Consider the following 56,411-nt stretch of genomic DNA (forward strand, 5'->3'; position numbering starts at 1 on the left):
TGAGAGTGAGGAGGGAGAAATTGTAGCCTTTGCCAACATCATGCCAACCAAAAACAAACGGGTGGCGACGATTGACCTTATGCGTTATGACTTTGAAAAGGCACCCGAAGGTATCATGGATTACCTCTTTGTGAAACTCTTCCAGTACTTCCAAGCAGAAGGAAAGCAGTATTTTGATATGGGAATGGCTCCACTCGCGAATGTGGGTACTGAAGAAGATAGTTTTTTGGAAGAGAAGGTTGCCAATTTGGTCTATGTCTTTGCGCAGCGTTTTTACTCTTTTAGTGGGCTCCAACGTTATAAGGAGAAGTTCTCTCCAATTTGGTCTCCCAAATACATTGTTTATCCTAAACGTACTTGGCTCTTGTTTGATATGATTGCCATTCTAAGGATTGATAATCGAAAAATTGAAGACAGATTGAAGAAAAGACGACTTTGGAAATAGATATGAAAAAATAGCGAAACCCTTAGGGTTTCGCTATTTTGCTATGTCATAGAATTATTTTTCAAATTCTGCTTTTGATTTAGTATCTGCGTATTCTTCAGCGACTTCGCTTGAAAGAATGTCATTGTAACTTGGCAATTTAATGTCTTGGCCATATTTGTTACGAAGGGCAGTAGTGACCAAACGGTAGGCCAGGTTGGCGTTACGAGAAAGAATTGGTCCATGGAAGTAGCTACCATAAACATTTTTATAGTGGACACCCTCAGAACCGTCTTCCTTGTTATTACCATTACCGTAGACCACTTTTCCAAGTGGTTTTTCATCATCAGAGAGGAAGGTACGCCCTTGGTGATTCTCAAAGCCATAGTAAGTTTCATCGAACTCTTCGTTATGGATCTTGATGTCACCAATATAACGATTATTTTCTTGATTAAGGGTGTAGTGGCCCATAACACCGATACCATCAATGCGGACACCATTAGCTTGGATGTAATATTGACCAAGAAGTTGGAAACCACCACAGATGGCAAGAATTACTTTGTTATCTTGGATGAATTGACCAATAGCCTCACGCTTAGTTGGGAGGTCTTTAGCAACGATGGATTGTTCGTAGTCTTGACCACCTCCAAAGAAGACCATGTCGTAGTGGTCCTTGTCGAAGTCATCACCAACTGAAACGATGTCGAAGGTCATCTTAGCACCAAGTTTTTCACCCACGTATTTGATCATAAGAACATTTCCGTTGTCACCGTAGGTATTGAGTAGATTACCATAAAGGTGGGCAACATTTAGGTCATAGGTGTAGTCACGATTTTCTGGAGATTTGAGTGAAGTATAAGTCATTAGTTCATCTCCTTTCCGACAGCATGACGTTGAGCAAGAATATCACGGAATTCAAGCATGGCAGTGTAGGTCGCTAAGATATAGGCATGATCGCAATCTTGTTTTTCAATCAAGGCCATAATATCTTCAAGTTTTTCTGCTTGCGTAATCTTTTCTTCTGGATAGCCGGTTACACGAAGACGGCGGGCAATTTCAGAATGGCGAACACCACCAGCGTTAATCTCAGGGATATCCATCTCGATAATGCTTTCAAAGTTGGCATCCCAAATCCAGCTAGTATCAATACCATCAGCATAATTGGCGTTAAGAAGGACTGACAAGCTAAACGGATAATCTGCAAGTTTAATCATATCGAGAGCTTGGCTGGCTCCTACTGGATTCTTAATTAGTACGAGAGTACATGATTTGTCACCAATCTTAAAGGTTTCTTGGCGACCAAAGACAGCACGACTCTTATCAAAACCAGCTTTGATTTGCTCTGGAGCCACTCCGAAGAATTCAGCGACAGAGACTGCAGCAAGGGCATTGTAGATGTTATAAAGACCACCGACATTAATCTTGTAATCTTGTCCATCAATGACAAATTCAGAAGTAGTGTTGGTGATTTTAGTCAACTCTGTCAGCTTATAATCTAATTCTGGACGGTGGAAGTCGCAGTTAAGGCACACATAGTCACCCAAGTTAGCGTAAGTATTAAGGCGATACTGAAGAATACTCTCACATTTAGGGCAGACAATACCTTCAGTATTATAATGAGCCAGCTCAGGATCATGTTTTTCAGTGTCAAAACCGTAGAAGCGCACGGGATTGACTACCTCTTTAGAATTGAAAAGAGGACTGTCTCCATTAGCCAAAATAGTAGCCTCAGGCGCCTTAGCAGCACCATCTAAAATCATCTGATAAGTGGTATAGATTTCACCATAGCGGTCCATTTGGTCACGGAAAATATTTGTGAAAACAAAAAGACTTGGAGTGATGTACTCAGTGATTTTTGGAAGGCTGGCCTCGTCAATTTCCAAGACAGCAATTTTCTTACCAGACTTGGCTTTTTTAGCTGTTAGGAAAGTAGAAGTGATCCCTGTGATCATGTTGGCTCCGCTAGGATTGGTCACAATCTCACCAAAAGCTTCTTTAAGAATACCTACTGTCAAAGCCGTTGTCAGAGTCTTACCGTTGGTTCCAGTAACAACGACAATTTCGTAGTCCTTGGCTAAAGTGTCTAAAATATCTTTGTCAAATTTAAGGGCAATTTTTCCAGGCAGGGTTGAACCACGTCCCAATTTTGAAAGGACGAAATGGCTAGCTTTACCCGCCAGAATTCCCATGGTAGTTTTCATAGTCATGAATTTATTTTATCACAAAAAGTAGTGATTGTAGTCTCAAAATAGTTAGAATTCGTGGTATAATAGAAACTGTTTAAAAATTAAAAGAAAGTGTGATATGTATGGGAATACTTTCGTCCATTGATATTGATTTTTGGCGGTCACTCTTTGATAGTCCGCTGAAAGTTATCGTCAATAGTTTGGACATATTGATTGTTGCTTTTTTAATTTATCGCTTTATTAGGGCCCTACGAGGGACAAAAATTATGACCCTTGTTCAAGGGGTTGTCTTATTTATTTTAGTCAAACTGATTTCTGATTTTATAGGCTTCACGACGATTTCTTATTTGATGAATCAGGTTATCAACTATGGAGCCATTGCGGCGGTTGTAATCTTTGCGCCAGAGCTTCGTTCTGCACTTGAAACCTTTGGACGTACGCCTCAGCATTTTTTGCAAAATAAAGAGGTTAGCTCAGATGAGAAGTTGGTTCAAGCTTTCGTTAAAGCTGTTAAGTACATGAGTCCTCGTAAGATTGGGGCGCTGGTTTCTATTGAACAGACTCAGACCTTACAAGAGCAGATTGCGACGGGTATTCCACTTGATGCAGTGGTGACTGGGGAACTGTTAATTAATATTTTCATCCCAAATACACCGCTTCATGATGGGGCTGTTATCATCAGAGATAGCAAGGTTGCGACGGCTTGTTCTTATCTGCCATTGACGGAATCTAATAAGATTTCCAAAGAGTTTGGAACTAGACATAGGGCTGCTATTGGTCTTTCAGAACAGACAGATGCACTGACCTTTGTTGTGTCTGAGGAAACTGGTGCGATTTCAATTGCTTACAAGGGGAATTTTATCCATGATCTCTCGGTTCAAGAATTTGAACAAGAGTTGAGTCTTATTTTGTTGAAAGAACAAGAACCACGTCAGTCATTCTTCCAACGTTGGATTGGAGGTAGCAAAAAATGAAGCGTTTCGTAAATTTCTTTAAAAACGATCGTTTATGGCAGATGCTAGTTGCTCTCTTCTTTGCTGTGGTACTCTTTTTCACGGCATGGTCGGGAAATACGCAAAATAAAAACAATAGCTCAAGTGCATCTAATACCTTTACACAAACCGTTGAGTCGGTTCCTGTGGATATTAAATATGATAGTGATAAGTACTTTATCAGTGGTTATTCCTATGATGCCGAAGTCTATTTGACCGCGACAACACAGCTGGCTTTAACGACTGAGACAAGTAGTGATACGCGTCACTTTAAATTAGTTGCTGATTTGTCGAATCTGGGTCAAGGAACCAGTCGAGTACCTATTCAGGTTAAGGATCTTCCAGCTGGAATGTCTGCGCAAGTATCGCCATCAACCTTGACGGCGACTATTGGTAAAAAAGCCAGCAAGACCTTTGACGTCGTAGCTAACATCACATCAGATAAGTTAGCAAATGGCTATGAAGTTAAAAAAGTTAGCCTGGATGCAACCAAGGTAGAGGTGACTTCGAGTGAAGATATCATTAACCAGATTGATCATGTTCAAGCAGTATTGGAAGGCGATTCCAACCTGTCTGAAGATTATGATGGGAACTTGGTCCTTCAAGCAGTTTCGACCAATGGAACAGTCCTAGCAAGTTCAATCTCACCAGCTAAGGTGCATGCCAAGATTAGTTTGCGAAAATTAAGCAAATCTGTTCCTGTAAAGGTCGAACTGACTGGAGATAAGGCTAGCAATGTGTCTAGTATCAGCTACAGCTTTAATCGTGGACATGTGACTATTGTTGGTAGCCAAGAAGCTATGGATAAGATTGATAGCATTACAGTCCCTGTGGACATTAGCCAAGTGACTAAGGACACTTCAAAAACAATAGACCTTAAGGCAGAAGGTGTTACGGTTCAGCCTGGCACTGTTAAGGTTAACTTAAAAGTTACGCAAAAATAGGGGAGTTACATTTTTCCTAAATTCATGTATAATGGATGGGATTGAGAGGGACTAATCTCATAAAAATGTAACCAATTAAAAATGTTTAAAATCAAGGGTTGAAAATATTGGCGAAATCTTATAAAGTTAGATTGTCTAGATAGATTTCACTAGATTGACTCTTGCTAAACAGCATCACAGTTTAAGGAGGATTTAGTGCTCAAGCACTAATAATAAAATTATGGGTAAATATTTTGGAACAGACGGTGTTCGTGGAGAAGCAAACGTTGAACTTACGCCTGAATTGGCCTTTAAATTAGGTCGTTTTGGTGGTTATGTGCTTAGCCAACATGAGACTGGCCGTCCTAAAGTTTTTGTGGCACGTGATACACGTATCTCTGGTGAGATGTTGGAATCTGCCTTAGTAGCAGGTTTGCTCTCAGTGGGTATTGAAGTCTACAAACTTGGAGTACTTGCGACACCTGGCGTCTCATACTTGGTCCGTACAGAAAATGCAAGCGCTGGTGTTATGATTTCAGCTAGCCATAATCCAGCTCTTGATAATGGTATCAAGTTCTTTGGTGGCGATGGTTTAAAATTGGATGATGCGCGTGAAGCGGAAATTGAAGCCCTTCTCGATGCTACAGAAGATACGCTTCCACGCCCTTCGGCTGAAGGACTTGGAACACTTGTGGATTATCCAGAGGGTCTTCGTAAATACGAAAAATTCTTGGTGGCTACAGGTGTTGACCTCGGTGGCATGAAAGTTGCCTTGGATGCGGCTAATGGAGCAGCTGCGGTATCTGCACGTAACATTTTCCTTGATTTGAACGCAGAAATCTCTGTTATTGGTGACCAACCTGATGGCCTTAACATCAATGCTGGTGTTGGTTCGACACACCCAGAGCAGTTGCAAGCCTTGGTTAAAGAAACTGGCTCAGCTATTGGTCTTGCCTTTGATGGTGACAGTGACCGTCTCATCGCTGTTGATGAAAATGGCGATATTGTTGATGGTGATAAGGTGATGTATATCATTGGTAAACATTTGTCTCAAAAAGGCGAGTTGGCTAAAAATACTATTGTAACAACAGTTATGTCAAACCTTGGTTTCCACAAGGCACTTGACCGTGAAGGCATTAACAAGGCAGTGACTGCTGTTGGTGACCGTTATGTTGTCGAAGAAATGCGTAAAAACGGCTACAACCTTGGTGGTGAACAGTCTGGACACGTTATTATCATGGATTACAACACAACTGGTGATGGTCAATTGACAGCAATCCAATTGACTAAAGTCATGGTTGAAACAGGTAAGAGCTTGTCTGTATTGGCTTCAGAAGTGACCATCTATCCACAAAAATTGGTTAATATCCGTGTGGAAAATAGCATGAAAGATAAGGCTATGGAAGTTCCTGCAATTGCCGCTATCATTGAAAAAATGGAAGCTGAGATGGCTGGAAATGGACGTATCTTGGTTCGTCCAAGTGGTACCGAACCTCTTCTTCGTGTTATGGCAGAAGCCCCAACAGATGATGAAGTGAATTACTACGTTGATACGATTGCTGATGTTGTTCGTGCAGAAATTGGATTGGACTAAGTATGATAGCTAAGCTCAGAGCCTTCATGGCCACCGAAGTTTTCAAGTACCTTTTCTTTGGTGTCTTGGCAACTTTGGTCTATATGGTCAGTCGTACTTTGATTTTCCAGTTTACCCAACAAGGAACACTTTCAGCAGTCTTAGCGAATGCGATTGCCATTATCTTTGCCTTTTTTACAAATGACATGTTTGTCTTTAATCAGGAAAAGACAGGTATGGTTACGCGCTTTGTTAAGTTTGTGGGTGCTCGCCTATTGACCTTGGTCTTGGATTTGGCTCTGGCCTATTTCTTGGTCGATACCTATCCAGAAATTATTGGTCAATTTGTTGGTCATAGTCATGCTTGGGTAAACGGTATCGAGAGCCTCTTCTCTCAGGTCCTTATCATTGTATTGAACTATATTATTTCTAAATTCTTCGTCTTTACAGGCGAGAAAGTATAAACATAAAGGAAGTTGTTAGGAAATGTGTTAAAACCATTTCTTACCAACTTCCTTTTTTGATATAATTGAATAGACTTAAAAAAATAGAAAGATGAAATATGTACGTACAATTATCTCAACGCCTTAAGGATGTAGCAACCTACGTTCCGAAAGGCGCAAAACTCTTGGATGTAGGCAGTGATCATGCCTATCTTCCGATTTATTTACTTGAAAAAGGTTTGATTACTTCAGCTATTGCTGGTGAAGTGGTAAAAGGCCCTTATGAATCTGCTCTTGCTAATGTCTCAGCTTCTGGTTTCCAAGATAAAATAGATGTGCGCTTGGCTAATGGCTTGGCTGCCTTCGAACCTGCTGATGAGGTAACAACTATCACGATTTGTGGCATGGGAGGACGTCTTATTGCGGATATCCTAGATGCTGGAAAGGACAAACTAACAGGCGTAGACCGTCTGATTTTACAACCAAATAATCGTGAAGATGATCTCCGTATTTGGTTGATGGAAAATGGTTTTGAGATTATTGCCGAATCCATCATGACTGAAAATGGCAAATATTACGAAATCATGGTGGCAGAAGCTGGACATATGAGCCTTTCAGACAAGGAAGTGCGTTTTGGTCCTCATCTCATGAAAGACCAATCTCAGGTTTTCCAGCTCAAATGGCAGAGAGAAATCAATAAACTAGAGATTGCTTTAGGCTCCATTCCTCTTGCCAATCAGACTGACCGTGCAGCTATTGAAGATAAAATTCAAACCATTAAGGAGGTTTTGAACTATGTTAGCTAGTGAACTTATCAAGACTTATGAAGAATTTTGTCCACAGGAGCTTTCCATGGAAGGTGATGTGGTTGGTTTGCAGATTGGCAGTCTGGACAAGGAGATTCAGAAGGTCATGGTTACCTTGGATGTTCGTGAAAATACAGTAGCTGAAGCTATTGAAAAGGGTGTGGACCTTATCATTGCTAAGCACGCTCCAATTTTCCGTCCAGTTAAGGATTTGGTGTCTTCGCCTGACCGAGATATTTTGCTTGACCTGGTTAAGCATGATATTGCAGTCTATGTGAGTCATACTAATATTGATGTTGTTAATGATGGCCTTAATGATTGGTTCTGTGACTTACTTGACATTAAAGACACCACTTATTTAACGCAGACTTCTGAAAATCATGGAATCGGTCGAGTGGGTGATATCGCGCCACAGACCATTGAAGAACTTGCTCTCAAAGTAAAAGCAGTTTTTGGCTTGGACAGTGTTCGCTTGGTTCGTTATGACCATGATAATCCTCTTGTTAGCCGTGTGGCTATTTGTGGGGGTAGCGGTCAAGGATTTTACCAAGATGCTTTGAAAAAGGGCGCACAAGTCTTCATCACTGGTGATGTTTACTACCATACAGGGCAAGAAATGATTACTAATGGTCTCTTGGCTATTGACCCTGGGCACCATATTGAAGCCCTCTTTATCTCAAAGATTGCTGAGAAACTTGAGGTCTGGAAACGTGAGCATGAGTGGAATGTGACCATACTTGAAAGTCAGTCCTCAACCAATCCTTTTGACCATTTGTAGGAGGATGTGTCTGTGACTTGGCTTTTGCATCAAAATGTGGTCTTTTTGGCCTTACTTGCAGGTCTTTTTACTTGGGGCTGTACCATTGTCGGCTCGGCCATTGTTTTCTTCTTCAAGAATATTAGTCGTAAATTATTAGATATCATGATGGGCTTTGCGGCTGGTGTCATGATTGCGGCCTCTTTTTGGTCACTTTTGGATCCCTCTTTAACTTATGCGACTCAAAATGGCTATGGGAAGTGGTCATGGTTCCCTGCGGCAGCTGGTTTCTTGCTTGGAGGTGTTGCCCTTCGTTTGATTGATGCCGTCGTTCCCCATTTGCATTTGGGGAATGACATCTCTAAAGCAGAAGGTATTCAACCTCGTAAGAAAAAGTTGTCCAAGACAGCCCTGCTTTTTTTGGCTATCACCATTCATAATTTTCCAGAGGGATTAGCAGTCGGTGTGACTTTCGGCGCCTTGGCTGGTGGCAATATGACATTCGCGGGTCTTATGGGAGCCATTGGTCTAGCTATAGGTATTGGTTTGCAGAATGTCCCTGAAGGTGCAGCCCTCTCAGTTCCTATTCGAGCAGATGGAAAATCTCGTATCAAGGCCTTTTATTGGGGATCTATGTCAGCTATCGTGGAGCCTATAGGGGCTGTTATGGGAGCTGCTCTTGTCATGTTGATGATGGCGATTATTCCTTATGCTTTGGCCTTTGCGGCTGGTGCCATGATTTTTGTGGTAACGGAGGAATTGATTCCTGAATCACAAACCAATGGTAATACTGACGTAGCAACCTTGGGCCTTATGGTTGGCTTTGTCGTCATGATGGTCATGGACGTGGCCTTGGGGTAAAAGAATAATAAAGAGCTGTGCCTATTGATATAGGACTCAGCTCTTTTCAAATAGATGGAGTAAAAAATGAAAATTGCAATTGTTGGAGCAGGTATTGTCGGTTCAACGGCTGCCTATTACTTATCAAAAGAAAAAGGCGTAGAAGTTACAGTATTTGATCATGGTCTTGGACAAGCAACCAAGGCAGCAGCTGGTATTATCAGCCCCTGGTTTTCCAAGCGTCGTAATAAGGCCTGGTATCGCATGGCCCGTTTGGGAGCCGATTTTTACCAAGATTTAGTTTCAGATCTTAAAAAGGATGGTTATGACACGAGCTTCTATGATCAGTCTGGTGTAGCCCTTCTCAAGAAAGACGATAGTAAATTGGACGGTTTGTATCAGCATGCAGAAACGAGACTAGAAGAATCACCCATTATTGGTGAACTCTCTATAAAAAATGCTGAGAATCTCCCTGAATTCACTGGATTTGACCATTATCTCTATGCTTCTGGAGGAGCCAGAGTGGAAGGGGCAGAGTTGACAGCTACCTTGATTGATGCCTCTGGTTTTGAAAAGGTGGGGGGACGAGTTACACTCTCTCCTCTTGACAATGGCACTTACGAGATTAATGCTCAAACTTTTGATAAGGTCATTCTCGCTTGTGGTGCCTGGCTAGGTCAAACGCTTGAACCCCTTGGTTTTGAAGTAGATGTTCGCCCCCAAAAAGGTCAATTACGTGACTATTTCTTTGAGGGGTTAGATACTGGTAAGTTGCCTGTTTTGATGCCAGAGGGTGAACTAGATGTTATCCCATTTGCTGGTGGAAAGATTTCGGTAGGAGCCAGCCACGAAAATGACCAAGGCTTTGATTTGACAGTTGATGAGACTGTACTTGCAAGTCTGGAGGAAGAGGCTAAGACCTATTTCCCTGACTTAAGCACGGCTAAGTCCTTCTCAGAACGTGTGGGAACGAGAGCCTACACGAGTGATTTCTCTCCTTTCTTTGGAGAAGTTCCAGAGCTTGAGAGTGTCCTTGTTGCTTCTGGTTTAGGATCTTCAGGGCTCACGACAGGGCCACTGATTGGAAAAAATCTGGTTGATTTGGCCATGAATCGACCTGGTAGCTTGGATAGTGCGGACTATCCAGTGGCTCAGTACATTAAGAAAAAAGACTAATAGTATTAAAGTTATTCTAGATATTTAGACTCAAGAATCAGTTGGCTATTTCTTGCTATTGAGGGATGTTGGCTGATTCTTTTTTTATTAGAGTTATTTACATCCATTTCTTATTTGATTAGAAAATGATAAAATAGTAACTGTTCATCGATTGTAGGTGAATACTAATAAAAAATGGGGAGGGACTATGTTCCAAAAAGTTAAAGTATATGTGACAGTCTTTGTTTCCTTGTTAGCCATAAGTTTAGGCTTGTCTGTCAAAGCAGGGGCAGCAGAAGACTTGGCTGTGACAAAGACAAGAATTGTCCTAGAGAGTTATGAGTTTGGTCCTGCTGTAACCAAAGTCATTTTTGAATTTAATCAGAAGGTCACACCAGAGGTTGTCCACAGCTCAACCCAGGTTACAACAGCAGGAGTTAGCCGTCAGGTGACGAATTCTTATGTGTCCGACGATCAGGGGCATGTGGTCTATTATGATAACAGCAAGTACGTGACACTTGAATTGAGCCTACCTTCTTATAATCGCTACAACATGGGTGGAAATGCTGAACCTATGTATTTTAACCTTTCTACTTGGACTAACCAATGGCTGGAAAGTTATATGGTATCGATGAAAGATTTGTCAGTAGTGGCAGAAGGTAGTAGTCAGTCGCAAATGGTGTCTTCTGAGCAAGATGCCATCAATAATCGTTTGATGCCAACAACGGAGGTTTTCGATGAGCGAGGGCAGGTAGGTAACATGCAGTATGCGGCTTATAGTGCCCAGACCGGTACGGGAAATAGCACCAAACCTTTGATAGTCTGGCTACACGGCATTGGTGAAAGAGGGACAGATATAAATATTCCCCTTCTTTCAAATGACGTCTATGCGCTTACCCAGCCTGATATTCAAGGCCATTTCTTAACAACTGGTGATCAGGCGCGTGGGGTCAATGTGCTTGCTGTTCAAACGCAGACACCTTGGGGGTCGGATAATGCATCACAACTCAAAGAGACCATTGATACCTACCTAGCCAATCACCCAGAGGTAGATAAGGGACGAATTTATCTTGCAGGGGTTTCCAATGGTGGTGGTATGGTCTTGACCATGGGAGCAACCTATCCAGATTATTTTGCAGCTCTCATTCCAATTGCTGCTCCCTTAACTGTTGACCAATCTGGGATTGATAAACTGAAGGACCAGCCTATGTGGTTGATTCACACGAAAGCAGACGCAACAGTTCAACCAGAAAATAGTGTCTTGCCTCTATACAAGAGTTTGATTACCTCTGGAGCTTCTAACAAATGGTTTTCATACTTTGAAACAGCTACCGGGACTGATCTTCCTGGTACAGAGTATGATGGGCATTGGGCTTGGATTTATTTCTTCCATGACCAGGTGATTGGCGTTCAGCATCCTGAAAATACGAAAAATTGGGATGGTTATAGTGGTATGGTAGCCACTGACCCAACCTATGGCGGTGGCTCTCGAGCTAGTGTCAATGGGCAAACCTATAACAGTATCTTTGACTGGATAAGTGCACAAAGACACTAAGAGTATGATAATTACACTTCCCAAGGGGAATATATCAAGAAGTTGTCTTCAATCGAAAAGGGTTTCAATCGAAATCCTTTTTTGATTGGATTAAGAAAATGGACACTTGTGATTTTCTTAATGAAAGCTTAAGAACATAGGGTTTACCGTGACAAGAGGGCTGAAAAATGCTAAAATATAGGTAATATATTAGAGAAAAAAGGAGCCTTCTTATGAAAGGTATTATTCTTGCAGGCGGTTCAGGGACACGTTTGTATCCATTGACACGTGCTGCATCAAAACAACTGATGCCGATTTACGATAAACCAATGATTTACTATCCACTTTCAACGCTTATGTTGGCTGGTATTAAGGAAATCCTCATCATCTCAACGCCACAGGACCTTCCACGTTTTGAAGAGCTCCTTGGTGATGGTTCTGAGTTCGGTATTTCACTTTCTTATGCAGTACAACCAAGTCCAGATGGATTGGCTCAAGCCTTTATCATTGGTGAAGACTTCATTGGTGACGATAGTGTTGCCCTTGTCCTCGGGGATAACATTTTCCATGGCAATGGTCTTTCTGCCATGCTTCAACGTGCTGAAGCTAAGGAAAAAGGTGCTACAGTCTTTGGTTATCAAGTTAAGGACCCAGAACGTTTTGGTGTTGTTGAGTTTGACGACAATATGAATGCCATCTCTATCGAGGAAAAACCTGAGCATCCAAAATCAAACTTTGCTGTAACTGGTCTTTATTTCTATGACAATGATGTTGTGGAAATTGCCAAAAACATCAAGCCAAGCCCTCGTGGCGAACTTGAAATCACGGATGTTAACAAGGCTTACCTAGAACGTGGAGATCTCTCTGTTGAGCTTATGGGACGTGGCTTTGCTTGGTTGGATACAGGCACTCATGAAAGTCTCTTGCAAGCTGCTCAGTACATCGAAACAGTTCAACGTTTGCAAAATGTCCAAGTAGCTAACCTTGAAGAGATTGCCTATCGCATGGGTTATATTACTAAAGAACAGGTTCTTGAATTGGCACAACCACTTAAGAAAAACGAATACGGACAATATTTGCTCCGTTTGATTGGAGAAGCATAATGACTGAACAATTTTTTGGTAAAGAACTAGCTGCCCGCAAGATTGATGCCATCCCAGGTCTGCTTGAATTTGATATTCCTGTTCATGGAGATAACCGTGGATGGTTCAAGGAAAACTTCCAAAAGGAAAAGATGTTGCCACTCGGTTTTCCAGAGTCATTCTTTGCAGAAGGAAAATTGCAAAATAACGTTTCTTTCTCACGTAAAAATGTTTTGCGTGGCTTGCACGCTGAGCCTTGGGATAAATACATCTCAGTAGCAGATGAAGGAAAGGTTCTTGGAACTTGGGTTGACCTCCGTGAAGGCGAAACGTTTGGGAATACTTATCAAACTGTTATTGATGCCTCAAAAGGAATCTTTGTTCCTCGTGGTGTTGCTAATGGTTTCCAAGTTTTGTCTGACAAAGTATCATACAGCTACCTTGTAAACGATTACTGGGCACTTGAACTTAAACCTAAATACGCCTTTGTCAATTATGCTGACCCAAGCCTTGATATCAAGTGGGAAAACTTGGAAGAAGCAGAAGTCTCAGAAGCAGATAAAAATCACCCATTGCTCAAAGACGTTAAACCACTAAGAGCAGAAGATTTGTAAGAATAAACCTTGCACAGTATTTTTGCGACTGCAAGGAGCGTTATAAGATTGTTCCTGCCCTAGTGAAAACAAGATTCCCTAAGGGAATCTTGTAGGGAAATCTAGAGACTTAGGCTCCGGATTTAGCCATGAAACCGAAGGGTTGCTGGCGTCCCTCACTAGCTAAAGGAACGGTCAAGGAACTAAGAAATTTGGAGAAAAAATGACTGAATATAAAAATATCATCGTAACTGGTGGCGCAGGTTTCATCGGTTCAAACTTCGTACACTATGTCTACAACAATCATCCAGACGTGCATGTGACTGTCCTTGACAAACTCACTTACGCTGGTAACCGTGCTAACATTGAAGAAATCCTTGGTGACCGTGTTGAATTGGTTGTTGGTGATATTGCTGACGCTGAATTGGTCGATAAATTGGCTGCTAAGGCTGATGCTATCGTTCACTACGCGGCTGAAAGTCACAATGATAATTCATTGAACGACCCATCACCATTTATCCACACAAACTTTATTGGTACATACACACTTTTGGAAGCTGCTCGTAAATATGATATTCGTTTCCACCACGTTTCAACAGACGAAGTGTATGGTGACCTTCCATTGCGTGAAGATCTCCCTGGACATGGTGAAGGTCCTGGTGAAAAATTCACAGCAGAAACCAAATACAACCCATCATCACCTTATTCATCAACTAAGGCTGCTTCAGACCTTATCGTTAAAGCATGGGTGCGTTCATTTGGTGTTAAGGCAACTATTTCAAACTGCTCAAACAATTATGGACCATACCAACACATCGAAAAATTCATCCCACGTCAAATTACCAATATCTTATCAGGTATTAAACCAAAACTTTATGGTGAAGGTAAAAACGTCCGTGACTGGATTCACACTAACGACCATTCAACTGGTGTTTGGGCTATCCTCACTAAAGGTCGTATCGGTGAAACTTACTTGATTGGTGCTGATGGTGAAAAGAATAACAAGGAAGTGCTTGAGCTTATCCTTGAAAAAATGGGTCAACCAAAAGACGCATACGACCGTGTTACAGACCGTGCTGGTCATGATTTGCGTTACGCGATTGATTCAACAAAATTGCGTGAAGAACTTGGTTGGGAACCACAATTCACAAACTTCGAATCAGGTTTGGAAGAAACGATTAAGTGGTATACAGATCACCAAGATTGGTGGAAAGCTGAAAAAGAAGCTGTTGAAGCTAACTATGCTAAGACTCAAGAAGTGCTTAAATAATTGAAAAATCTATCACTTCCAATCTAGTGATAGATTTTTCTGTTAAGAACTGTTAGGAGAGATGATGAATAGAAAAGAATGGATTGAATATTTTGAAGCGATTAATAATCGTAAGCCCACCATCCAGGAGTGTCAGCAGGCCCTTCTAAATGGTGAATTTGTTATGGAAGGAAAACAAGTTAATTTTTCCAACAATGGAAATTCCGTGACTGTAGGAACCATGCCTTTACCAAGTCAAATGGTTAACCAACCTTATGCACAGCAAATGGTCTTTGTTAAGAAGAAAAAGTTTGGGAAGAAGACTTTTATTAGTCTTGGTATTGCTTTATTTCTTGTCCTAGCAACAAGTCTTGGAGTCTTTTTGTTTTCTTCCAAAGGAACAAACTTGGGAGGTTTGTGGGTAACTAATGATAATGTTGGTTTGGTTTATGAGTTAAGTGGGAAGAAGTCAAAACTTGTTGCAGGTTATAGGGAAGAAGAAATCACAGAAATCTCTATTGGTAAGAAGGTTAGACAGAAATTTGAAACAAGCTTAGAGGAGCTCAGTGATTCAAAACTAAAAACGATTGCTGATTTTGACAAGAAATACCATTTACAGACCAAAGAGATCATACTGGTTAAGACGGGATGGTTTGGCTACTATAATCTGATTCAGAAGGATGGGACAAACTTAGTTCTAGATTTAACCTTATCAGATCTCTACTACGGATCAAGAAGAACCAAAGATTTAAAAAAGAAATGCCTTTTTCATAAGGCAGAGGTTCCAAAAGCCTTTGTTGGAAAATGGAAGATATTTGATGATGAAGGTGAATCAGAAGGAGAATTGACTATCTCTGAAAATGGTGTTATGACTACAGATTCTGATGATATAGATATCTTAATTGCTAAGCCTTTAAAAGAATATCTGGTGGATCAATCAGGCAGCGTAGATAATGGTAAGGTGCAAAAAGAGTTTGCTAAAATACAGAAGTCTCTTAAGTCACATGGTTATCATGCTAAGAGTGTTAATGACATCTACCACGATGCGAGCAAGTCATACTATTATGTCCTTGTAGATGGTGGTAAGCGCATTATTCTCTTAGAGGATAGCTTTAACCTTCTCTCTTATAAAGGTTATCTTGAAAGAGAAGAAAAGCACTAAACAGGATACCTTTCGCAGATGAATCGTTCTTAAATAATAGTCCAAAGTCTATCATTCCTATGGGAATGATAGACTTTTTTGCTTACACAGACATGTTAACTTAAGACAGGGATACAAACAATGACGTAAATGTTACAAAATTACAAATAATACTTGATTTTTGTAACAAAAAATATATAATAGACATATAGAAAGAGGTTTATGAAAATGAAAAGAAAAGTTATTCGTGTTTGCTCTCTTGTTTTGTTGTCTGTAGCTGTTTCTACAACCCTTGTTGGATGTGGCTCTAAGTCAGAAAAAGACACTGCATCATCATCTACAACGTCAACTTCTAAAGTTGTGAAGTCATCAGCAAAAACAAAAGCATCTGAGAAGAAATCTGCTAAAAAGGCTAAGACAGAGAATTCATCTTCAAAGGATTCTCAAGGTCAAGAAGAAGTGAGTGCTCCTGAAGCTAGCTCTTCAAAAAATCAAGCCACAGCAGGAACTGATGCTCAAGCAGGAACAAGTGGCAGTGCTGCATCTGAGTCAAAAAAGTCTAGTCAAGCAACAACTGATACTCAAAGTGACGCTCCTGTTCCAGCAGCTTTAGTAGGAACTTGGACAGGTACCAGTCCTCAGGCGACAGATATTAGTTTCACAGTAGATGCCAATGGTAACGTTACTTCAAAGGCAAATTTCAATGTCGATTACGAACCTTATCGTCAAAGTTCAACGACTGCTAAAGCCGTCCAAATTTCTGGTAATCTCTACGTTTGGGAGGGTGGCGATTTTTCAACCTTGCTTCCCGGTATTACTGGACTAGGGGGAGCTGGTTTCCAAGCTAAGCCTGGTTTTATTCTTGAAAATGGAACCTACACGCCAGTTCAATTCATCTCTGACTTAGGACCAACCTTTGATTATAGCAACTACAATGCTTTCCCATTCTCATTAACAAAATAATAGGAAGAGGCTATCTGGAGAGATGGCTTCTTTTTTGCCTCAACTCTTATCATTCATGGTCTCATTTCTGCTTAAAAAATGGTAGAATAGTTACATGCAAACAAAACCAACTTCAGCTTATGTGCATATTCCATTTTGCACACAAATTTGTTATTATTGTGACTTTTCCAAGGTCTTTATTAAAAATCAGCCCGTTGATGACTACCTACGGGCTTTGATTCGTGAGTGGGAGCTTTTAGATATCAAAGAGCTTCGCACGCTTTATATTGGTGGAGGGACCCCAACAGCTATTTCTGCGGAACAATTAGACTACCTCTTGAGCAATCTTCAGAAAAACTTGGATTTGTCTAAGCTGAAGGAATTTACTATTGAGGCCAATCCTGGGGATTTGACGGTTGATAAGATTGAGGTACTCAAAAAATCTGCTGTTAATCGCGTGTCTTTAGGGGTTCAGACTTTTGATGACAAGCACTTGCGTCAAATTGGTCGCAGTCACAATCAAGCACAGATTTACGAAAGTATTGATAGCTTAAAGGCTGCCGGTTTCCATAATATTTCCATTGACCTCATTTATGCGCTACCTGGTCAAACCATGGATCAGGTCAAGGAAAATGTGAGCAAGGCACTGGAACTGGATATTCCACACCTAAGTCTCTACAGTTTGATCTTGGAACATCACACGGTCTTTATGAATAAGATGCGTCGGGGTAAGCTCAATCTCCCAACTGAGGATTTGGAAGCAGAGATGTTTGACTATATTATCCAAGAGTTGGAAAAAAATGGTTTTGAGCATTATGAGATTTCCAACTTTACCAAACCTGGGATGGAGAGTCGTCACAATCTCATGTACTGGAATAATGATGAGTACTATGGAGTTGGTGCTGGAGCCTCTGGTTATGTTAATGGTGTTCGTTACCGTAATCGAGGGCCTATCCAACATTACCTGAAGGCTATAGCAGAGGATGGGCATGCTAGACTTCACGAGGAGCATCTGACTAAGGCGGAGATGATGGAGGAGGAGTTCTTCCTTGGTTTACGTAAAAAGTCGGGTGTGTCTATCAAACGGTTTGAAGAGAAGTTTGGTTTGTCATTTGCGGATACTTATGGAGACATTGTGGAAAAACTACAGGAAGATGGGCTCTTGGTTAAGGATCCTGAGGTGGTTCGTATGACAAAACGAGGACTCTTTCTGGGAGATAGTGTCGCTGAGCAATTTATCTTGGAGGATTAGATGGGATTAAAATTTAGTATTCCTTATCAGATTCCGTTTTATGAGACGGATATCACGCATCAGGTAAAATTACCACACTTACTGGCTTTTTCATTGCAAGTATCAGGTATGCAGTCAGAGTCTCTGGGTAATACGGATAAGGAAGTTTTTGATAAGTACGGTCTGGTTTGGATTGTGACAGACTATGCTATTGAGATTGACCGTTTGCCTCGTTACAATGAAAAGGTGACCATTACAACGGAAGCCGTTTCCTATAATAAGATTTTTTGTTACCGTAATTTTTACATCACGGATGAAACTGGTCAACAAATCATGCTCTTTAAGACTACTTTTGCTCTTATGGATTATGAAACGCGTAAGGTAGCCGAAGTGCCAGATGAGGTGGTAGCACCTTATGGGGCTGATAAGACTAAAAAGTTGCTTAGAGGACCTCGTTATAAGGCTTTGGAAAATCCAATTGAGACGCTTTATCGTGTGCGTTATTTTGACCTAGACATGAATGGCCATGTTAATAATAGCAAGTACTTGGAGTGGATGTTGGATGTTTTCGATTTGGACTTTTTGACCAAGTACACACCGGCCCATATTGACCTCAAGTATGTTAAGGAAATTCATCATGGATCAGAAATTTATTCAGGTTACGAGTTTGACCAAGAAAGTTTGAGCAGTCAACACCAGATTTGTGTGGACGGTAATGTTCATGCTCAGGCTATTATCCAATGGAAAGAAATAGGAGACGAGTAGGATGACATATAAAGGTTATTTGATTGATTTAGATGGAACTATTTACAAGGGGAAGGATCGCATTCCTGAGGGAGAAGCCTTCGTTAAGGAGTTGCAGAAGCGTCAGATTCCCTATCTTTTTGTGACTAATAACAGTATGCGTACACCAGAGATGGTCCAAGAGCTTTTGCGTAATCAGTGCGAGTTGGAAACGCCTCTTGAGACCATTTACACAGCTACTTTGGCGACAGTTGACTACATGAACGATATGAATCGTGGCAAGACGGTTTATGTTATCGGTGAGACTGGGCTTAAATCTGCAATTGCGGAAGCGGGGTATACGGTAGATGAGGAAAATCCTTCCTATGTTGTGGTGGGCTTGGACCGTGAAGTCACTTATGAAATGTTGGTAAAAGCAACGCTTGCTATCCACAAAGGGGCTATATTTATTGGAACTAACCCAGATTTGAATATCCCAACAGAACGTGGTCTTCTTCCAGGTGCTGGTTCCCTCTTGGCCCTTATTGAGGCGGCTACCCGTGTGAAACCAATCATTATTGGTAAGCCTAAAGCTATTATCATGAACAAGGCTCTTGAAATCCTTGGGACAGAACGTAGTCAAACGATTGTGGTTGGTGATAATTACTTGACCGATATTACAGCTGGTATTAAAAATGACTTTCCAACACTACTTGTGACAACTGGCTTCACCAAGGTGGAAGAGGTTGCAGGTCTACCTGTCAAACCAGACCACGTACTTGCTAGTCTAGCGGAGTGGGATTTTGATGCGAACTAAGATTGAAGCTGTACTGACTCCGATTTGGCTCCTGGCCCTGTCTATCCTAGTGACGATTTATCTGGCATGGGGATTCTATTATTTTGATATTGACTGGATGCATCTTATGGACTATGTCATTATCGGAAAGACGGAGCTTTGGCATAATTTCAATGTCCTCATGCAGTACCTGACCTTTCCTTGGGTTGGTCATCTGGCCATGCCTGATTTTCCATCGTCGGAGAGTGGGCTAAAGCATTTTCATGATGTGAAGTGGCTCTTTCATTTGGTACAGGGGCTTGTTATTCTACTGGCTTATCCCGCAGCAACTTCTCTTTGGCGAAATGTGAAGAAGGGCACCTTTGGTCTTTATCGTAGGCTTTATCTGAGTCTGGCTGTTTTGCCAATTCTTATAGGGACTATAGGACTATTTCTTGGTTTTGATGAGTTTTTCACGCTCTTTCATGAAGCCCTCTTTCCTGGAGATAGCAGTTGGCTCTTTAATCCAATCTTGGATCCGATTATCAACGTTTTACCAGAAGAGTATTTCCTTCAATGTTTTGTGATTTTCTTTATTATTTATGAGGGGTTGATGGTGAGTTTGACCTGGTTGGCCCATAAGCAGCTTACAATGTATTTGAAAAATAAGGAGTAGTTATGTCTATTCGTGATAACCATTTGCATACCCATCATTCCTATGATTCGGATGCGAACTTTACTGACTATTTGACACATTTTGATGGGGAGATTGTAACGACTGAGCATTATGATCTCTCTAATCCTTATACCAAACAGGATGATGTGCCCGAGTACGAGGCTTATAGTCACGAAATCGAAAGTCTTAACCTCAAGTATGGCAATCGTATTAAACGTGGCATCGAGATTGGTTATTATCAGCCTAGGGAAAAGGATATTTTGGCCTTTTTGGATGGGAAGGACTATGATCTCAAGCTTCTTTCTGTTCATCATAATGGCGTCAATGATTATCTTGATGATGAGGTGGCTGATATGGACAAGGCTAGCATTATTCAAGAGTATCTGGACAAGTTGGAGTACGCTATTGGTCGTGTGGACGCAGATGTTCTGGCCCATTTTGACTATGGTTTCCGACTTTTTGACGTGACTGTTGATGAGTTAAAAGCCTATGAGGAGCAGCTCAAACGCATTTTCCAGAAAATGATGGCTAATGATTTGGCTTTTGAGCTGAATGCAAAGAGCATGTACCTTTATCATCATGAAGACCTCTATCGTTATGCCTTGGGGCTTGTTAAGGATCTGGGATGTTGCAAGTATTCTATTGGCTCTGATGGACATAAGTTAGAGCATTTTCGTCTGAACTTTGATAAGATTCAGGTGCTCTTGAGAGAATTTGATATTACTGAAGATATGATTATATAGCGAAGATGGCTTCAACTGAAGCTGTCTTTTTCTTAAGGAAAACTTAAAGGAAAAGCGTGGTTGTGGGATTTATAGAAGATTTTAAGCTTTGCTTGTTATGCTAATGTCAATCAAAAGAAACTTATGGTTTCTATCTTATCTATCACATTTGGAGGTTTTCTATGAAATTTCTTAAAAGGCATGCCTATGCCTTACTCTTTACCCTTTTTCTGATGGGGGCAAATGTCTACTCTCTCTTAAAGGTCTTTGTCATTCCCTCAGCGGTCTCAACGGTTTCAGCCAATACGACTAGTTCAAGCACAGCTTCGTCGACAGCGTCTACCAGCACTGGTAAAGTCACTAAGACGGATACGACTTATAAAGATGACAATATGGATATCAAAATCACGACAGGTAAAACCAGTGATACTACTTACTATGTTGCCGATATCAAGCTTTCAAGTGCAGATTACCTTAAAACGGCTTTGGCACAAAATACCTATGGGACCAACATCACCGAGACTACTTCAAGTATTGCCCAGCAAAATAATGCTATCTTTGCCATAAATGGTGACTATTATGGGGCTAATCAGTCAGGTTATGTGATTAAGAATGGTCAAGTCTATCGTGATACTGATCGAAACAGTGATTACGAGGACCTTGCCGTTTACTCAGATGGTAGCTTCAAGACCTTTAAGGAAAGCGATACAACGGCTCAAAAATTGGTTGATTCAGGTGTGGTGAATACCTTTGCCTTTGGTCCAACCTTGGTTGAAAATGGCAAGGTAGCTGTATCAGAAAATGAAGAGGTTGGTCAAGCCATGGCTGACAATCCACGTACAGCTATCGGCGTTATCGAAGAGAGTGACGGCAGTGTGCACTATATTGTCATTGTCTCTGATGGTCGTACCAGTGAGTCGTCAGGATTGACTCTTTATGAAATGGCAGAGTTGATGAAATCTTATGGTGTGACGACAGCCTATAACCTTGACGGTGGTGGCTCATCTACCATGTACTTCAATGGTCAAGTCATTAACAAGCCAACCACAAACGGAAACAAGATCTCAGAAAGGGCGGTGAGTGATATTGTTTACATCGGTTACTAAAAAATCAGCTAGCAAACACTTTTTCACCTACATCGGTCTAACCATTTTTAGTCTAGTCTTTACCTTTGTTTATGAACGCTTTTCTTATGGCGAATCATCCATGTTTATGCGCATGATGTTCTTTGCACCATTGGCTGGAGCACTTATTTATCTACTTACTGGACTGGGGATGTCTTGGGTGAGAAATCGTGCCTCAAAACTTCTCTTTAATTCAGCCATCGCTGTTGTCGCTAGTGCTTGTTTAGTTAAAGGCATTGTTGAAGTCTCAGGACGTACAACTAGTGTAGATATGCCCTATTGGTATGTGGCAGCTGGACTACTTTGTTTGAGTCTCCTAACGGGATTTATCAGACCTAAAAGACTGGCTTAACCATGAGAGCTTGGAGCTGTGCTTCAGGCTTTTTGTCTTGCTTTGAAAAATTATTTAGGATAAATATACAAATTATATTATGAAGAAATGATTTCAATTTGGGAAATAGTACAAAGAAATTGTCATAAAAAATAACTGAGCAAGATTTTTTGTGATAGGAATTTAGATAGAACGAGATCTTCTGTAGTGATGAAAGTACTTGAAAAAAGTAGTGGTTTCCAGTTAAACTATCACAGTCAGAAGTCTCTTTAGGGATCCACTTGGTTTGTAAAAAGATACCGCATCAACTTTTTATTTATTTGAACTCAATTTCACAGCAGTTTGTTTTGGCTATTAAATATACAAGGAATTCAAGTTTTTATAAAAATATACAAAAAAGACTTGCTTTGTTCTGAATTTTTAGGTAAAATGAACTAAAATCTAAATCGTTGATAGAAAAAGTCAGATCGTTTCACAGAGAATGCGGGAAGCTGAGAACGCATGAGATCAAAGACGACACATTCTTGAGAGCGTATGCGAACTCTGGATGACAGTAGTGTACGACGGGTGGTTCCGTTAGAGACTAGGAGTTACAAGAGAGATTTTGTGACTTCATGAGGAAGAGGGGGCGACCCCTGTTCGAATTAAGGTGGAACCACGTGCCAACGTCCTTGCAAAAGTTGTTTTTGTGAGGGCGTTTTTTGTTACCCTTGCTTTTAACATTTGTAGCTAGTAGTACAATTGGTCGGAGTTGAACAGAAAGGATAAACTATGGAAATCAAAGGATTACGAAAGATTGAACCCTATGTAGCGGGTAGTCAGCCTGCTGAGAAAAATATCATTAAGTTGAATACTAATGAAAATGCCTATGGACCAAGTCCAGCAGTCCATCAAGCTTTAGCATCCTTTGATGTCTATCAGTTACGCAAGTATTCGACTTTGGATCAAGCAGCTTTACGTCAGGCTTTGTCTGAACAGTTGGGTGTGCCTGCCGATCAAGTGATTATCGGAAATGGCTCAGACGATATCCTGTCAATGGCTTTCCTAGCTTTCTTTAATAGCGAGGAAGAAGTTTTGTTTCCAGATTTGACCTATGGTTTCTACAAGGTTTGGGCAGATTTGTACCACATCCCTTTTAGAGAAGTGCCTTTGAGCTCTTCGTTTGAGATAGCTACTCAAGATTATCTGGAGGAAAATGGTGGGATCGTCCTTACTAATCCGAACGCGCCAACAGGTATTTGTAAACCGCTCGATCAAATTGAGGAGATTGTAAAGGCTAACCAGTCGGTTGTTGTGATTATTGACGAAGCCTATATTAACTTTGGTGGGGAGACGGCCTTACCACTCCTAGAAAAGTATGACAATGTGTTTATCACTAGGACCTTTTCTAAGGATGCCTCCCTTGCTGGTCTGCGTGTCGGCTATGGCATCGGAAGTCCTAAACTAATGGCTGTAATCAATGCCGTCAAAAATTCGGTCAACCCCTATAATGTGGATAGCATTGCGGAAGTCTTGGCGACTGCAGCGGTTAAGTCATGGGACTACTATGAGGACACTTGCGCAAAGATTATGGCAACACGTGACTGGTTTAGCCAAGAATTGCAGGCGATTGGTTTTGATATCCTACCTTCAAAAACTAATTTTGTTTTGGTCAAACCTCACGGAGTGACTGCAGGTCAATTGTTTGACTACCTCCAAAGTAAGAAAATTTATGTCCGTTATTTTCCAAAAGTGGAGCGTATTTCAGACAGACTACGCATTTCTATTGGGACGCAGGATGAGATGGAGCACGTATTAATGACAATACAGGAGTTACAAGCATGAAAAAAACGACATTAGCCTTAGGAATGCACGATAAACTTTTCAAACGTGCCCGTACCATGTATCAGATTGAACACCGTATCTGTGACTTGTTGATGACAAAGGGCTTTCTTCGGATTGAGACACCAACCTTAGAGCATTTCGAAGTCTTTAGTGATCTTGTGGACAATGGAAACTATAATTTCTTTGACAAAAATGGAGATCTTGTTAGTTTACGTCCTGATATTACCAGCCAAATTGGGCGTGTGATTGCTTCGACTCAAGTTCATACACCGATCAAATTTTCTTACTCTGGAAAAGTCTTTAACTACAATGAGGAGATGCGTGGCTTGTCCAATGAGCATACGCAGGCTGGTGTGGAAATCATTGGTTTTCCAGTTCATCAGGCATTGGAAGAAGCAATAGCTTCTGCTAAAGAGGCTCTAGATGCTGCAGGGGTCAAAAATTACAAGTTTGAATTTTCACATGCCCGCCTCCTACAACTCATTTTTGAAGAATTAAACCTTCCAGCTGTAAAAGAAGCAGAGTTGGCGGCCTATATCCGTGACAAATCGATCACCGGTCTTAAGGAGTTCACCAAAGAAAATCCAAGTCAATATGACAAGGTCTTGGAGCAGTTACCCTTCTTGTTTGGTGAGACAAATGCTGTCTTGACCAAGGCTAGACAGTTAACAGACAGTGAAGCCTTTTTGACGGCCTTGGATAGTTTGGAAGTTTTAACTAATCGTTTATCAGATAGTCTCCCAGAGACGACGCTTGATTTGGCTCAATTGCCAGCAGTGCCTTACTACACGGGCATGATGTTTAAGGTCTTCGGTGACAAGGTACCAGATGCCTTTGTATCAGGTGGCCGTTACGATAAACTATTTGAACGCTTTGGAGCTACCGAGTTAACAGCGGTTGGCTGGGCCATTGATATCGACTCAGTTTATCAAGCAGTACATGACGATGTGGAATTTGGAGGTGACTTGGATGACTAGCAATCAAATCACAATTGCCTTGACCAAGGGACGTATTGAGAAAGATACGGTTAAATTACTGGAAAAAGCTGGCTTTGATATGTCTTTCATGGCCGATAAAGGACGTAATTTGATTTTCGAGAGTCCTGACAACCGGTTCCGTTTTCTCTTGGTCAAAGCTCCAGATGTGACTACCTATGTTAGACACGGCGTCGCAGATATTGGGATTGTCGGTAAGGATGTTTTGGTCGAACATCCGACAGGCTATTTGGAAATGTTAGACCTTAATTTTGGTCTTTGTAAATTCTCTGTAGCATCAACAGGAGACTATAACCCTGATGACCATAAACGTAAACGTATTGCGACCAAGTATCCAACCATTGCTACGGATTATTTTAATCAAAAGGGTGAGGATGTTGAGATCATTTCGATTCAGGGGAGTGTTGAGATTGCCCCGGTCATTGGTCTAGCAGATGCCATTGTCGATATTGTGGAAACAGGGAATACCCTTGTTGCTAATGGCTTAAAAGTTTATGAAGATATTTGCAGGATTTCAGCACGAATGATTGTTAATAAGGCTTCTTTGAAAAATAACAAGGAAGTTCTACCATTCATTTGTAAGATTGAATCACTTGTAGGGAACGAGGAGGTACCGTTCGAATGAAACGATTAACTGGAACAAATAAAGAAATTGCGGAGCTTCTTTATCAGGAGCAATTGGAACTGTCAAAAGAAAATAGAGACGTTGAAAGTACGGTTCAAGCCATTATTGAAGACGTTAAAAAACGTGGAGACGAGGCCCTTCGTGACTATTCATCTAAATTTGATAAGGTTGACTTGACTGATTTTGAAGTTGGACAGGACTTGATTGATCAAGCCTTTAAAGAGATTGATCCAGAGGTTTACCAAGCCCTAGTCAATGCCAAAGAAAACATTGAATCTTATCACAAACATCAGTTGGAGACTGGTTTTGAGGACCAACCAAGTGAGGGTGTTATTCGTGGTCAATTGATTCGTCCTATCAATCGTGTGGGTGTCTATGTGCCTGGAGGAACTGCGGCTTATCCGTCATCAGTTCTTATGAATGTTATTCCTGCCAAAATTGCTGGGGTTAAAGAGATTATTATGATTACGCCGCCTCAAGAGCACTTTGTTCCTGCGATTCTGGTAGCCGCCAAATTGGCCGGTGTGGATAGCATTTACCAAGTTGGTGGGGCTCAAGGGGTTGCGGCCTTGGCCTTTGGTACAGAAACGATTCCAAAGGTGGACAAGATTACAGGTCCTGGTAATATTTTCGTGGCGACTGCTAAGAAACAAGTTTATGGTATTGTCGGTATTGATATGATTGCAGGACCATCAGAAATTGGTGTTATCGCTGATAGTAGTGCCAATCCAACCTATGTGGCAGCTGACCTCTTGTCTCAAGCAGAGCACGACACGCGCGCACGTGCCATTTTGGTCACAGATTCTGAAGCCTTGGCTGATGCGGTTGAAAGTGAGATTGAACGTCAACTCAAGCTTTTGCCACGCGAGGCGATTGCTCGTCCATCTGTCGAAAATAACGGTCGTATTATTATTGCCAATGATACAGATGCCATGTTTGAACTCATGAACTTGGTTGCTCCAGAACATTTGGAAATTGCTATGGACAATGCTTATGATTACTTGGAAAAAGTGGAAAATGCTGGTTCCGTCTTTCTTGGTCACTTTACCAGCGAACCAATTGGCGACTACTATGCAGGTGCCAACCACGTTCTTCCAACGACAGCGACTAGCCGCTTTTCATCAGCTTTAGGCGTGCATGATTTTGTCAAACGTATCCAATATACGCAATACGACAAGGCAGCAGTTAATAAGGCTCAGCACGATATCACAACCTTGGCTTATGCGGAAGGCTTGCAGGCCCACGCCAAGGCAATTGAAGTCAGAAACGACAATAATTGAGAGAGTAGAGGAAGAAGTTATGAGACAAGCAGAAATTGAACGTAATACCTTTGAAACCAAAATTAAGTTAAGCCTCAATTTGGATGCTCAAGAACCAGTAGATATTCAAACAGGTGTCGGATTTTTTGACCACATGTTGACCTTGTTTGCCCGCCACGGTCGTATGTCTTTGGTGGTTAAGGCTGATGGCGACCTTTGGGTTGATAGTCACCACACTGTTGAAGATGTCGGTATTGTCCTTGGTCAAGCTCTTAAAGAGGCCTTGGGCGATAAAGCAGGAATCAACCGTTATGGAACGGCTTTTGTACCTATGGATGAAACCCTCGGAATGGCAAGTTTAGATTTGTCTGGACGTAGCTTCTTGGTCTTTGATGCTAGTTTCGATAATCCAAAATTGGGTAATTTTGATACAGAACTGGTAGAAGAATTTTTCCAAGCCTTGGCTTTCAATGTTCAGATGAATCTCCATCTCAAGATTCTCCACGGAAAAAACAATCACCACAAGTCAGAAAGTCTTTTCAAGGCAACAGGACGTGCCTTGCGTGAGGCAATCACAATCAATCCTGACATTCACGGCGTAAACTCGACAAAGGGGATGCTATGATTATCGTCATTGATTACGATGCTGGGAATACTGCAAATGTTCTGCGTGCCCTTGAAAAAATCGGAGTGACTGCAGAATTGTCTGCCGATAAAGAAAAAATCCTAGCTGTAGATGGGTTGATTTTACCTGGTGTAGGTGCTTATCCAACGGCTATGGCAGAGTTGGAGCGAAGAGGTTTGGTAGCTGTTATCAAAGAGGCAGTCGCACAGGGAGTTCCCCTTTTAGGAATTTGTTTAGGCATGCAGATTTTAACAGAAAAAGGGCTAGAACATGAAGAAACAGATGGTCTTGGCTTTATTCCAGGTGTCTGCTGTCCTATTCCAGCCAGCAAGGAGCAACCTGTCCCACATATGGGGTGGAATGATTTGGCTGTTAAGCAAGCCAGCCCTTTGACAGATGGTTTAGATGGCCAAGCCGTCTACTTCGTTCACAGTTATTTCACAGATGTCCCTAGTCAATACATTGATGTTACCGCAGATTATAGTATTGAGGTACCAGCCATGATTCATAAAGACAATGTTTATGGGGCCCAATTTCATCCTGAAAAATCAGGGGATATTGGCTTAGGTATTCTTGAAAAGTTTGCAGGGTTATGTAAAGCCTAGAAGCTCTTGAGAGCAAAGTTTTTTCACTTAGAAAGGATGGTAGGGGAGATGCAAATTCTACCAGCAATTGATATTAAGGATGGACAGGCTGTTCGTCTCTTCAAAGGAGATTTCAACCAACAAACCATTGTTAATCCAGACGTTATTGAGCAAGCAAAGACCTTTAAGGATGCGGGCATTCAATTTATTCACGTCGTCGATTTGGATGGTGCCCTTGATGGTCGTGCCACTAACCGTGACTTGATTGCAGAGGTCAAGAAGGTTTCTGGACTTGGCATCGAAGTTGGTGGCGGTATCCGTACCTTGGAGCAGATTCGTGATTATTTGGCAGTTGGCATCGACCGTATCATTATCGGTTCAATGGCCGTTAAAAATCCTGACTTCGTTAGAGCAGCTTTAGAGGAATTTGGTGCTGACAAGATTGTTGTGGGTATTGATGCTAAGTCTGGGTTTGTCGCTACTGAAGGCTGGTTGGAAACCAGCAATGTAGACTATATTACCTTGGCCAAGGAAATGGAAAAGATGGGCGTAACCCTCTTTGTCTATACTGATGTTGATCGAGATGGCACACTGACAGGACCCAATCTTGATCACTACAAACGTTTGGTATCTGAACTCACAACCGCCAAAGTCATCGCTTCCGGTGGGATTGCAGAAGTAGCCGACTTAGATCACCTACAAGAGATTGGTGTGGCAGGAACCATTGTCGGTAAAGCTTACTATAACGGCAATATCACAATAGACCAACTCAAGTCTTTCGGAGGTTAATATGCTTAAAAAACGTATTATTCCTTGTTTGGATGTCAAGGACGGTCGTGTCGTTAAGGGGGTTAATTTTGTGAATTTGACAGACGTTGGAGACCCTGTTGATTCTGCACGTGCTTACTATGAGGCTGGCTGTGATGAACTTGTTTTCTTGGATATCACAGCGACTTCAGACAATCGTGAAACAACGGTTGACATGGTGCGCCGCGTTGCCAATCAGGTCTTTATCCCCTTCACAGTTGGTGGTGGTATCCGTTCAGTTGAAGACATGAACAAGATGCTTAAAGCTGGTGCTGACAAGGTTGCGGTCAATTCCTCAGCCCTTGCCAACCCGCAACTAATCGCTGATTGTGCTCAAAAATTTGGCAACCAGTGTGTAGTGGCTGCGATTGATGCCAAAAAGATGGCTGATGGGAGCTGGCATGTCTTTGTGGCAGGTGGCCGTAAGGATACAGGTAGGGACCTCATCCAATGGGCTCAAGAAGTCGTCGCCTTGGGAGCTGGAGAAATTCTCTTAACCAGCATGGACAAGGACGGCACTAAGTCTGGTTTTGATTTGGAAATGCTAAATCGTGTGGCGGAAGTCGTTGATGTTCCGATCATCGCTTCTGGTGGCGCGGGAAATATTGAGGACATTGTAGAGGTCTTTGAAAAGACAACAGCGACTGGTGCACTGGCAGCCTCTATCTTCCACTTTGGTGAGGTAAATATAGGCGAAACCAAACAAGTCTTGGCAAATGCAGGAATTGAGGTGAGACGATGACAGAGGTTAAACTTGATTTTGACAAACAAGGAGGACTGGTACCAGTCATTGTGACCGATTACAAGACGGGGCAGGTGCTCATGTTGGCCTATATGAATGAGGTGTCCTATCAGTTGACCCTAGAGACCAAACAAATGCATTACTGGAGCCGTTCTAGAAATGAGCTTTGGCATAAGGGAGCCACATCTGGTCATTTCCAACATGTTAAAAGCATCAAGACTGACTGTGATCAGGACACCTTGCTTATCGCCGTGGAACAAGAAGGAGCAGCCTGTCATACAGGAGCCTACAGCTGTTTCTTTACGGATATTTATGATGACAATCAAGACAGATAGGAGTAGCTATGTTAGAAACACTTTATAAGGAAGCCTTAGATCGTAAAAAGAATCCCAAAGAAGGGTCTTATACCAATTATCTTTTTGACAAGGGGCTAGACAAGATTCTTAAAAAGGTTGGCGAAGAAGCGACAGAAGTTGTGATTGGGGCCAAAAATGCTGATAAAGAAGAAATTGCCAACGAGACAGCAGACGTTCTCTATCATCTAGCAGTCATGCTCGTTGAAACAGGGGTCAGCCCTGAAGACGTTGAAGCCGTACTTAAAGCACGTCAAGGCAAACAAAGCAATGTCCATGACCGAAAAGAAGTAACAGATTATTGAGGATTATCTCAACTGATTGAGACTAAAAAGAAATGCCTGAAGTGATGATTCAGGCTTTTTTTCTATGAGGAATTTTAATTATTTTGTTCCTCTAACTACCATGAGAAAGCGCTTTAAAATGCTATAATATGAGTGAAGAAGCTCGTTTTATTTGAAGGATTTGGTGTGCTTATTTATACAAATCATTGAGGAAAGGAAGGATGTCCTATGAAGAAAAATACTCCTAATATTTTAAAGCTTTCTTGCTTAGCTATTCTCCTCCTCTGTTCTATTCTTTTAGTTGGTTGTAAAGTTGTACTGCCAAATTCTTACTTCAAGGCTAGGGAAAAAACGCAAAAGATCTTGGCTCATAATGGTTTTAAGGGAAAGGTCCAAGTTAAGCTTATCAAAAAGGTGTTTCTAGATTCAGATGGTATTTATGTCGATTATACCTATTCAGAGGACACCTACGATAATCAAACCATATCATTAGATTCACAAATTACTTTTAACCTGGACTGGACAGTTAATGGTGAAGAATATGTGACCCCAAGTCATTACTGGGAAAGCTACTTACAACAAAAATCTGTAAAAAAAGAAGAGCAGAAACTCTTTAAGGAGCTTAAGAAGCAATCGTTAGGCCTTGATATCGAAGATTTCTCTTTCAGAGATCATACTACGATAGATCAAGAGGCTGGTAATCGTCGAAAACATTTAGCCGAAGAAAACCGTAAAAATGGGAAATCTGATTTTTATGGCTATTATCAAATTCCCTATCAAACAATGATTGATGAACACCTTGTCACTATGGAAATAAAAGTACATGACTCAAAAAATATTAGCAAGAAAGATTTAGAAGAGGCCGCAACTAAACTGGATGCTAGCAAGCTACCTGACGGAGAGTACGAATTTTATTTTTTCACAACTGATGAAGAAAATTCCGCTTATTATGACAATTCCGAATATATTGGCTATACCTTTAACATACAAGATGGTAAGGTTATCCAAGATGAAGATGATTAGAAAGTATTTTGATTTTCATCGATAAGCTAGACTGCCATACTAGGCCGTTAAAAGTGGGGGGTACAGCTAAGTGAAAACACTAACCTCAAAACATGCAAAGACATCTCCGAAATAAGTCGGAGATGTCTTTTTGTCTTACAAATTCTTTTTCTTTTTAGCTTTTTTGGTTAGGGCAAGATCACAATTTTCAATGCTTGAGATCAGGTGATTAGTCAATTGGAAGTCATCCACTTGGGGATTCAAGTCCACTTCGTAGACCAGTTGCATGGTCTCACCCCCATCTGTGGTGTTAAGGGAAATCAGGTCGCATTCGCTTGTGAAATTGAGTAAGGCTTTAGTGATTTTTTGGTCAATCAAGTCTTGGTAAGGGACGTTAATGGTCAGGAGTCTACGACGTTGGTTGTCGGTACGACTTTGACGATTTTCCAAAAGAAGCCAAACAGCCAAAAGGAAGATGGTAAAGAGGACGGCTAGTAAGAGGTAGCCTGTCCCAGATGCCAGACCAATAATCATAGCCATAAAGACAGCAATCAGCTCTCTGGAACCACTAGTCGCTGAACGAAAACGAATGAGACTAAAGGTCCCTGCCACGGCAATAGAGGTTCCCAAACTACCATTGACAAGGAAGATAACTAGGGTCATCAAACATGGAAGTAGGGTCAAACTGATGACAAATTCTCTGGTGTAGAGGGTCCGGTATTTGTAAGTCCAGGTTAGGGCCAATCCTAAAACAAGGCTGACCAGTAAGGCCAGCATGAGTTGAAGGGGACTAGCGGTTGCGGTCGCATCATTAAAGATAGAATTGAAGAGATTAGACATAGGCGGCAGCTCCTTTTTCTTGTGCTGGACGTGGTCCGTAGTCTAGACCTTGAGATTTATGGTAGGCACAGCTGTATTTTGAGAATTTCTGCTCTTCCAAACCATGTTTGTCTAAGATAGCTTGAAGCCAGTCAGGCTTTTTGCCAGGTGCCTTGATTTCCATGATAATCGTATCTTCATCAAGAAGGGGAAACCCATGATTTCCCTTAAAGAGACTGACGTCTTCATCACGGTAAGTCAGATTTTGATCTAGGGTAACACGAACTTTATTATAGGAATAGCCTTGGATAGTCTCTTTTTCTTTCATCGAAAAACGGTCGTAGTAGATATACATACGAGGTTTGAGACCTTCATCATAGCGTTGACGTAAGTGGTGGATATCCTGTAAGAGCTGACGATCAGTGATTTGACCATTATTCTTACCATCTGTCATCAAGTTAGTGATGGCAAGTGGAGTTGAAACGAGACGAAACTTATGTCCAATTCCTTCCTCATCTTTAGCTTTGACCTCCAGAAAGACCTTACTATCAATTTTAGGATTGGCTAGGTAGGTACGCATACGGATTTTCTCTTGACGGTGATTACCATCTAGGGCATCTTGGATGACGTCAAAATTATCCGTATCAAAGTAAATATTTGAAATGGTAGAAGTCGGATAATCGTCCTCCACTAAATACTCCTTAAGATCAGCGAGTAGGTCTTCAAGATTGTCCTTTGAGACCACATATTTTGTTTCAATACGTTTAAAACGTGTTTCCAATTGTTTAACCATGAAAAACTCCTTTTTAGATAAGATACAAAGCCGTAAAGCAACTCCCAGGAAAATAGGGAATCTGTTGCAGGAACATCTATTTTCAAACAGTCGACTTATTGTTTTAATTCTTTTTTTATAGTAGAAAAGTTGAGAGCAAATGTATTATTTCTATAAAGCACTTACTTGCTCGCCTATTAGTCTATGGGACTTTTCTGAAAGTTTTCCTAAGCTAAACTTTCACCAAACTTAACTTAAGATAAGTTTTAGTTAACCTTTAGAATTGTTTTAGGTAAGTCCCGTAAACTGTAATCATCCAAACGAACCCGAGAGGAAAAAATATGAAATCAAAAAAACTAAAAAAATGGACGACTTTATTGACCTGTGCGACTGCTCTAACAGTCATGACAGCTTGTAGTCAATCAAGCAGTCAGTCAACTGGGACGACGTCAAGCACTACATCAAAAACAAGTGCTGTAACATCAACGACCAGTAAGAAAACAAATAAGAGCAACAGCAACTACTTTACTTCTAAAGATTCTGATACCTCTTATAACGAAAGCTCAGCTACTAAGATTAAGTTATCAGGCTCATCTGCGGATGTTTCAGGTGATGGTGCAGCCCTATCAGGTTCAACTGTAACCATCTCCAAAGCTGGGACCTACGTCATTTCAGGAAAATCCGATGGTGTGCAAATCAAGGTAGACGCTGGAGATTCAGACGATGTCCATATTGTTCTAGATGGTGCTACCATGACAAATACAAATGCAGCAATCAATGCCACAAAAGCTGGTCATGTCTATCTGACACTTAAAGATGGCACTACAAATACACTTTCTGATTCAAGTTCTAATAGTGATGAAGATGCGGATGCTGTGATTTTTTCTAAAGGAGATTTGACCATTAACGGTTCAGGTACTCTAAACATTGATGCCAAGAAAAATAACGGTATTAAAGCCAATGACAGCCTTCATATGACTGGCGGTACCTATAAGATTTCCTCAGTCGGTGATGCCTTCAATGTCAATGATGAACTCAACATCACAGGAACAACTATGACCATTGAAGCGGAAGAAGATGGTGTTAAGGTCGATAATGATGACGACACCTCAGTAGGTACCATGTATCTGTCTGACAATACCATGACCATTAAGGCTGGTGACGACGGTATTCATGCGTCCGGGGACCTGATTATTGATAGTGGTACTTACAAGGTTGAAAAATCAACCGAAGGTATCGAAGGTAAATCTGTGACCATCAATGGTGGAAATATCGATGTCTATGCAACGGATGATGGTGTTAATGCGGCCAATGCTAATGCCAGTCAAAGTGAGATTTTCTTCAAGATGACCGGTGGAACCCTAAATGTTGAGGTTGGCGAGGGTGATACCGACCCAATCGATTCTAACGGAGATATTATTGTATCGGGTGGAACGATCAATTTGACTGGTCAGTCTGGCTTTGACTTTGATGGTTCAGCGACCTATACCGGTGGTGACATTACTATCAATGGTGAGAAACAAACTAAGATTGAAAACTCAATGCCTGGCGGCGGTGGCCCTCAAGGTGGCGGTGGTCCCCAAGGTGGTGGACAACCAGGTGGCTTTGGAGGAGGTCACTAAAGAGTCATAGGATGAAACAGAAAGGAAGTGCCTATGTATATTATTATTCCAGCTTATGAACCAGACAAACGCCTGATTCAGGTGGTTCAAGATATTACCATAAAACTCCCTAAAGCCCGTATTATTGTTGTTAATGATGGGAGTGGCCCAGGCTATAACGACTATTACGACGAAACGGCTTTTATTGGAGCGACTGTCCTTACCCATCCTGTCAATAAAGGAAAGGGAGCAGCTCTCAAGACAGCCTTTGCGCACATTCAAGAAGAAGTAGTCGGTCAGCACCTTTCGGCTCAACCTATTGTCACAGTTGACAGTGACGGTCAACATCTGATTAAGGATATTGTCCGTGTGGCCAAGGCAACCGAGGAAAATCCAAGTCATCTTGTTTTGGGTGCGCGTGCCTTTGTTGGTAAGGTGCCAGCACGTAGTCGCTTTGGGAATAAGGTGACTGCTGGACTTTTCCGTCTAGTAACTGGTCAGAAAGTCACAGATACTCAGACAGGGCTTCGAGGCATGTCAACCGACCTGATTCCATGGCTTCTTAATCTGGATGGCAATCGTTTCGAGTACGAGTTTAATATGTTGCTTGAAGCCAAAAAGTCAGGCCACCAAATCTCTGAAGTTCCTATCGAGACCGTTTATCTGGAGGAAAATAAAAGCTCGCACTTTCGGCCCATTCGTGATTCCATCCGTATTTACAGCCCTTTTTTAAAGTTCTCTGGCACGGCCGTTTTGGCCTCAGTCATTGATGCAACAGCCTTATTTGTGCTCTTTGCCTTGACGAAGAATCTGCTCCTTTCGGTCGTGCTAGCTCGTGTGATTTCGGCTTCCAGCCAGTGTCTACTGAACGCCAATGTGGTCTTTAATCCGACAAGCTCCCTCTTTAGATCGAGTGTTCGCTACTTTATGTTGGTCCTGGTCCTCTTGGCTTGTAATTATTTCTTACTTAGTAGTCTAGTTGCCATTGGTTTGGGACTGGTTCTGGCAAAATTGGTCACAGAAACCTTGCTCTTTTTAGTCAGTTACAGGGTTCAACATAACGTGGTTTTTGCTTAATAGCTGGCTTGAAAATTGCCAACTGATTGCATAGAGATAGCTTAATCAGTGACTTCTAAAAACTTTCCTAAAAAATAGAAAAAGACTACCGTTTTCTAGATTCGGTAGTTTTTAATATTTGTCAAAATATTTTTCAATTTACATTATGATTAAAAAGTTAAAAGGTCTGATAAAGTTTCCAAATACTTGAAAAAAATATGCTATAATGAAATTGTTTGAATTATGTAGATTTTCATTCAAACTAGGAAAATGAAATGAGGACCTAAAATGGGAAAAAAGGTACATTACAAGCTTCACAAAGTTAAGAAGCAATGGGTGACGATTGCCGTCACTTCGGCAGCACTTGCCTCTATTGTAGGTGGTGCTACAGTAGCTAATCAAAAGGTTTCAGCCGATGAAACAACAGAACCAGTTGCTACTACGACAGCTGAAAGCGATGTTGTGGTCGAAACGCATGAAGTAGCGACTCCAGCAGCAACTGCTACGACAGATGTTACAGCAGTAACAAATGACAAGTCAGCAACTACAGATACCGTAGCAACTCCAACACCAGCAACGGCTACAACTGACACAACTGCTAATACGGCAGCACCAGCAGCAACTGATCGTGCTGCCGTAGCTAATGGCGCTACAGAAACACCAGCAGCAACTGATCGTGCGGCCGTAGCTAATGGTGCTACAGACACACCAGCAAATGCAGCTACAGCGACAGATACGACGCTTACAGTAGCTGAAAAACCAAAATCTGGTGTGACTGAAAAAGAAGAAACAGCAGCGCTCTCTTTGGACAACATCAAGAAAGTTGATGGCAAGTACTACTATGTCAAAGAAGACGGTTCCTATAAAACAAACTTTGCTGTTTCTGTCAATGGCCAGTTGCTTTACTTCGGTAAAGACGGTGCTTTGACAAGCACATCAACACACTCATTCACACCAGGTACAACTAATCTAGTTGATGCTTTCTCTTCACATAACCGTGCTTACGATTCTAAGAAAGAAAGCTTCGAGTTGGTAGATGGGTACTTGACACCAAACAGCTGGTATCGTCCAGTCACTATTTTGGAAAATGGTGAAAAATGGCGTGTATCAACTGAGAAAGACTTCCGTCCACTTTTGATGGCATGGTGGCCTGATGTAGACACACAAGTTGCCTACCTCAATACTTTCTCTAAACACTTTAACCTTAACGCAACTTATTCAACCAGCCAAAGTCAATCAGAATTGAATGCAGCAGCTAAGACAATTCAAATTAAGATTGAACAAGAAATTTCAGCTAAAAAATCAACTGAATGGCTTCGTCAAGCAATTGAGTCTTTTGTGAAAGAACAAGACCAGTGGAATACTACAACTGAAAACTATACCCTTGCTGACCACCTTCAAGGGGGAGCTCTTCTTTATGTCAATAATGATAAGACACCTTGGGCAAATTCTGATTACCGTTTGCTTAACCGTACACCAAGTAACCAAGATGGTTCTCTAAATGGTACAGGAAGATACTTGGGTGGTTATGAATTCCTACTTGCTAATGACGTTGATAACTCAAATCCAGTTGTGCAAGCTGAGCAGTTGAACCAAATTCACTATCTTGTGAACTGGGGATCAATTGTTATGGGTGATAAGGATGCTAACTTTGATGGTATCCGTGTTGATGCAGTTGATAATGTTGATGCAGACCTTCTTCAAGTTTATACAAACTACTTCCGTGCAGCCTTTGGTGTGGATAAATCTGAAGCCAATGCTCTTGCTCACATTTCTATCCTTGAGGCTTGGGATTTAAATGATAATGCTTATAATCAAAAACATGATGGTGCAGCCCTTGCCATGGATAATAACCTTCGTTATGCAATTATGGGTGCACTTTATGGATCGGGCTCTTCATTGAAAGATTTGATTACTAGCAGTTTGACAGACCGTACAAATAATAGTAAGTATGGAGATACACAAGCTAACTATATCTTTGCACGTGCTCATGATAACCTTGTTCAAGATATCATTCGTGATATTGTTCAAAAAGAGATCAATCCAAAATCAGATGGTTATACCATGACTGATGCTGAATTGAAACGTGCCTTTGAAATCTATAATGAAGATATGAAGAAGGCAGAAAAACGTTATACTATTAACAATATTCCAGCTGCCTATGCTTTGATTCTTCAAAATATGGAGCAGGTAACTCGTGTTTATTATGGAGATCTCTATACGGATAACGGCCAATATATGGCTACCAAGTCTCCTTACTACGATGCTATCACAACGCTCTTGAAGAACCGTATGAAATATGTTTCAGGTGGACAATCGATGAAAGTCGACACGTTCAATGGAAAAGAAATCTTGTCATCTGTTCGTTACGGTAAAGATATTATGACTGCTGACCAAACTACGGGTGTAGCAGAAACAAGTAAACATTCTGGTATGTTGACACTTATTGCCAATAATCAGGATTTCTCACTGGGTGATGGTACTTTGAAAGTTAACATGGGTAAACTTCATGCTAACCAAGCCTACCGTCCATTACTTCTTGGTACTGATAAGGGAATTGTCACTTACGAAAATGATGCGGCAGCAGCTGGAAAAATTAAATACACTGATGCTGAAGGGAACTTGACTTTCAGTGGAGATGAAATCAAGGGGTATCGAACTGTTGATATGAGAGGTTATCTTGGTGTTTGGGTACCAGTAGGTGCGCCTGATAACCAAGATATCCGTGTTAAAGGTTCAGATAAGAAACTTGACAAGACATTTTCTGCTACTGAAGCATTGGACTCACAAGTTATCTATGAAGGTTTCTCAAACTTCCAAGATTTTGTTGAAAAAGATAGCCAATATACTAATAAATTGATTGCAGAAAATGCAGAACTCTTCAAGTCATGGGGAATCACATCATTCGAGATGGCTCCTCAATTTGTATCGGCTGATGACCGTACCTTCCTTGATTCTGTTATCCAAAATGGTTATGCCTTTACTGACCGATATGACCTTGCCATGAGCAAGAATAACAAATACGGTTCTAAAGAAGATCTTCGTGATGCACTTAAAGCCCTTCACAAGCAAGGTATTCAAGCAATTGCTGACTGGGTACCAGATCAACTTTACCAATTACCAGGAAAAGAAGTTGTAACAGCAACACGTGCTAATAGTTATGGTACTCCAAAGGCCAATGCTTATATCAATAACACTTTATATGTTGCAAATTCTAAATCATCAGGTAAGGACTTCCAAGCTCAATATGGTGGTGAGTTCCTTGATGAGCTCCAAAAGAAATATCCACAGTTGTTTGAAGATGTGATGATATCAACTGGTAAGAAGATTGATCCATCTGTTAAAATCAAGCAATGGTCTGCTAAGTACATGAATGGTACTAATATCCTTGGTCGTGGTAGTCGTTATGTTCTCAGCAACGATGCTACTGGTCGCTACTATCAAGTTACTGATAATGGTATCTTCTTGCCAAAACCTTTGACAGATCAAGGTGGTAAGACAGGTTTCTACTATGATGGTAAGGGTATGGCCTACTTTGATAATAGTGGTTTCCAAGCTAAGAATGCCTTCATTAAATATGCTGGAAATTACTATTACTTCGATAAAGAAGGTTATATGTTAACTGGTCGTCAAGATATCGATGGTAAGACTTATTTCTTCTTGCCAAACGGTATCCAGCTTCGTGATTCTATTTATCAACAGGATGGTAAATATTATTACTTTGGTAGCTTTGGTGAGCAGTACAAAGATGGTTACTTTGTATTCGATGTACCGAAAGAAGGTACTTCAGAAACAGAAGCTAAATTCCGTTATTTCTCACCAACTGGAGAAATGGCTGTTGGCTTGACTTATGCTGGTGGAGGATTGCAATACTTTGATGAAAATGGCTTCCAAGCTAAAGGTACTAAGTATGTTACTCCAGACGGAAAACTCTACTTCTTCGATAAAAATTCAGGTAATGCCTACACAAATCGTTGGGCTGAAATCGATGGTATCTGGTATGAATTCAATGATCAAGGCTATGCACAAGCTAAGAAGGGTGAATTCTACACAACAGATGGCTCAACATGGTTCTACCGTGATGCAGCTGGTAAAAATGTGACAGGTGCCCTTACTTTGGATGGTCACGAATACTACTTCCGTGCAAATGGTGCCCAAGTTAAAGGTGAATTTGTTACTGAAAATGGCAAGATTAGCTACTACACTGTAGATAATGGTTACAAGGTTAAAGACAAGTTCTTCGAAGTAAACGGCAAGTGGTACCATGCTGATAAGGATGGTAACCTCGCCACAGGTCGTCAAACAATTGACCACCTTAACTATTACTTCAATGCTGATGGAAGCCAAGTCAAATCTGATTTCTTCACTCTTGATGGTGGTAAGACATGGTACTATGCCAAAGATAATGGTGAAATCGTGACAGGTGCCTATAGCATTGGCGGTAAAAACTATTACTTCAAAGAAGATGGTAGCCAAGTTAAAGGTGACTTTGTTAAGAATGCTGACGGTTCACTTTCATACTATGATAAAGATTCAGGGGAGCGTCTCAATAACCGTTTCTTGACAACTGGTAACAATGTTTGGTACTACTTCAAAGATGGTAAGGCTGTAACAGGACGCCAAAATATCGATGGTAAAGAGTATTACTTTGATCATTTGGGACGTCAAGTTAAAGGTAGCCCAATCAGCACACCAAAAGGAGTGGAATACTACGAATCAGTTCTTGGAGAACGTGTGACAAACACATGGATCACTTTCCAAGACGGTAAGACTGTCTTCTTCGATGAAAATGGTTATGCTGATTTTGATAAATAATCAATCAATCTAATCTTAATCTGAGAGATTAAGTGAAAAACGATATGATTTGACATGAATTTATAGGTGAAATTTCTTGAAAACGAGAATCGTTTAAAGAAATTTTGCCTTTTTTTGCTCCTTAAAGAAAAAAATCTGACAAATATCAATTTTGAGTCAGAATCGTTGTAAAAGCCATTGTATCAAGGGTTTTAGTGGTTTTTATAGAAAATAGTTTTACTTATCAAATGATATGAAAATGAGAATTGAAAGCCTATGAAATAGGTGTGTTACAAAACTTTTCTAATGTTGCTGTTATGTTACATATAATTTATAAAAAAACAATTAATTCGAGAAATAGTTAGAAAATAATGATATAATGTAATTGTTTGAAATCGGATAGATTTCAGTCTGATTTTGACAAATAAAATCACGGGGAAAATTATAATGGAAAATAAGGTACACTATAAGCTTCATAAAGTTAAGAAGCAATGGGTCACAATTGCAGTTGCCTCTGCAGCACTTGCTACTGTCGTAGGAGGATTGTCTGCAACAACATCTTCAGTTTCAGCGGATGAAACTCAAGATAAGATAGTAACTCAACCAAATTTAGATACAACAGCCGATTTAGTTACTTCTACAGAAGCAACCAAAGAAGTCGATAAACGTACAAATACAAAAGAAGCAGATGTTTTAACGCCTGCTAAAGAAACAAATGCCGTCGAAACAGCAACTACAACGAACACACAAGCAACAGCTGAAGCAGCTACAACAGCAACAACTTCTGATGTAGCGGTGGCAGCTGTTCCAAATAAAGAAGCAGTTGTGACAACAGATGCACCAGCTGTTACAACTGAAAAAGCAGAAGAACAACCAGCAACAGTGAAGGCTGAAGTTGTAAACACAGAAGTTAAAGCGCCAGAAGCTGCTTTGAAAGATTCAGAAGTAGAAGCTGCGCTTTCCTTGAAAAACATCAAAAACATTGATGGTAAATATTACTATGTTAATGAAGATGGTTCACACAAAGAAAACTTTGCCATTACTGTAAATGGTCAATTGCTTTACTTCGGTAAAGATGGTGCCCTTACAAGCTCATCAACATACTCTTTCACACCAGGAACAACAAATATTGTTGATGGTTTCTCAATAAATAACCGTGCCTACGATTCATCTGAAGCTAGCTTTGAATTGATTGATGGTTATTTGACTGCAGATAGCTGGTACCGTCCAGCTTCTATCATCAAAGATGGTGTAACTTGGCAAGCATCAACTGCAGAAGATTTCCGTCCACTTTTGATGGCTTGGTGGCCAAATGTAGATACACAAGTTAACTACTTGAACTACATGTCTAAAGTATTTAACTTGGATGCTAAATACACTAGCACAGATAAGCAAGAAACTTTGAATGTTGCTGCTAAGGATATCCAAGTTAAGATTGAACAAAAGATTCAGGCTGAAAAATCAACACAATGGTTGCGTGAAACTATCTCTGCCTTTGTTAAGACACAACCACAATGGAACAAAGAAACTGAAAACTACTCTAAAGGTGGCGGCGAAGATCACCTTCAAGGTGGTGCCCTTCTTTATGTAAATGATTCACGTACACCATGGGCGAACTCTAATTATCGTCTTTTGAACCGTACAGCAACTAACCAGACTGGTACAATTGATAAATCGGTTCTTGATGAGCAATCAGATCCAAACCACATGGGTGGTTTCGACTTCTTGCTTGCTAATGACGTAGATTTATCAAACCCAGTTGTTCAAGCGGAACAATTGAACCAAATCCACTACCTTATGAACTGGGGTTCAATCGTTATGGGTGACAAGGATGCTAACTTCGATGGTATCCGTGTCGACGCGGTAGATAATGTCGATGCAGACATGCTTCAACTCTACACAAACTACTTCCGTGAGTACTATGGTGTTAACAAATCTGAAGCAAACGCTCTTGCTCACATCTCAGTCCTTGAAGCATGGAGTCTTAATGACAACCACTACAATGACAAGACAGATGGCGCTGCGCTTGCCATGGAAAACAAACAACGTTTGGCTCTCCTCTTCTCATTGGCTAAACCAATCAAAGAACGTACACCGGCTGTAAGTCCTTTGTATAACAATACTTTCAACACGACACAACGTGATGAAAAGACTGATTGGATTAACAAAGATGGAAGCAAGGCCTATAACGAAGACGGAACAGTTAAAAAGTCTACAATCGGTAAATACAACGAGAAATACGGAGATGCGTCAGGAAACTACGTCTTTATCCGTGCCCATGATAATAACGTTCAAGATATTATTGCTGAAATCATCAAGAAAGAAATCAATCCAAAATCAGATGGTTTCACAATCACTGATGCTGAAATGAAGAAAGCCTTTGAGATTTATAACAAAGACATGCTCAGCAGCAACAAAAAATATACCTTGAACAACATCCCAGCAGCATACGCTGTTATGTTGCAAAACATGGAAACAATCACTCGTGTCTACTATGGAGACCTTTATACAGATAATGGTAATTACATGGAAACTAAGTCTCCATATTACGATACCATCGTTAACTTGATGAAGAATCGTATCAAGTATGTATCTGGTGGACAAGCTCAACGTTCATACTGGTTGCCAACTGATGGTAAGATGGACAATTCAGATGTTGAACTCTACCGTACAAATGAAGTCTATGCTTCAGTACGTTATGGTAAAGACATCATGACAGCTGATGATACAGAAGGTTCTAAATACAGCCGTACATCTGGTCAGGTGACACTTGTAGCAAACAATCCAAAATTGACTTTGGATCAGTCAGCTAAGCTAAACGTTGAAATGGGTAAAATCCATGCCAACCAAAAATACCGTGCTTTGATTGTTGGTACAGCTGATGGTATCAAGAACTTTACATCTGATGCAGATGCAATCGCAGCAGGTTATGTGAAAGAAACAGACAGCAATGGTGTCTTGACTTTCGGTGCTAATGACATTAAGGGTTATGAAACCTTTGATATGTCTGGTTTCGTAGCAGTTTGGGTTCCAGTTGGAGCTTCAGATGATCAAGATATCCGAGTAGCACCTTCAACAGAAGCTAAAAAAGCTGGAGAGTTGACTCTTAAAGCGACTGAAGCTTATGATTCACAATTGATCTACGAAGGTTTCTCTAACTTCCAAACTATTCCAGATGGTTCAGATCCTTCAGTTTATACTAACCGTAAGATTGCTGAAAATGTTGATTTGTTCAAATCATGGGGCGTAACATCATTTGAAATGGCACCTCAATTTGTTTCTGCTGACGATGGTACCTTCCTTGACTCAGTTATCCAAAATGGTTATGCTTTTGCAGACCGTTACGATCTTGCTATGAGTAAGAACAATAAATACGGTTCTAAAGAAGATTTACGTGATGCTCTTAAAGCACTTCACAAGGCTGGTATCCAAGCAATCGCTGACTGGGTTCCAGACCAAATTTACCAATTGCCAGGTAAAGAAGTTGTAACAGCAACTCGTACTGATGGTGCCGGCCGTAAAATTGCAGACGCTATCATCGATCATTCACTTTATGTGGCTAACACTAAGTCATCAGGCAAAGATTACCAAGCTCAATACGGTGGTGAATTCTTGGCTGAGCTTAAAGCTAAGTACCCTGAAATGTTCAAGGTAAACATCATCTCAACTGGTAAACCAATTGATGATTCTGTTAAATTGAAACAATGGAAGGCTGAATACTTCAACGGAACAAACGTTCTTGAACGTGGTGTTGGCTATGTACTTAGCGATGAAGCAACTGGTAAATACTTCACAGTCACTAAAGATGGTAACTTCATTCCTCTTCAATTGACAGGTAAAGAAAAGGTTGTTACTGGATTCTCAAGTGATGGTAAGGGAATCACTTACTTCGGTACAAGTGGTACTCAAGCTAAATCTGCCTTTGTAACCTTCAATGGTAACACCTATTACTTCGATGCTCGTGGTCACATGATTACAAACGGTGAATACTCACCAAATGGTAAAGACGTTTATCGTTTCTTGCCAAACGGTATCATGTTGAGTAATGCCTACTATGTTGATGCTAATGGTAATACCTACCTTTACAACACTAAGGGTCAAATGTATAAGGGCGGTTACACTAAATTTGATGTTACTGAAACTAAAGACGGTAAAGAGTCTAAGGTTGTGAAATTCCGTTACTTCACTAATGAAGGTGTCATGGCCAAAGGTGTTACGGTTATTGATGGCTTCACACAATACTTTGGAGAAGACGGTTTCCAAGCTAAAGATAAATTAGTAACCTTTAAAGGTAAAACTTATTACTTTGACGCACACACTGGTAATGCTATCAAGAACACTTGGAGAAACATTGAAGGTAAATGGTATCACTTTGATGAAAATGGTGTTGCCGCTACAGGTGCTCAAGTTATCAATGGTCAAAAACTTTACTTTAATGAAGATGGAAGTCAAGTTAAAGGTGGCGTTGTTAAGAATGCAGATGGTACTTATAGTAAGTACAAAGAAGGTTCTGGAGAATTAGTTACTAACGAATTCTTCACAACTGATGGAAATGTATGGTACTATGCAGGCGCTGACGGTAAGACTGTTACAGGTGCTCAAGTTATCAATGGACAACACCTCTACTTTAAAGAAGATGGAAGTCAAGTTAAAGGTGGCGTTGTTAAGAATGCAGATGGTACCTATAGCAAGTACGATGCTGCAACAGGTGAACGTTTGACTAATGAATTCTTCACAACAGGTGATAACAATTGGTATTATGTTGGTTCTAATGGTAAGACAGTAACTGGTGAAGTTAAAATCGGTGCTGATACCTATTACTTCGCTAAAGATGGTAAACAAGTAAAAGGACAAACGGTAACTGCTGGCAATGGTCGTATTAGCTATTACTATGGTGATAGTGGTAAGAAAGCCATCAGCACATGGATAGAAATCCAACCAGGAATCTACGTTTACTTTGATAAGACTGGTATTGCTTACCCACCTAGAGTGTTAAACTAATAGATTTAAAAAGGAGAACTTCGGTTCTCTTTTTTATATTTTCTAGGAAAAGGTTCTTTTTGAAAAATACCCTTTCAAGTCGCTTACATGACGGATTTTTAATTTAATATTAAGATGGTAAAAAAGTCATTAAAATAAGTTGTATTAAGTTTTTTTGATAGTGAAAAATGATATAATAAGTAAGTCTTTAAGGTGTAGATTTTTAGACAAAAAATATATTGGGGAAAAATTGAATATGGAAAATAAAGTACGCTATAAACTGCACAAAGTGAAGAAGCAATGGGTTACTTTAGCGGTTGCTTCAGTAGCCTTGGCTACCATTGTTGGTGCTAGTGTTACCACGTCTTCACTTGTTTCGGCAGAAGAAATAAATAATACTAATGGATCACCTTCAACAACTACAGTCGGGGAAAATACAAATCCTGTGGTTGAAAAAGAGGTAGGCACAACAACAGAGGTGGCAAATACTTCAAATGCCACAACAACAGACCGAGCAGCAGTTACTGCTGATAAACCAGCTGAAACGACAGTTCAACCAAATTCAGGAGCAACTAGTGATAGAGCTGCAGCAGTAGAGGTTGAAGCCAAACCTGAAACGACTGCTAAGCCAGAAGTAGCCGCTAAACCAGAAACAGCTACAACATCTGAAGTAGCTGCAAATGCTGGAGTAGCCGCTCCAACGACTGAGAAGTCTAAAGAGCTTTCTGAAGCTGAAATTAAAGCTGCAGTCTCACTCGATAATATTAAAAAAGAAAAAGATGGTAAATATTACTATCTTTTAGAAGATGGATCACATAAGAAAAACTTTGCCATTACTGTAAATGGTCAGGTCCTTTATTTTGATGAGAATGGTGTCCTTTCAAGCACATCAACTTATTCATTCACACAAGAAACAACAAATCTTGTCACTGATTTTACTAAAAACAATGCTGCTTACGATTCAACAAAAGCAAGCTTTGAACTTGTTGATGGTTATTTGACAGCTGATAGTTGGTACCGTCCAAAAGAAATCCTTGAAGCAGGAACAACTTGGAAAGCGTCAACTGAAAAAGATTTTCGCCCACTTTTGATGTCTTGGTGGCCTGATAAGGATACTCAAGTAGCTTACTTGAACTACATGACTAAGGCTCTTAGCAATGGTGAAGAAACAAAAGATGTCTTTACGATTGAAAATTCTCAAGCTAGCTTGAATGCCGCTGCTCAAATCATTCAACGTAAGATTGAGGTTAAGATTGCTGCTAATAAGTCAACAGACTGGTTGCGTCAGTCAATCGAGGCCTTTGTTAAAGACCAAGATAAATGGGACATTAACTCTGAATCTCCAGGTAAAGAACACTTCCAAAAAGGGGCTCTCCTCTTTGTTAATAGTGATTTAACGAAGTGGGCTAACTCAGACTACCGTAAACTTGACCAAACGGCAACAAGTCGTTTGGCAAACGATAAGATCAAGAGTGGTAGTGATGCTGGTTATGAGTTCTTGCTATCAAGCGATATCGACAACTCAAACCCAATTGTGCAAGCTGAAATGCTTAACCAATTGTATTACTTCATGAACTGGGGACAAATCGTCTTTGGTGACAAGGACAAAGATGCTCACTTTGATGGTATCCGTGTTGATGCTGTGGACAATGTCAGCATCGATATGCTTCAATTAGTGTCTTCATACATGAAGGCTGCTTACAAGGTCAATGAGTCTGAAGCACGTGCCCTTGCTAATATCTCAATTCTTGAAGCTTGGTCTCAAAACGACCCATATTATGTGGACGAACATAATACAGCTGCCCTTTCTATGGATAATGGTCTCCGTTTGTCTATTGTTCATGGATTGACTCGTCCAGTAACTAATAAAGGTACAGGTGCTCGTAATGCATCAATGAAGGACCTTATTAACGGTGGTTATTTCGGTCTTTCAAACCGTGCGGAAGTTACATCATATGATCAACTTGGTTTTGCAACCTATCTCTTTGTTCGTGCACACGACTCAGAAGTTCAAACGGTTATCGCAGACATTATCAGCAAAAAAATTGATCCTACAACAGATGGATTTACTTTTACATTAGATCAATTGAAACAAGCTTTTGACATTTATAATGCTGATATGTTGAAAGTGGATAAGGAATATACGCATTCAAATATTCCTGGAGCTTATGCTTTGATGCTTCAAACAATGGGTGCAGCAACACGTGTTTATTATGGAGACTTGTATACTGATAATGGTCAGTACATGGCTAAGAAATCACCATACTTTGATCAAATCACAACTCTTCTTAAAGCGCGTCCTAAATATGTAGCTGGTGGACAAACATCTTATATCCACAATCTTGCTGGAGATGGCGTATCGTCTGCTAAAGACAATAAAGAAGTTTTGGTTTCTGTCCGTTATGGTCAAGATTTGATGTCTAAGACTGATACAGAAGGTGGAAAATACGGTCGTAATTCTGGTATGTTGACCCTCATTGCTAATAACCCAGATTTGAAATTAGCAGATGGTGAAACAATTACTGTAAATATGGGTGCAGCCCACAAGAACCAAGCCTACCGTCCACTCTTGCTTGGTACGGATAAAGGTATCGTGTCCTCATTGAATGATTCAGATACTAAGATTGTTAAATACACAGATGCACAAGGAAATCTTGTCTTCACAGCTGATGAAATCAAAGGCTTTAAGACTGTTGATATGAGTGGTTACCTTTCAGTTTGGGTACCAGTAGGTGCGACTGACGATCAAAACGTTCTTGCCAAACCATCAACAAAAGCCTACAAAGAAGGGGATAAGGTTTATAGCTCTTCTGCAGCACTTGAAGCACAAGTGATTTACGAAGGTTTCTCAAACTTCCAAGACTTTGTCAAAGAGGATAGTCAATATACTAACAAATTGATTGCAGCTAACGCAGACCTCTTCAAGTCATGGGGTATTACGTCATTTGAGATTGCACCTCAATATGTCTCATCTAAGGATGGCACTTTCCTTGATTCTATTATTGAAAATGGTTATGCCTTCACAGACCGTTACGACTTTGCCATGAGCAAAAACAATAAATATGGTTCAAAAGAAGATCTTCGTGATGCCCTCAAGGCTCTTCACAAACAAGGTATTCAAGTCATTGCTGACTGGGTTCCAGACCAATTGTATACTCTCCCAGGTAAAGAAGTAGTGACAGCTACTCGTACAGATACGCATGGTAAGGTGCTTGATGATACTAGCTTGGTTAATAAGCTCTATGTGACAAATACCAAGTCATCAGGAAATGATTTCCAAGCACAGTATGGTGGGGCCTTCCTCGACAAACTTCAAAAACTTTATCCAGAAATCTTCAAAGAAGTTATGGAAGCGTCAGGTAAGACAATTGATCCATCTGTGAAGATTAAACAATGGGAAGCTAAGTACTTTAACGGTACAAACATCCAAAAACGTGGTTCAGACTACGTTCTCAGCGATGGTAAATTGTACTTCACCGTTAACGATAAAGGTACCTTCCTTCCAGCTGCCTTGACTGGTGATACAAAAGCTAAAACTGGATTTGCTTATGATGGTACAGGGGTAACTTATTATACAACATCTGGTACTCAAGCTAAGAGTCAATTTGTGACATATAATGGCAAACAGTACTACTTTAACGATAAGGGTTACCTTGTAACTGGTGAACAAGCTATCGACGGTTCAAACTATTTCTTCTTGCCAAATGGTGTTATGTTTACTGATGGTGTTATTAAAAATGCCAAAGGTCAATCATTGGTTTATGGTAAGTCAGGTAAATTGACGACTCAAACTGGTTGGAAAGAAGTTACTGTTAAAGATGATAGTGGTAAGGAAGAGAAATTCTACCAATACTTCTTCAAAGGTGGCATCATGGCTACTGGTTTGACTGAAGTAGAAGGTAAGGAAAAATACTTCTATGACAATGGTTACCAAGCTAAAGGCATCTTCATTCCTACAAAAGACGGCCACTTGATGTTCTTCTGTGGCGATTCAGGTGAACGTAAGTACTCAGGCTTCTTTGAACAAGATGGTAACTGGTACTACGCTAATGATAAGGGCTATGTTGCCACTGGATTTACTAAGGTAGGTAAACAAAACCTTTACTTCAATGAAAAAGGTGTTCAAGTTAAGAATCGCTTCTTCCAAGTTGGTGATGCCACTTACTATGCAAATAACGAAGGTGATGTTCTTCGTGGTGCGCAAACCATCAATGGTGACGAGCTCTACTTTGATGAGTCAGGTAAACAAGTTAAAGGTGAGTTTGTGAACAATCCTGATGGTACGACTTCATACTACGATGCCATTACAGGTGTGAAACTTGTGGATACATCACTAGTAGTTAATGGTCAAACCTTTAATATCGATGCTAAGGGTGTTGTGACTAAGGCACATACACCAGGCTTCTATACTACTGGGGACAACAACTGGTTCTATGCAGACTCACATGGACGTAATGTCACAGGTGCTCAGGTCATCAATGGTCAACACCTCTACTTTGATGCAAATGGTCGTCAAGTTAAGGGTGGCTTCGTAACGAACACTGACGGTAGTCGTTCATTCTACCATTGGAATACTGGTGATAAATTGGTATCAACCTTCTTCACTACCGGTCATGATAGATGGTATTATGCTGATGATAAGGGAAATGTCGTTACAGGAGCTCAAGTGATTAACGGTCAAAAACTCTTCTTTGCTACTGATGGTAAACAGGTTAAAGGTGACTTTGCAACAAATGCGAATGGCAGCCGTTCATACTACCATGGAGCTACTGGTAATAAGTTAGTCTCAACCTTCTTCACTACTGGAGACAACAACTGGTACTATGCTGATGCCAAAGGTGAACTTGTTGTTGGCGAACAGACGATCAACGGCCAAAACCTTTACTTTGACCAAACTGGTAAGCAAGTGAAAGGTGCAACAGCTGCGAATCCTGATGGCTCAATCTCTTACTATGATGTTCATACAGGGGAAAAGGCTATTAATCGTTGGGTTAAAATTCCTTCAGGGCAATGGGTATACTTTAACGCTCAAGGAAAAGGCTACGTGTCAAATTAAGATTAATGAATGAAAGAAGTCAATCACTTTTTGTGGTGGCTTTTTTCGTTAAAAAAATTGTCTCTTTTTTATACATTCAGGTCATTTGTCTGGGCAAAAAAGTGGTATAATAACTCTTGCTAAATCTTTATTTTGGAGTAAACATGGCTAAGTCAAAAAATACTATTGAAAGTCGGATAGATTACTCGATTCTCTTGCCAGTCCTTATATTGCTACTGGTTGGTTTGGTTTCGATATTTATAGCGACAAATTTTGATTACCCAAAGAATCTTGTGCAAGTCATGTCCCAGCAAGTACTATGGATTTTTCTAGGTTCAGTACTTGCTTTTGTTGTCATGTTATTTAATACAGAGTTTCTTTGGAAGATAACCCCCTGGCTTTATATTTTTGGTCTGGGACTTATGGTTTTACCCCTTGTTTTTTATTCGCCTGCTTTGGTGGCCTCGACAGGGGCAAAAAACTGGGTCAGTATTGGATCGGTCACCCTTTTCCAACCATCAGAATTTATGAAGATATCCTACATCCTTTTCCTTTCCAGAATTGGTGTTTGGGCCAAGCAAGGAAAGGAAGTGACTGACCTAAAAGATGACTGGTTGCTACTTTTCCAATATGTAGCTGTTACGCTTCCTGTCTTGGGGTTATTAGTTCTTCAAGGAGATATGGGGACCGCCTTGGTCTTTCTGGCTATTTTAGCTGGTATTATAGTGGTTTCAGGGATATCCTGGCGTATTATCCTACCAGTTGTTTTAGCCTTTGCTGCAGGTTTAGCCTTGTTTGTGATGGTATTTACCACAGATTGGGGTAAGGAAGCCATGCTCAAGATGGGAGTGCAAACCTACCAGATTAACCGTATCTCAGCTTGGTTGGATCCCTTCACTTATGCAGATGGTATCGCCTTTCAACAGACACAAGGGATGATTTCGATTGGTACTGGAGGAATCTATGGTAAAGGCTTTAATCATCTGGAGTTGAACGTACCGGTTCGTGAGAGTGACATGATTTTCACAGTCATTGCGGAAGATTTTGGTTTGGTAGGTGGTGGATTGGTTCTTTTAACCTATCTCTTCCTCATTTACCGCATGTTGCGAGTGACGTTTAAGTCTAACAATCGTTTCTATACCTTTATTTCGACAGGCTTTATCATGATGATTGTCTTCCATATTTTTGAAAATATTGGGGCAGCAGTGGGAATTCTTCCTTTGACAGGTATTCCTTTGCCCTTTATTTCTCAAGGGGGGTCATCACTCATCTCTAACTTGATTGGTGTTGGTTTGGTGCTTTCAATGGCTTATCAAACCAACCTCAACGAGGAAAATAAAATTCTCCTGGCTATGTCTCGTCGTATGCGTACGTCTGGAACTAGTCAAGTGAAACCTGTTTCTAAGAGCAAGTCTAAGAAAAATAAGCCTTCGAAGAGTGTTACTAAGGCCTCTCAAGAATTGGTCAAGGCTAAAGATAAGGTTGATAAGGCCACTGAGAAAATGCGTCAAACCATTTCTCAAAATACGCCAAGCATTCATCAAGGCAAGCGTCGTAAGGGTTCGAAAAAGAAACCGACACGTAAACATTAAGAGAAAACAAGTTGGTTAATCCAACTTGTTTTTCTTTGAAAAAAATTAAGGTCTGTGACCTTTTCTTTGCCCCTGCCTGTGGTATAATAAAAGTTGACTATTTTGAAAAGGGGTTTGCTATGATAGAGACAGCCAAACAGCAAGAACGTGCTATTTTAGTAGGTGTTGAATTGCAAGAAACAGAGCATTTTGACATGTCAATGGAGGAACTTGCCAGTCTTGCCAAAACTGCAGGAGCAGAGGTTGTAGCTAGCTATACCCAAAAACGTGAACGCTATGATAGTAAGTCTTTCGTAGGTTCAGGAAAATTAGAAGAAATCAAGGTCATGGTGGATGCGGATGAGATTACTACGGTCATTGTCAATAACCGTTTAACACCTCGTCAAAATACCAATCTTGAAGCAGCATTTGGCGTAAAAGTTATTGATCGTATGCAATTAATTTTGGATATCTTTGCCATGAGGGCTAGAAGCCATGAAGGGAAACTTCAGGTTCACCTAGCTCAACTAAAATACATGTTGCCCCGTTTAGCTGGTCAAGGGATTATGCTCAGCCGTCAAGCAGGGGGCATTGGTAGCCGTGGACCTGGTGAAAGTCAATTGGAGCTCAATCGTCGTTCGATTCGTAACCAGATTGCTGATATTGAACGCCAGTTAAAGATTGTTGAGAAGAACCGAGAAACCATTCGCGAAAAGCGTGTTGATTCAAGTACCTTTAAAATTGGTTTGATTGGTTATACCAATGCTGGGAAATCAACGATCATGAACCTTATGACGGATGATAAGCAATATGAGGCTAATGAACTTTTCGCGACCTTGGATGCAACAACTAAGAAAATTTACTTAAAGGATCAGTTTCAAGTGACCTTGACAGATACGGTTGGTTTTATCCAGGACTTGCCAACAGAATTGGTTGCTGCCTTTAAGTCAACACTTGAAGAAAGTCGTAATGTGGACCTTCTTTTGCATGTCATTGATGCGAGTGATTTTAATCACGAAGAGCATGAAAAGGTGGTCTTAGACATTCTCAAAGATTTAGACATGACTGATATCCCTCGCCTAGCAATTTACAATAAGATGGATTCAGCTGATAATCTAGTAGCAACAGTCTTTCCTAATGTTCGCCTCTCAGCACGTGACAAGGGAAGTCGTGAGGCCCTCAGAAGACTCTTGATTGACGAAATTCAACAGATTTTTGAACCCTTTAGTATTAAGGTCCATCAGGATCAAGCTTATAAACTTTATCAATTGAGTCAATTAGCCTTGCTAGATAGCTACACTTTTGAGACAGAAGTGGAAGAAATTACAGGTTATATTTCACCGAAAAATAAATGGAAATTGGAAGAATTTTATGACTGATTATATGGATTTAGCTTTAAAATATGGTGGTTTTACAAGTTTAGATAAGGTCTATTTAGAAAATACCTTGTCAGACCTTTCTGACAGTCAAAAATTGGCTTTCATTACGCCACCACCAAGCGTGATTAATGCTTATTTTGCAGAGATTTACCAAAAACAATCTCCTGAAGCAGCGACGGAATACTATTTGGACCTTTCAAAGGAGTTGAACCTCTTTAACCCTGAACCATCTTTTGATGAGCACAAGCCTTTTATTCGTCTCAATCTGTCAGGAAAATCTTATGGATTTTGCTATGAAAATGCTGATGAGGTGGCCTTAGTCTTTGCCGAGCATTTAGAGGTTCCAACGGCTAGCATTTTGTTTGAGCTTGCTCAAGTTTTCCCGCAGTATAAGGTTTATCTTGAAGGCACTCAAATTAAGATGACCAAGGTTGATTTTGATGAAGAAGTATTGGAAGAGTTAACACCTGAGACACAGTTACTTAGTCGTGTAACTAAATTGAAGGGAAATGTCATTAAGTTGGCTAGCTTCAATCAAGACGAATTAGTGGAACTTTTGTCTCAATATAAAGGGCAAACTGTTTATTATGGCTTTGCTCAGCGTGAATGCCTGGCTTATATTGTCCAGAAATAAGAAGAACGATAGATAGAAAGTATAGGAAGTCATGGAATTACAATTTTTAGGGACGGGTGCCGGGCAGCCCTCCAAGGCCCGTAACGTGTCGAGTCTGGTTCTGAAGTTACTCGATGAAATCAATGAGGTCTGGATGTTTGACTGTGGAGAAGGTACCCAACGTCAGATTTTAGAAACAACAATCAAACCTCGTAAAGTTAAAAAAATCTTTATCACACATATGCATGGAGACCATATCTTTGGCCTACCTGGTTTCTTGGCTAGCCGTTCTTTCCAATCGAGTGAAGAACAAACAGATTTAGAGGTTTATGGTCCAGTCGGCATTAAACAATATGTTATGACTAGTCTTCGTACCTCTGGAACACGCCTCCCTTACCATGTGCATTTTAAGGAAATTGATGAGCATAAGCTTGGCTTGGTTATGGAAAATGACAAGTTCGCTGTTTATGCAGATAAGTTGGATCATACCATTTTTTGTATTGGTTACCGTGTGGTTCAAAAGGATCTTGAAGGAACCTTGGATGCTGAGGCCCTTAAAGCAGCAGGTGTACCATTTGGTCCGCTTTTTGGTCAAATTAAGAATGGGCAAGATGTGGTCCTTGAAGATGGAACAAAAATCATTGCCAAGGACTTTATTTCCGCACCTAAGAAAGGTAAGGTTATCACTATCTTAGGTGACACTCGTAAGACGAATGCCAGTGTTCGTCTTGGCTTGGGAGCAGATGTCTTGGTGCACGAGTCTACTTATGGTAAAGGTGACGAAAAAATTGCCAAGAGCCATGGGCATTCAACCAACATGCAAGCAGCACAGGTCGCTAAAGATGCGTCAGCTAAACGTCTTCTTCTAAATCACGTATCAGCACGTTTCTTAGGGCGTGATATCGGTAAGATGGCAGCAGATGCTAAAACAATTTTCGAAAACACCCACATCGTTCGTGACCTAGAAGAGGTAGAGATTTAATGGCTAAACAACGTATTATCGCTATTACTGGTGCCTCAGGAGGGCTTGCACAAGAAATTGTCAAGCAGCTCTCACCCAGTGATGGCATTATCCTCTTAGGAAGAGACAAGGATAAACTTGAGAAATGTTATCGCCATGTGGAAAATAAAACCTGCCTTGCCATTGACCTTAGAGACGACAAGGCCATTAAAGAGATGGTCGATTATCTCTATCAACGATTTGGACGTATTGATGTTTTTATCAATAATGCTGGTTTTGGTGAATTCAAGTCTTATGATAATTACACTAGCCAAGAGGTACGTGATATGTTTGATATCAATACCTTTGCGACGATGAGCTTTTCACGTCTGATGGCTGAGAAAATGGTGGAACAAGGCCATGGCCATATCATCAACATCGCCAGTATGGCGGGGAAAATTGCGACAGCCAACTCAAGTGTCTATGCAGCGACAAAGTTTGCGGTAATTGGCTTTTCAGATGCCCTGCGTTTAGAGTTGGCTGATAAGGGAGTCTATGTGACTACGGTCAATCCAGGTCCAATTGAGACATCTTTCTTCAATCAAGCTGATCCCTCTGGAGCCTATCTTGAGAGTGTTAAAAAGTTTGTCCTCAGTCCTAAATACGTGGCTAAAAAGATTGTCCGTATTCTGTGTAAAAACAAACGTGAAGTTAATCTACCACGACTCTTAGCAGTTGCCCACAAAGGCTACACGCTATTTCCACGAATCTCGGACAAACTAGCTACCAATGTGTTTAACTACAAATAGGAGGATACTAGATGGCCGCAAATATCCAAGCGTATTTAGAAAATCTCCAGCAACCCTGGGGTCAAATCTATTATGATATTCTTTTTGACCAATTACAGGACATCAAGGGAAAGCGAGTGCTTGATTTTGGCAGTGGCTTTGGCCCTGTGTCCAACCACCTAGCGTAAGATAATAGAGTCCTAGCTGTGAAACCCAATGAGGAAATGGTGGCCTTGCGGTCCCAGAATCACCCCTATCAGCAACTAGTCGGAAGTTTGGAAAGGAGTTAAGATGTTACATTATAAAAAAGAGATTCCAGCGATGACAGACCTACTCGCACTGTACAGTTCAGTCGGCTGGACCAATTATACTAACAATCCAACCATGCTAGAAGAAGCTGTCAAAGCCAGTCTCTGGCAGTTGGCAGTCTATGATAAGGAAGAGTTAGTAGCCTACATTCGCTTAGTAGGAGATGGTCATTCTGTCATTTTTGTACAGGACCTCTTGGTGCGACCAGATTACCAGCGCCAAGGCATTGGCACGAAACTCTTAGAAGAGGCTTTAGCGACTTTCCCCAATGTCTATCAACGGCTCCTTGCCACTAATCGTAGCGAGAAAAATTTAGCCTTTTACCAATCCTTGGGATTTGTCGAACTTTCAGAGCAAGCTTGTACAGGGATGATTTATAATAATTGACGGAGAGAGAGTGGGACAAAAGTCCTAGCCTCTTAATTGTTTTTG

General features: G+C 40.7%; 48 protein-coding genes and 1 pseudogene (1 of these 49 only partly in view). 45 read left to right on the forward strand and 4 right to left on the reverse strand.

Translation table 11 applies throughout. The features are described 5' to 3' along the window. On the forward strand, positions 1-445 hold the end of the coding sequence (gene mprF, locus HMPREF2637_RS08750) for a bifunctional lysylphosphatidylglycerol flippase/synthetase MprF (protein WP_037600518.1). 2,111 nt of this gene lie to the left of the window's left edge; only the last 445 of its 2,556 coding nucleotides appear in the window; its start codon lies off the left edge, out of view; the stop codon is at positions 443-445. A 54-nt stretch (positions 446-499) separates the two neighbouring features. Here the strand turns inward: mprF and gatD are convergent, their stop codons facing one another. Both gatD and murT read right to left on the reverse strand, forming a co-directional pair. Further along, complete coding sequence (gene gatD / locus HMPREF2637_RS08755) at positions 500-1,288, reverse strand: lipid II isoglutaminyl synthase subunit GatD (RefSeq protein WP_037600521.1); 789 nt, start codon at positions 1,286-1,288, stop codon at positions 500-502. Further along, positions 1,288-2,631, reverse strand: a complete 1,344-nt coding sequence (gene murT, locus HMPREF2637_RS08760) for a lipid II isoglutaminyl synthase subunit MurT (protein WP_064524702.1) — start codon at positions 2,629-2,631, stop codon at positions 1,288-1,290. The genes gatD and murT overlap by 1 nt, the downstream gene beginning before the upstream one ends. 101 nt (positions 2,632-2,732) lie before the next feature. Here murT and cdaA point away from each other — a divergent pair, with 101 nt between their 5' ends. From cdaA to HMPREF2637_RS08920, 32 genes are all read left to right on the forward strand, one after another. Then, positions 2,733-3,584 (forward strand): diadenylate cyclase CdaA, encoded by an 852-nt coding sequence (cdaA, locus tag HMPREF2637_RS08765; protein WP_070839985.1) that lies wholly within the window; start codon positions 2,733-2,735, stop codon positions 3,582-3,584. Continuing rightward, positions 3,581-4,546 carry a CdaR family protein gene (locus tag HMPREF2637_RS08770; protein WP_002890696.1) on the forward strand — a complete coding sequence of 322 codons (966 nt, stop codon included), beginning with the start codon at positions 3,581-3,583 and terminating at the stop codon, positions 4,544-4,546. The genes cdaA and HMPREF2637_RS08770 overlap by 4 nt, the downstream gene beginning before the upstream one ends. A gap of 220 nt (positions 4,547-4,766) precedes the next feature. Further along, positions 4,767-6,119, forward strand: coding sequence for a phosphoglucosamine mutase (gene glmM / locus HMPREF2637_RS08775; RefSeq protein ID WP_070839988.1), 1,353 nt, complete (start codon positions 4,767-4,769; stop codon positions 6,117-6,119). Positions 6,120-6,121: 2 nt separating this feature from the next. Next, positions 6,122-6,562 carry a GtrA family protein gene (locus HMPREF2637_RS08780; protein WP_013990768.1) on the forward strand — a complete coding sequence of 147 codons (441 nt, stop codon included), beginning with the start codon at positions 6,122-6,124 and terminating at the stop codon, positions 6,560-6,562. Between the two features lie 98 nt (positions 6,563-6,660). Beyond that, a complete protein-coding gene (locus HMPREF2637_RS08785; RefSeq protein ID WP_070655261.1) occupies positions 6,661-7,347 on the forward strand; it encodes a tRNA (adenine(22)-N(1))-methyltransferase in 687 nt (228 codons plus the stop codon). Then, positions 7,337-8,125, forward strand: a complete 789-nt coding sequence (locus HMPREF2637_RS08790; protein WP_070839992.1) for a Nif3-like dinuclear metal center hexameric protein — start codon at positions 7,337-7,339, stop codon at positions 8,123-8,125. Before HMPREF2637_RS08785 ends, HMPREF2637_RS08790 begins: the two co-directional genes overlap by 11 nt. Positions 8,126-8,137: 12 nt before the next feature. After that, positions 8,138-8,965 carry a ZIP family metal transporter gene (locus tag HMPREF2637_RS08795; protein ID WP_037600988.1) on the forward strand — a complete coding sequence of 276 codons (828 nt, stop codon included), beginning with the start codon at positions 8,138-8,140 and terminating at the stop codon, positions 8,963-8,965. 66 nt (positions 8,966-9,031) lie between these two features. Next, positions 9,032-10,120 carry an NAD(P)/FAD-dependent oxidoreductase gene (locus HMPREF2637_RS08800; RefSeq protein WP_070839995.1) on the forward strand — a complete coding sequence of 363 codons (1,089 nt, stop codon included), beginning with the start codon at positions 9,032-9,034 and terminating at the stop codon, positions 10,118-10,120. 187 nt (positions 10,121-10,307) lie between these two features. Beyond that, on the forward strand, positions 10,308-11,654 hold the full coding sequence (locus tag HMPREF2637_RS08805) for an acyl-CoA thioester hydrolase/BAAT C-terminal domain-containing protein (protein WP_070839996.1): 1,347 nt from the start codon (positions 10,308-10,310) through the stop codon (positions 11,652-11,654). A 212-nt stretch (positions 11,655-11,866) separates the two neighbouring features. Further along, positions 11,867-12,736, forward strand: a complete 870-nt coding sequence (gene rfbA / locus HMPREF2637_RS08810) for a glucose-1-phosphate thymidylyltransferase RfbA (RefSeq protein ID WP_002883992.1) — start codon at positions 11,867-11,869, stop codon at positions 12,734-12,736. After that, complete coding sequence (locus HMPREF2637_RS08815) at positions 12,736-13,329, forward strand: dTDP-4-dehydrorhamnose 3,5-epimerase family protein (protein ID WP_014633275.1); 594 nt, start codon at positions 12,736-12,738, stop codon at positions 13,327-13,329. The genes rfbA and HMPREF2637_RS08815 overlap by 1 nt, the downstream gene beginning before the upstream one ends. A 202-nt stretch (positions 13,330-13,531) precedes the next feature. Next, the gene (gene rfbB / locus HMPREF2637_RS08820; RefSeq protein ID WP_002884100.1) at positions 13,532-14,578 is read left to right on the forward strand and encodes a dTDP-glucose 4,6-dehydratase; all 1,047 of its coding nucleotides are present in this window, start codon (positions 13,532-13,534) and stop codon (positions 14,576-14,578) included. A 64-nt stretch (positions 14,579-14,642) separates the two neighbouring features. Then, complete coding sequence (locus HMPREF2637_RS08825) at positions 14,643-15,719, forward strand: hypothetical protein (protein WP_064524691.1); 1,077 nt, start codon at positions 14,643-14,645, stop codon at positions 15,717-15,719. A 201-nt stretch (positions 15,720-15,920) separates the two neighbouring features. Beyond that, positions 15,921-16,661 carry a hypothetical protein gene (locus HMPREF2637_RS08830; RefSeq protein WP_064524689.1) on the forward strand — a complete coding sequence of 247 codons (741 nt, stop codon included), beginning with the start codon at positions 15,921-15,923 and terminating at the stop codon, positions 16,659-16,661. 94 nt (positions 16,662-16,755) lie between these two features. Beyond that, entirely contained in the window at positions 16,756-17,892 is a 1,137-nt protein-coding gene (hemW, locus tag HMPREF2637_RS08835; protein WP_064524688.1) for a radical SAM family heme chaperone HemW, read from the forward strand. Beyond that, positions 17,893-18,636 (forward strand): acyl-ACP thioesterase domain-containing protein, encoded by a 744-nt coding sequence (locus tag HMPREF2637_RS08840; RefSeq protein ID WP_064524686.1) that lies wholly within the window; start codon positions 17,893-17,895, stop codon positions 18,634-18,636. It abuts the gene before it with no gap. A gap of 1 nt (position 18,637) precedes the next feature. Next, positions 18,638-19,411: a TIGR01457 family HAD-type hydrolase gene (locus HMPREF2637_RS08845; RefSeq protein ID WP_064524684.1), complete on the forward strand. Its 774-nt coding sequence runs from the start codon at positions 18,638-18,640 to the stop codon at positions 19,409-19,411. Next, entirely contained in the window at positions 19,401-20,045 is a 645-nt protein-coding gene (locus HMPREF2637_RS08850) for a TIGR01906 family membrane protein (RefSeq protein WP_037601014.1), read from the forward strand. The genes HMPREF2637_RS08845 and HMPREF2637_RS08850 overlap by 11 nt, the downstream gene beginning before the upstream one ends. Positions 20,046-20,053: 8 nt before the next feature. Next, on the forward strand, positions 20,054-20,788 hold the full coding sequence (locus HMPREF2637_RS08855) for a PHP domain-containing protein (RefSeq protein WP_064525651.1): 735 nt from the start codon (positions 20,054-20,056) through the stop codon (positions 20,786-20,788). Between the two features lie 161 nt (positions 20,789-20,949). After that, complete coding sequence (locus HMPREF2637_RS08860; RefSeq protein WP_037601015.1) at positions 20,950-21,873, forward strand: phosphodiester glycosidase family protein; 924 nt, start codon at positions 20,950-20,952, stop codon at positions 21,871-21,873. Beyond that, a complete protein-coding gene (locus HMPREF2637_RS08865) occupies positions 21,854-22,243 on the forward strand; it encodes a hypothetical protein (RefSeq protein WP_037601018.1) in 390 nt (129 codons plus the stop codon). The genes HMPREF2637_RS08860 and HMPREF2637_RS08865 overlap by 20 nt, the downstream gene beginning before the upstream one ends. Before the next feature lie 750 nt (positions 22,244-22,993). Beyond that, entirely contained in the window at positions 22,994-24,046 is a 1,053-nt protein-coding gene (hisC, locus tag HMPREF2637_RS08870) for a histidinol-phosphate transaminase (RefSeq protein ID WP_037601020.1), read from the forward strand. Continuing rightward, a complete protein-coding gene (locus HMPREF2637_RS08875; RefSeq protein ID WP_037601023.1) occupies positions 24,043-25,023 on the forward strand; it encodes an ATP phosphoribosyltransferase regulatory subunit in 981 nt (326 codons plus the stop codon). Before hisC ends, HMPREF2637_RS08875 begins: the two co-directional genes overlap by 4 nt. Continuing rightward, entirely contained in the window at positions 25,016-25,666 is a 651-nt protein-coding gene (gene hisG, locus HMPREF2637_RS08880) for an ATP phosphoribosyltransferase (protein WP_064524682.1), read from the forward strand. Before HMPREF2637_RS08875 ends, hisG begins: the two co-directional genes overlap by 8 nt. Then, positions 25,663-26,946: a histidinol dehydrogenase gene (gene hisD, locus HMPREF2637_RS08885; RefSeq protein ID WP_064524680.1), complete on the forward strand. Its 1,284-nt coding sequence runs from the start codon at positions 25,663-25,665 to the stop codon at positions 26,944-26,946. Before hisG ends, hisD begins: the two co-directional genes overlap by 4 nt. Positions 26,947-26,965: 19 nt before the next feature. Further along, positions 26,966-27,550: an imidazoleglycerol-phosphate dehydratase HisB gene (gene hisB / locus HMPREF2637_RS08890; protein WP_002888923.1), complete on the forward strand. Its 585-nt coding sequence runs from the start codon at positions 26,966-26,968 to the stop codon at positions 27,548-27,550. Further along, positions 27,547-28,155 carry an imidazole glycerol phosphate synthase subunit HisH gene (hisH, locus tag HMPREF2637_RS08895; protein ID WP_070839999.1) on the forward strand — a complete coding sequence of 203 codons (609 nt, stop codon included), beginning with the start codon at positions 27,547-27,549 and terminating at the stop codon, positions 28,153-28,155. Before hisB ends, hisH begins: the two co-directional genes overlap by 4 nt. A 48-nt stretch (positions 28,156-28,203) precedes the next feature. After that, the gene (gene hisA / locus HMPREF2637_RS08900; protein ID WP_070840002.1) at positions 28,204-28,923 is read left to right on the forward strand and encodes a 1-(5-phosphoribosyl)-5-[(5-phosphoribosylamino)methylideneamino]imidazole-4-carboxamide isomerase; all 720 of its coding nucleotides are present in this window, start codon (positions 28,204-28,206) and stop codon (positions 28,921-28,923) included. Position 28,924: 1 nt separating this feature from the next. Beyond that, the gene (hisF, locus tag HMPREF2637_RS08905; protein WP_037600580.1) at positions 28,925-29,683 is read left to right on the forward strand and encodes an imidazole glycerol phosphate synthase subunit HisF; all 759 of its coding nucleotides are present in this window, start codon (positions 28,925-28,927) and stop codon (positions 29,681-29,683) included. Further along, entirely contained in the window at positions 29,680-30,018 is a 339-nt protein-coding gene (gene hisI / locus HMPREF2637_RS08910) for a phosphoribosyl-AMP cyclohydrolase (protein WP_008534361.1), read from the forward strand. The genes hisF and hisI overlap by 4 nt, the downstream gene beginning before the upstream one ends. An 8-nt stretch (positions 30,019-30,026) precedes the next feature. Further along, positions 30,027-30,341 (forward strand): phosphoribosyl-ATP diphosphatase, encoded by a 315-nt coding sequence (gene hisE / locus HMPREF2637_RS08915; RefSeq protein ID WP_002884043.1) that lies wholly within the window; start codon positions 30,027-30,029, stop codon positions 30,339-30,341. A gap of 207 nt (positions 30,342-30,548) precedes the next feature. After that, entirely contained in the window at positions 30,549-31,343 is a 795-nt protein-coding gene (locus HMPREF2637_RS08920; RefSeq protein ID WP_064524674.1) for a hypothetical protein, read from the forward strand. A gap of 135 nt (positions 31,344-31,478) precedes the next feature. Here the strand turns inward: HMPREF2637_RS08920 and HMPREF2637_RS08925 are convergent, their stop codons facing one another. Together HMPREF2637_RS08925 and HMPREF2637_RS08930 are read right to left on the reverse strand one after the other, a co-directional pair. Then, positions 31,479-32,162, reverse strand: a complete 684-nt coding sequence (locus HMPREF2637_RS08925; protein ID WP_064524672.1) for a DUF4956 domain-containing protein — start codon at positions 32,160-32,162, stop codon at positions 31,479-31,481. Further along, entirely contained in the window at positions 32,155-32,934 is a 780-nt protein-coding gene (locus HMPREF2637_RS08930; protein ID WP_064524670.1) for a polyphosphate polymerase domain-containing protein, read from the reverse strand. Before HMPREF2637_RS08930 ends, HMPREF2637_RS08925 begins: the two co-directional genes overlap by 8 nt. 320 nt (positions 32,935-33,254) lie before the next feature. On the opposite strand from HMPREF2637_RS08930, the gene HMPREF2637_RS08935 reads away from it, so the two are divergent. From HMPREF2637_RS08935 to HMPREF2637_RS08990, 12 genes and pseudogenes are all read left to right on the forward strand, one after another. Then, the gene (locus tag HMPREF2637_RS08935) at positions 33,255-34,535 is read left to right on the forward strand and encodes a carbohydrate-binding domain-containing protein (RefSeq protein WP_064524668.1); all 1,281 of its coding nucleotides are present in this window, start codon (positions 33,255-33,257) and stop codon (positions 34,533-34,535) included. 33 nt (positions 34,536-34,568) lie between these two features. Continuing rightward, positions 34,569-35,591, forward strand: a complete 1,023-nt coding sequence (locus HMPREF2637_RS08940) for a glycosyltransferase (RefSeq protein ID WP_064524666.1) — start codon at positions 34,569-34,571, stop codon at positions 35,589-35,591. Positions 35,592-35,858: 267 nt separating this feature from the next. Then, a complete protein-coding gene (locus HMPREF2637_RS08945; RefSeq protein ID WP_064524664.1) occupies positions 35,859-40,385 on the forward strand; it encodes a glycoside hydrolase family 70 protein in 4,527 nt (1,508 codons plus the stop codon). 426 nt (positions 40,386-40,811) lie between these two features. Continuing rightward, positions 40,812-45,365 (forward strand): glycoside hydrolase family 70 protein, encoded by a 4,554-nt coding sequence (locus HMPREF2637_RS08950; RefSeq protein ID WP_064524662.1) that lies wholly within the window; start codon positions 40,812-40,814, stop codon positions 45,363-45,365. A 235-nt stretch (positions 45,366-45,600) separates the two neighbouring features. Next, on the forward strand, positions 45,601-50,400 hold the full coding sequence (locus HMPREF2637_RS08955) for a glycoside hydrolase family 70 protein (protein WP_060972383.1): 4,800 nt from the start codon (positions 45,601-45,603) through the stop codon (positions 50,398-50,400). Positions 50,401-50,543: 143 nt separating this feature from the next. Next, positions 50,544-51,713, forward strand: a pseudogene (locus HMPREF2637_RS08960) (FtsW/RodA/SpoVE family cell cycle protein); the annotation flags it as partial. Positions 51,714-52,090: 377 nt separating this feature from the next. Beyond that, positions 52,091-53,329 carry a GTPase HflX gene (gene hflX, locus HMPREF2637_RS08965; protein ID WP_064524659.1) on the forward strand — a complete coding sequence of 413 codons (1,239 nt, stop codon included), beginning with the start codon at positions 52,091-52,093 and terminating at the stop codon, positions 53,327-53,329. Further along, on the forward strand, positions 53,322-53,963 hold the full coding sequence (locus tag HMPREF2637_RS08970; protein ID WP_021144310.1) for a hypothetical protein: 642 nt from the start codon (positions 53,322-53,324) through the stop codon (positions 53,961-53,963). Before hflX ends, HMPREF2637_RS08970 begins: the two co-directional genes overlap by 8 nt. A gap of 31 nt (positions 53,964-53,994) precedes the next feature. Next, the gene (gene rnz / locus HMPREF2637_RS08975; protein ID WP_002884122.1) at positions 53,995-54,924 is read left to right on the forward strand and encodes a ribonuclease Z; all 930 of its coding nucleotides are present in this window, start codon (positions 53,995-53,997) and stop codon (positions 54,922-54,924) included. Next, a complete protein-coding gene (locus HMPREF2637_RS08980; RefSeq protein ID WP_064524658.1) occupies positions 54,924-55,691 on the forward strand; it encodes an SDR family NAD(P)-dependent oxidoreductase in 768 nt (255 codons plus the stop codon). The genes rnz and HMPREF2637_RS08980 overlap by 1 nt, the downstream gene beginning before the upstream one ends. 11 nt (positions 55,692-55,702) lie before the next feature. Then, a complete protein-coding gene (locus HMPREF2637_RS10965) occupies positions 55,703-55,858 on the forward strand; it encodes an SAM-dependent methyltransferase (protein ID WP_073686539.1) in 156 nt (51 codons plus the stop codon). Positions 55,859-55,961: 103 nt separating this feature from the next. Next, positions 55,962-56,366, forward strand: a complete 405-nt coding sequence (locus tag HMPREF2637_RS08990; protein WP_064524656.1) for a GNAT family N-acetyltransferase — start codon at positions 55,962-55,964, stop codon at positions 56,364-56,366. The last annotated feature ends 45 nt before the right edge of the window (positions 56,367-56,411 follow it).

The organism is Streptococcus sp. HMSC065H07, assembly GCF_001837325.1.
Taxonomy (GTDB): Bacteria; Bacillota; Bacilli; order Lactobacillales; family Streptococcaceae; genus Streptococcus; species Streptococcus salivarius_H.

Coding starts and splice junctions, on each gene's coding strand:
- gatD (WP_037600521.1), bottom strand. CDS start 1,288: ATGACTTATACTTCACTCAAATCTCCAGAAAATCGTGACTACACCTAT.
- murT (WP_064524702.1), bottom strand. CDS start 2,631: ATGACTATGAAAACTACCATGGGAATTCTGGCGGGTAAAGCTAGCCAT.
- cdaA (WP_070839985.1), top strand. CDS start 2,733: ATGGGAATACTTTCGTCCATTGATATTGATTTTTGGCGGTCACTCTTT.
- HMPREF2637_RS08770 (WP_002890696.1), top strand. CDS start 3,581: ATGAAGCGTTTCGTAAATTTCTTTAAAAACGATCGTTTATGGCAGATG.
- glmM (WP_070839988.1), top strand. CDS start 4,767: ATGGGTAAATATTTTGGAACAGACGGTGTTCGTGGAGAAGCAAACGTT.
- HMPREF2637_RS08780 (WP_013990768.1), top strand. CDS start 6,122: ATGATAGCTAAGCTCAGAGCCTTCATGGCCACCGAAGTTTTCAAGTAC.
- HMPREF2637_RS08785 (WP_070655261.1), top strand. CDS start 6,661: ATGTACGTACAATTATCTCAACGCCTTAAGGATGTAGCAACCTACGTT.
- HMPREF2637_RS08790 (WP_070839992.1), top strand. CDS start 7,337: ATGTTAGCTAGTGAACTTATCAAGACTTATGAAGAATTTTGTCCACAG.
- HMPREF2637_RS08800 (WP_070839995.1), top strand. CDS start 9,032: ATGAAAATTGCAATTGTTGGAGCAGGTATTGTCGGTTCAACGGCTGCC.
- HMPREF2637_RS08805 (WP_070839996.1), top strand. CDS start 10,308: ATGTTCCAAAAAGTTAAAGTATATGTGACAGTCTTTGTTTCCTTGTTA.
- rfbA (WP_002883992.1), top strand. CDS start 11,867: ATGAAAGGTATTATTCTTGCAGGCGGTTCAGGGACACGTTTGTATCCA.
- HMPREF2637_RS08815 (WP_014633275.1), top strand. CDS start 12,736: ATGACTGAACAATTTTTTGGTAAAGAACTAGCTGCCCGCAAGATTGAT.
- rfbB (WP_002884100.1), top strand. CDS start 13,532: ATGACTGAATATAAAAATATCATCGTAACTGGTGGCGCAGGTTTCATC.
- HMPREF2637_RS08825 (WP_064524691.1), top strand. CDS start 14,643: ATGAATAGAAAAGAATGGATTGAATATTTTGAAGCGATTAATAATCGT.
- HMPREF2637_RS08830 (WP_064524689.1), top strand. CDS start 15,921: ATGAAAATGAAAAGAAAAGTTATTCGTGTTTGCTCTCTTGTTTTGTTG.
- hemW (WP_064524688.1), top strand. CDS start 16,756: ATGCAAACAAAACCAACTTCAGCTTATGTGCATATTCCATTTTGCACA.
- HMPREF2637_RS08840 (WP_064524686.1), top strand. CDS start 17,893: ATGGGATTAAAATTTAGTATTCCTTATCAGATTCCGTTTTATGAGACG.
- HMPREF2637_RS08845 (WP_064524684.1), top strand. CDS start 18,638: ATGACATATAAAGGTTATTTGATTGATTTAGATGGAACTATTTACAAG.
- HMPREF2637_RS08850 (WP_037601014.1), top strand. CDS start 19,401: ATGCGAACTAAGATTGAAGCTGTACTGACTCCGATTTGGCTCCTGGCC.
- HMPREF2637_RS08860 (WP_037601015.1), top strand. CDS start 20,950: ATGAAATTTCTTAAAAGGCATGCCTATGCCTTACTCTTTACCCTTTTT.
- hisC (WP_037601020.1), top strand. CDS start 22,994: ATGGAAATCAAAGGATTACGAAAGATTGAACCCTATGTAGCGGGTAGT.
- HMPREF2637_RS08875 (WP_037601023.1), top strand. CDS start 24,043: ATGAAAAAAACGACATTAGCCTTAGGAATGCACGATAAACTTTTCAAA.
- hisG (WP_064524682.1), top strand. CDS start 25,016: ATGACTAGCAATCAAATCACAATTGCCTTGACCAAGGGACGTATTGAG.
- hisD (WP_064524680.1), top strand. CDS start 25,663: ATGAAACGATTAACTGGAACAAATAAAGAAATTGCGGAGCTTCTTTAT.
- hisB (WP_002888923.1), top strand. CDS start 26,966: ATGAGACAAGCAGAAATTGAACGTAATACCTTTGAAACCAAAATTAAG.
- hisH (WP_070839999.1), top strand. CDS start 27,547: ATGATTATCGTCATTGATTACGATGCTGGGAATACTGCAAATGTTCTG.
- hisA (WP_070840002.1), top strand. CDS start 28,204: ATGCAAATTCTACCAGCAATTGATATTAAGGATGGACAGGCTGTTCGT.
- hisF (WP_037600580.1), top strand. CDS start 28,925: ATGCTTAAAAAACGTATTATTCCTTGTTTGGATGTCAAGGACGGTCGT.
- hisI (WP_008534361.1), top strand. CDS start 29,680: ATGACAGAGGTTAAACTTGATTTTGACAAACAAGGAGGACTGGTACCA.
- hisE (WP_002884043.1), top strand. CDS start 30,027: ATGTTAGAAACACTTTATAAGGAAGCCTTAGATCGTAAAAAGAATCCC.
- HMPREF2637_RS08920 (WP_064524674.1), top strand. CDS start 30,549: ATGAAGAAAAATACTCCTAATATTTTAAAGCTTTCTTGCTTAGCTATT.
- HMPREF2637_RS08925 (WP_064524672.1), bottom strand. CDS start 32,162: ATGTCTAATCTCTTCAATTCTATCTTTAATGATGCGACCGCAACCGCT.
- HMPREF2637_RS08930 (WP_064524670.1), bottom strand. CDS start 32,934: ATGGTTAAACAATTGGAAACACGTTTTAAACGTATTGAAACAAAATAT.
- HMPREF2637_RS08935 (WP_064524668.1), top strand. CDS start 33,255: ATGAAATCAAAAAAACTAAAAAAATGGACGACTTTATTGACCTGTGCG.
- HMPREF2637_RS08940 (WP_064524666.1), top strand. CDS start 34,569: ATGTATATTATTATTCCAGCTTATGAACCAGACAAACGCCTGATTCAG.
- HMPREF2637_RS08945 (WP_064524664.1), top strand. CDS start 35,859: ATGGGAAAAAAGGTACATTACAAGCTTCACAAAGTTAAGAAGCAATGG.
- HMPREF2637_RS08950 (WP_064524662.1), top strand. CDS start 40,812: ATGGAAAATAAGGTACACTATAAGCTTCATAAAGTTAAGAAGCAATGG.
- HMPREF2637_RS08955 (WP_060972383.1), top strand. CDS start 45,601: ATGGAAAATAAAGTACGCTATAAACTGCACAAAGTGAAGAAGCAATGG.
- hflX (WP_064524659.1), top strand. CDS start 52,091: ATGATAGAGACAGCCAAACAGCAAGAACGTGCTATTTTAGTAGGTGTT.
- HMPREF2637_RS08970 (WP_021144310.1), top strand. CDS start 53,322: ATGACTGATTATATGGATTTAGCTTTAAAATATGGTGGTTTTACAAGT.
- rnz (WP_002884122.1), top strand. CDS start 53,995: ATGGAATTACAATTTTTAGGGACGGGTGCCGGGCAGCCCTCCAAGGCC.
- HMPREF2637_RS08980 (WP_064524658.1), top strand. CDS start 54,924: ATGGCTAAACAACGTATTATCGCTATTACTGGTGCCTCAGGAGGGCTT.
- HMPREF2637_RS10965 (WP_073686539.1), top strand. CDS start 55,703: ATGGCCGCAAATATCCAAGCGTATTTAGAAAATCTCCAGCAACCCTGG.
- HMPREF2637_RS08990 (WP_064524656.1), top strand. CDS start 55,962: ATGTTACATTATAAAAAAGAGATTCCAGCGATGACAGACCTACTCGCA.